Source organism: Citrobacter sp. Cpo012 (genome assembly GCF_030333015.1).
Classification (GTDB): domain Bacteria; phylum Pseudomonadota; class Gammaproteobacteria; order Enterobacterales; family Enterobacteriaceae; genus Citrobacter; species Citrobacter portucalensis.
In genome coordinates, this window is the sequence record NZ_JAOWGR010000036.1 from 115,344 (window position 1) to 172,271 (window position 56,928).

At 54.6% G+C, this 56,928-nt stretch carries 56 protein-coding genes (1 of these 56 cut by a window edge); 44 read left to right on the forward strand and 12 right to left on the reverse strand.

The window, feature by feature from the left end:
• The 3 genes from upp to OGX90_RS07325 all read left to right on the forward strand — a co-directional run.
• Positions 1–582, forward strand: the 3' portion of a protein-coding gene (upp, locus tag OGX90_RS07315) for a uracil phosphoribosyltransferase (RefSeq protein ID WP_003835110.1). The gene continues 45 nt to the left of window position 1, outside the view; only the last 582 of its 627 coding nucleotides appear in the window; the start codon falls outside the window, past its left edge; it ends in the stop codon at positions 580–582.
• Positions 583–678: 96 nt separating this feature from the next.
• Positions 679–1,968, forward strand: coding sequence for a uracil permease (uraA, locus tag OGX90_RS07320; protein ID WP_003835107.1), 1,290 nt, complete (start codon positions 679–681; stop codon positions 1,966–1,968).
• Between the two features lie 95 nt (positions 1,969–2,063).
• Entirely contained in the window at positions 2,064–2,765 is a 702-nt protein-coding gene (locus OGX90_RS07325; RefSeq protein ID WP_211924219.1) for a DnaA inactivator Hda, read from the forward strand.
• Positions 2,766–2,800: 35 nt separating this feature from the next.
• Here the strand turns inward: OGX90_RS07325 and arsC are convergent, their stop codons facing one another.
• Positions 2,801–3,160 carry an arsenate reductase (glutaredoxin) gene (arsC, locus tag OGX90_RS07330; RefSeq protein ID WP_003037937.1) on the reverse strand — a complete coding sequence of 120 codons (360 nt, stop codon included), beginning with the start codon at positions 3,158–3,160 and terminating at the stop codon, positions 2,801–2,803.
• A 122-nt stretch (positions 3,161–3,282) separates the two neighbouring features.
• A complete protein-coding gene (gene bepA / locus OGX90_RS07335; protein WP_008785438.1) occupies positions 3,283–4,746 on the reverse strand; it encodes a beta-barrel assembly-enhancing protease in 1,464 nt (487 codons plus the stop codon).
• A gap of 226 nt (positions 4,747–4,972) precedes the next feature.
• Between bepA and OGX90_RS07340 the strand changes: the two genes are divergently transcribed.
• From OGX90_RS07340 to iadA, 4 genes are all read left to right on the forward strand, one after another.
• On the forward strand, positions 4,973–6,037 hold the full coding sequence (locus OGX90_RS07340; protein WP_003037941.1) for an AI-2E family transporter: 1,065 nt from the start codon (positions 4,973–4,975) through the stop codon (positions 6,035–6,037).
• Positions 6,038–6,263: 226 nt separating this feature from the next.
• Positions 6,264–6,863: a hypothetical protein gene (locus tag OGX90_RS07345; protein ID WP_286623646.1), complete on the forward strand. Its 600-nt coding sequence runs from the start codon at positions 6,264–6,266 to the stop codon at positions 6,861–6,863.
• A 1-nt stretch (position 6,864) separates the two neighbouring features.
• Positions 6,865–7,326 (forward strand): YjiG family protein, encoded by a 462-nt coding sequence (locus OGX90_RS07350; RefSeq protein ID WP_003835099.1) that lies wholly within the window; start codon positions 6,865–6,867, stop codon positions 7,324–7,326.
• A gap of 11 nt (positions 7,327–7,337) precedes the next feature.
• Positions 7,338–8,501: a beta-aspartyl-peptidase gene (iadA, locus tag OGX90_RS07355; RefSeq protein WP_079935146.1), complete on the forward strand. Its 1,164-nt coding sequence runs from the start codon at positions 7,338–7,340 to the stop codon at positions 8,499–8,501.
• A gap of 107 nt (positions 8,502–8,608) precedes the next feature.
• Here the strand turns inward: iadA and bcp are convergent, their stop codons facing one another.
• Together bcp and OGX90_RS07365 are read right to left on the reverse strand one after the other, a co-directional pair.
• A complete protein-coding gene (gene bcp / locus OGX90_RS07360) occupies positions 8,609–9,079 on the reverse strand; it encodes a thioredoxin-dependent thiol peroxidase (RefSeq protein WP_003835095.1) in 471 nt (156 codons plus the stop codon).
• Positions 9,079–9,651, reverse strand: a complete 573-nt coding sequence (locus tag OGX90_RS07365; protein ID WP_003037954.1) for a glycine cleavage system transcriptional repressor — start codon at positions 9,649–9,651, stop codon at positions 9,079–9,081. Before OGX90_RS07365 ends, bcp begins: the two co-directional genes overlap by 1 nt.
• 145 nt (positions 9,652–9,796) lie before the next feature.
• Between OGX90_RS07365 and dapA the strand changes: the two genes are divergently transcribed.
• The 6 genes from dapA to ypfH all read left to right on the forward strand — a co-directional run bounded on the left by dapA (position 9,797) and on the right by ypfH (position 16,346).
• Positions 9,797–10,675, forward strand: coding sequence for a 4-hydroxy-tetrahydrodipicolinate synthase (gene dapA / locus OGX90_RS07370; protein WP_003037957.1), 879 nt, complete (start codon positions 9,797–9,799; stop codon positions 10,673–10,675).
• Between the two features lie 16 nt (positions 10,676–10,691).
• The gene (gene bamC, locus OGX90_RS07375; RefSeq protein WP_234692696.1) at positions 10,692–11,726 is read left to right on the forward strand and encodes an outer membrane protein assembly factor BamC; all 1,035 of its coding nucleotides are present in this window, start codon (positions 10,692–10,694) and stop codon (positions 11,724–11,726) included.
• A 111-nt stretch (positions 11,727–11,837) separates the two neighbouring features.
• Positions 11,838–12,551: a phosphoribosylaminoimidazolesuccinocarboxamide synthase gene (gene purC / locus OGX90_RS07380; RefSeq protein ID WP_003835086.1), complete on the forward strand. Its 714-nt coding sequence runs from the start codon at positions 11,838–11,840 to the stop codon at positions 12,549–12,551.
• Between the two features lie 128 nt (positions 12,552–12,679).
• Positions 12,680–13,543, forward strand: a complete 864-nt coding sequence (gene ypfJ, locus OGX90_RS07385) for a KPN_02809 family neutral zinc metallopeptidase (protein ID WP_032944186.1) — start codon at positions 12,680–12,682, stop codon at positions 13,541–13,543.
• A gap of 15 nt (positions 13,544–13,558) precedes the next feature.
• Positions 13,559–15,574 (forward strand): tRNA(Met) cytidine acetyltransferase TmcA, encoded by a 2,016-nt coding sequence (locus OGX90_RS07390; RefSeq protein ID WP_234692697.1) that lies wholly within the window; start codon positions 13,559–13,561, stop codon positions 15,572–15,574.
• 73 nt (positions 15,575–15,647) lie between these two features.
• Positions 15,648–16,346, forward strand: coding sequence for an esterase (gene ypfH / locus OGX90_RS07395; RefSeq protein ID WP_057066931.1), 699 nt, complete (start codon positions 15,648–15,650; stop codon positions 16,344–16,346).
• 103 nt (positions 16,347–16,449) lie between these two features.
• On the opposite strand, the gene OGX90_RS07400 is transcribed toward ypfH, so the two are convergent.
• The 3 genes from OGX90_RS07400 to OGX90_RS07410 are packed head-to-tail and all read right to left on the reverse strand — an operon-like array spanning position 16,450 to position 18,165.
• Positions 16,450–16,650: a YpfN family protein gene (locus OGX90_RS07400; RefSeq protein WP_003835080.1), complete on the reverse strand. Its 201-nt coding sequence runs from the start codon at positions 16,648–16,650 to the stop codon at positions 16,450–16,452.
• Positions 16,651–16,677: 27 nt separating this feature from the next.
• On the reverse strand, positions 16,678–17,805 hold the full coding sequence (dapE, locus tag OGX90_RS07405) for a succinyl-diaminopimelate desuccinylase (protein ID WP_003037976.1): 1,128 nt from the start codon (positions 17,803–17,805) through the stop codon (positions 16,678–16,680).
• 3 nt (positions 17,806–17,808) lie between these two features.
• Positions 17,809–18,165 (reverse strand): ArsC family reductase, encoded by a 357-nt coding sequence (locus tag OGX90_RS07410; RefSeq protein WP_003835078.1) that lies wholly within the window; start codon positions 18,163–18,165, stop codon positions 17,809–17,811.
• A 389-nt stretch (positions 18,166–18,554) separates the two neighbouring features.
• Here OGX90_RS07410 and ypfM point away from each other — a divergent pair, with 389 nt between their 5' ends.
• The gene (gene ypfM / locus OGX90_RS07415) at positions 18,555–18,614 is read left to right on the forward strand and encodes a protein YpfM (RefSeq protein ID WP_001386977.1); all 60 of its coding nucleotides are present in this window, start codon (positions 18,555–18,557) and stop codon (positions 18,612–18,614) included.
• Positions 18,615–18,689: 75 nt separating this feature from the next.
• Here ypfM and acrD read toward each other — a convergent pair whose 3' ends face one another.
• Together acrD and narQ are read right to left on the reverse strand one after the other, a co-directional pair.
• A complete protein-coding gene (gene acrD, locus OGX90_RS07420; RefSeq protein WP_286623445.1) occupies positions 18,690–21,803 on the reverse strand; it encodes a multidrug efflux RND transporter permease AcrD in 3,114 nt (1,037 codons plus the stop codon).
• 184 nt (positions 21,804–21,987) lie between these two features.
• Complete coding sequence (gene narQ, locus OGX90_RS07425; protein ID WP_032944178.1) at positions 21,988–23,685, reverse strand: nitrate/nitrite two-component system sensor histidine kinase NarQ; 1,698 nt, start codon at positions 23,683–23,685, stop codon at positions 21,988–21,990.
• A 260-nt stretch (positions 23,686–23,945) separates the two neighbouring features.
• Between narQ and aegA the strand changes: the two genes are divergently transcribed.
• From aegA to OGX90_RS07440, 3 genes are all read left to right on the forward strand, one after another.
• A complete protein-coding gene (gene aegA, locus OGX90_RS07430; RefSeq protein WP_008785428.1) occupies positions 23,946–25,925 on the forward strand; it encodes a formate-dependent uric acid utilization protein AegA in 1,980 nt (659 codons plus the stop codon).
• A 156-nt stretch (positions 25,926–26,081) separates the two neighbouring features.
• Positions 26,082–26,657: a GDP-mannose pyrophosphatase NudK gene (nudK, locus tag OGX90_RS07435; protein WP_008785426.1), complete on the forward strand. Its 576-nt coding sequence runs from the start codon at positions 26,082–26,084 to the stop codon at positions 26,655–26,657.
• 123 nt (positions 26,658–26,780) lie between these two features.
• A complete protein-coding gene (locus OGX90_RS07440; protein ID WP_079935173.1) occupies positions 26,781–27,824 on the forward strand; it encodes a DUF1176 domain-containing protein in 1,044 nt (347 codons plus the stop codon).
• Here OGX90_RS07440 and tkt read toward each other — a convergent pair.
• The gene (gene tkt / locus OGX90_RS07445; RefSeq protein ID WP_003835065.1) at positions 27,814–29,808 is read right to left on the reverse strand and encodes a transketolase; all 1,995 of its coding nucleotides are present in this window, start codon (positions 29,806–29,808) and stop codon (positions 27,814–27,816) included. The genes OGX90_RS07440 and tkt overlap by 11 nt on opposite strands.
• 280 nt (positions 29,809–30,088) lie before the next feature.
• Between tkt and maeB the strand changes: the two genes are divergently transcribed.
• From maeB to eutR, 18 genes are all read left to right on the forward strand, one after another.
• Positions 30,089–32,368 (forward strand): NADP-dependent oxaloacetate-decarboxylating malate dehydrogenase, encoded by a 2,280-nt coding sequence (gene maeB / locus OGX90_RS07450; protein ID WP_003835063.1) that lies wholly within the window; start codon positions 30,089–30,091, stop codon positions 32,366–32,368.
• Positions 32,369–32,528: 160 nt separating this feature from the next.
• Entirely contained in the window at positions 32,529–32,864 is a 336-nt protein-coding gene (eutS, locus tag OGX90_RS07455) for an ethanolamine utilization microcompartment protein EutS (protein WP_003037995.1), read from the forward strand.
• Between the two features lie 12 nt (positions 32,865–32,876).
• Entirely contained in the window at positions 32,877–33,356 is a 480-nt protein-coding gene (eutP, locus tag OGX90_RS07460; protein ID WP_003037998.1) for an ethanolamine utilization acetate kinase EutP, read from the forward strand.
• On the forward strand, positions 33,334–34,032 hold the full coding sequence (eutQ, locus tag OGX90_RS07465) for an ethanolamine utilization acetate kinase EutQ (RefSeq protein WP_032944171.1): 699 nt from the start codon (positions 33,334–33,336) through the stop codon (positions 34,030–34,032). Before eutP ends, eutQ begins: the two co-directional genes overlap by 23 nt.
• Before the next feature lie 9 nt (positions 34,033–34,041).
• Positions 34,042–34,845 carry an ethanolamine utilization cob(I)yrinic acid a,c-diamide adenosyltransferase EutT gene (gene eutT, locus OGX90_RS07470; protein WP_003835057.1) on the forward strand — a complete coding sequence of 268 codons (804 nt, stop codon included), beginning with the start codon at positions 34,042–34,044 and terminating at the stop codon, positions 34,843–34,845.
• The gene (gene pta, locus OGX90_RS07475; protein WP_208743879.1) at positions 34,842–35,858 is read left to right on the forward strand and encodes a phosphate acetyltransferase; all 1,017 of its coding nucleotides are present in this window, start codon (positions 34,842–34,844) and stop codon (positions 35,856–35,858) included. The genes eutT and pta overlap by 4 nt, the downstream gene beginning before the upstream one ends.
• A 36-nt stretch (positions 35,859–35,894) precedes the next feature.
• Positions 35,895–36,188, forward strand: coding sequence for an ethanolamine utilization microcompartment protein EutM (gene eutM / locus OGX90_RS07480; protein WP_003835054.1), 294 nt, complete (start codon positions 35,895–35,897; stop codon positions 36,186–36,188).
• A 114-nt stretch (positions 36,189–36,302) separates the two neighbouring features.
• Positions 36,303–36,590: an ethanolamine utilization microcompartment protein EutN gene (eutN, locus tag OGX90_RS07485; RefSeq protein WP_003038011.1), complete on the forward strand. Its 288-nt coding sequence runs from the start codon at positions 36,303–36,305 to the stop codon at positions 36,588–36,590.
• An 11-nt stretch (positions 36,591–36,601) separates the two neighbouring features.
• A complete protein-coding gene (locus tag OGX90_RS07490) occupies positions 36,602–38,005 on the forward strand; it encodes an aldehyde dehydrogenase family protein (RefSeq protein WP_286623448.1) in 1,404 nt (467 codons plus the stop codon).
• Positions 38,006–38,017: 12 nt separating this feature from the next.
• Positions 38,018–38,857 (forward strand): ethanolamine utilization protein EutJ, encoded by an 840-nt coding sequence (gene eutJ / locus OGX90_RS07495; protein ID WP_048234757.1) that lies wholly within the window; start codon positions 38,018–38,020, stop codon positions 38,855–38,857.
• Positions 38,847–40,034 carry an ethanolamine utilization ethanol dehydrogenase EutG gene (gene eutG, locus OGX90_RS07500; RefSeq protein ID WP_286623450.1) on the forward strand — a complete coding sequence of 396 codons (1,188 nt, stop codon included), beginning with the start codon at positions 38,847–38,849 and terminating at the stop codon, positions 40,032–40,034. Before eutJ ends, eutG begins: the two co-directional genes overlap by 11 nt.
• A gap of 119 nt (positions 40,035–40,153) precedes the next feature.
• Complete coding sequence (gene eutH, locus OGX90_RS07505) at positions 40,154–41,386, forward strand: ethanolamine utilization protein EutH (RefSeq protein WP_003835043.1); 1,233 nt, start codon at positions 40,154–40,156, stop codon at positions 41,384–41,386.
• Entirely contained in the window at positions 41,383–42,786 is a 1,404-nt protein-coding gene (gene eutA / locus OGX90_RS07510) for an ethanolamine ammonia-lyase reactivating factor EutA (protein WP_286623452.1), read from the forward strand. Before eutH ends, eutA begins: the two co-directional genes overlap by 4 nt.
• Before the next feature lie 11 nt (positions 42,787–42,797).
• A complete protein-coding gene (gene eutB / locus OGX90_RS07515) occupies positions 42,798–44,159 on the forward strand; it encodes an ethanolamine ammonia-lyase subunit alpha (RefSeq protein WP_003038029.1) in 1,362 nt (453 codons plus the stop codon).
• A gap of 20 nt (positions 44,160–44,179) precedes the next feature.
• The gene (gene eutC, locus OGX90_RS07520) at positions 44,180–45,076 is read left to right on the forward strand and encodes an ethanolamine ammonia-lyase subunit EutC (protein ID WP_286623454.1); all 897 of its coding nucleotides are present in this window, start codon (positions 44,180–44,182) and stop codon (positions 45,074–45,076) included.
• A gap of 9 nt (positions 45,077–45,085) precedes the next feature.
• Entirely contained in the window at positions 45,086–45,745 is a 660-nt protein-coding gene (gene eutL, locus OGX90_RS07525) for an ethanolamine utilization microcompartment protein EutL (protein WP_003838537.1), read from the forward strand.
• A gap of 11 nt (positions 45,746–45,756) precedes the next feature.
• Complete coding sequence (eutK, locus tag OGX90_RS07530) at positions 45,757–46,287, forward strand: ethanolamine utilization microcompartment protein EutK (RefSeq protein WP_286623455.1); 531 nt, start codon at positions 45,757–45,759, stop codon at positions 46,285–46,287.
• Positions 46,288–46,335: 48 nt separating this feature from the next.
• Positions 46,336–47,388 carry an HTH-type transcriptional regulator EutR gene (gene eutR / locus OGX90_RS07535; protein ID WP_003835032.1) on the forward strand — a complete coding sequence of 351 codons (1,053 nt, stop codon included), beginning with the start codon at positions 46,336–46,338 and terminating at the stop codon, positions 47,386–47,388.
• 95 nt (positions 47,389–47,483) lie between these two features.
• On the opposite strand, the gene hemF is transcribed toward eutR, so the two are convergent.
• Entirely contained in the window at positions 47,484–48,383 is a 900-nt protein-coding gene (gene hemF / locus OGX90_RS07540; RefSeq protein ID WP_048224960.1) for an oxygen-dependent coproporphyrinogen oxidase, read from the reverse strand.
• A 2-nt stretch (positions 48,384–48,385) separates the two neighbouring features.
• A complete protein-coding gene (gene amiA / locus OGX90_RS07545; protein ID WP_003038046.1) occupies positions 48,386–49,255 on the reverse strand; it encodes an N-acetylmuramoyl-L-alanine amidase AmiA in 870 nt (289 codons plus the stop codon).
• 212 nt (positions 49,256–49,467) lie between these two features.
• Here amiA and OGX90_RS07550 point away from each other — a divergent pair, with 212 nt between their 5' ends.
• From OGX90_RS07550 to cysA, 9 genes are all read left to right on the forward strand, one after another.
• Positions 49,468–49,893, forward strand: a complete 426-nt coding sequence (locus OGX90_RS07550) for a GNAT family acetyltransferase (RefSeq protein ID WP_003038048.1) — start codon at positions 49,468–49,470, stop codon at positions 49,891–49,893.
• Entirely contained in the window at positions 49,880–50,329 is a 450-nt protein-coding gene (locus OGX90_RS07555) for a DUF2919 domain-containing protein (protein WP_008785415.1), read from the forward strand. The genes OGX90_RS07550 and OGX90_RS07555 overlap by 14 nt, the downstream gene beginning before the upstream one ends.
• A 59-nt stretch (positions 50,330–50,388) precedes the next feature.
• Complete coding sequence (locus tag OGX90_RS07560; protein WP_048215807.1) at positions 50,389–50,964, forward strand: RpoE-regulated lipoprotein; 576 nt, start codon at positions 50,389–50,391, stop codon at positions 50,962–50,964.
• 93 nt (positions 50,965–51,057) lie between these two features.
• Positions 51,058–51,957 carry a porphyrinogen peroxidase gene (yfeX, locus tag OGX90_RS07565; protein WP_048234761.1) on the forward strand — a complete coding sequence of 300 codons (900 nt, stop codon included), beginning with the start codon at positions 51,058–51,060 and terminating at the stop codon, positions 51,955–51,957.
• 172 nt (positions 51,958–52,129) lie between these two features.
• Positions 52,130–52,921 carry an SDR family oxidoreductase UcpA gene (gene ucpA, locus OGX90_RS07570; RefSeq protein WP_003835020.1) on the forward strand — a complete coding sequence of 264 codons (792 nt, stop codon included), beginning with the start codon at positions 52,130–52,132 and terminating at the stop codon, positions 52,919–52,921.
• Positions 52,922–53,078: 157 nt separating this feature from the next.
• Positions 53,079–54,095, forward strand: coding sequence for a thiosulfate/sulfate ABC transporter substrate-binding protein CysP (cysP, locus tag OGX90_RS07575; RefSeq protein WP_003835019.1), 1,017 nt, complete (start codon positions 53,079–53,081; stop codon positions 54,093–54,095).
• Positions 54,096–54,929, forward strand: coding sequence for a sulfate/thiosulfate ABC transporter permease CysT (gene cysT / locus OGX90_RS07580; RefSeq protein WP_003038061.1), 834 nt, complete (start codon positions 54,096–54,098; stop codon positions 54,927–54,929).
• Entirely contained in the window at positions 54,929–55,804 is an 876-nt protein-coding gene (cysW, locus tag OGX90_RS07585) for a sulfate/thiosulfate ABC transporter permease CysW (protein ID WP_286623458.1), read from the forward strand. The genes cysT and cysW overlap by 1 nt, the downstream gene beginning before the upstream one ends.
• The gene (gene cysA / locus OGX90_RS07590; protein ID WP_060683459.1) at positions 55,794–56,891 is read left to right on the forward strand and encodes a sulfate/thiosulfate ABC transporter ATP-binding protein CysA; all 1,098 of its coding nucleotides are present in this window, start codon (positions 55,794–55,796) and stop codon (positions 56,889–56,891) included. Before cysW ends, cysA begins: the two co-directional genes overlap by 11 nt.
• The last annotated feature ends 37 nt before the right edge of the window (positions 56,892–56,928 follow it).

Genomic DNA, 56,928 nt, shown 5'->3' on the forward strand with positions numbered 1-56,928 from the left:
GGACTGATGCGTGAAAACGACATCAGCACTAAACGCTTTCGTGAACTCGCCTCGGAAGTTGGCAGTCTGCTGACTTATGAAGCAACCGCTGGTCTGGAAACCGAAAAGGTGACCATTGAAGGCTGGAACGGTCCAGTTGAAGTTGACCAAATCAAAGGCAAAAAAATCACCGTTGTGCCTATCCTGCGTGCGGGTCTGGGCATGATGGAAGGCGTTCTGGAAAACGTTCCGAGCGCGCGTATCAGCGTTGTTGGTATGTACCGTAACGAAGAGACGCTGGAGCCGGTTCCGTATTTCCAGAAGCTGGTTTCTAACATCGATGAGCGTATGGCGCTGATCGTTGACCCAATGCTGGCAACCGGCGGCTCTGTTATCGCCACTATCGATCTGCTGAAAAATGCAGGCTGCACCAGCATTAAAGTGCTGGTCCTGGTTGCGGCACCGGAAGGTATCGCGGCACTGGAAAAAGCGCACCCGGATGTGGAGCTGTACACCGCCTCCATCGATCAGGGACTGAACGAGCACGGATACATTATTCCGGGGCTCGGCGATGCCGGCGATAAGATTTTTGGTACTAAGTAAACGAATAAGTGAAAAGAAGCCGACTTTAAGAGTCGGCTTTTTTTTGAATAAAACAACCCAATGGCTAATAACAAACAACACTCAGAGGAAAACACTATGACGCGCCGTGCTATCGGGGTGAGTGAAAGACCGCCGCTTTTACAGACAATCCCGCTTAGTTTGCAGCACCTGTTCGCCATGTTTGGCGCAACGGTACTGGTGCCAGTCCTGTTCCACATCAACCCGGCTACCGTTCTGCTGTTTAACGGCATTGGTACGTTGCTGTATCTCTTTATTTGTAAGGGTAAAATTCCCGCATATCTGGGTTCCAGCTTTGCCTTTATTTCCCCGGTACTGCTGCTGCTGCCGTTAGGGTATGAAGTGGCGCTGGGCGGTTTCATTATGTGCGGCGTCTTGTTCTGCCTGGTTTCTTTCATTGTTAAGAAGGCAGGAACCGGCTGGCTGGATGTCATGTTCCCGCCTGCGGCGATGGGCGCAATCGTTGCCGTCATCGGTCTGGAGCTGGCTGGCGTTGCTGCAGGCATGGCGGGGTTACTGCCTGCTGAAGGGCAATTACCGGATTCAAAAACCATCATCATTTCTATGGTAACGCTGGCGGTAACGGTCTTTGGTTCCGTATTGTTCCGCGGTTTTATGGCGATTATCCCGATTCTGATCGGGGTGCTGGCCGGTTATGCGCTCTCCTTCGTGATGGGCGTTGTGGACACTACGCCGATTGCGCAGGCCCACTGGTTCGCGCTGCCGACGTTCTACACGCCGCGTTTTGAGTGGGTTGCCATTCTGACCATCCTGCCAGCGGCGCTGGTGGTCATCGCTGAACACGTCGGGCATCTGGTGGTGACGGCGAATATCGTGAAAAAAGATTTGATTCGCGATCCTGGCTTGCATCGTTCTATGTTTGCCAACGGTCTGTCTACGGTAATCTCTGGTTTCTTCGGCTCTACGCCGAACACCACGTACGGCGAAAACATCGGCGTAATGGCGATTACCCGCGTTTACAGTACCTGGGTTATCGGCGGTGCGGCAATTTTCGCCATTCTGCTCTCCTGCGTGGGTAAACTGGCGGCGGCGATCCAAATCATTCCACTGCCGGTTATGGGCGGCGTATCACTGCTGCTGTACGGTGTGATTGGTGCTTCTGGTATTCGCGTACTGATCGAGTCGAAGGTTGACTATAACAAGGCGCAGAACCTGATCCTGACCTCGGTTATTTTGATCATCGGCGTAAGTGGCGCGAAAGTTCACATCGGTGCCGCAGAGCTGAAAGGCATGGCGCTGGCGACCATCGTTGGTGTCTGTCTGAGCCTGATTTTCAAAGTTATCAGCCTGCTGCGTCCGGAAGAAGTCGTGCTTGACGCGAAAGATGCAGACAGTCCGCAACAGTAAATCTCTGACCGGGCGGCAGCGCTGCCCGGTTCTATCGCGACGTATTTCTGTGTTAAACTCAACGCGATTTTATGAAATCCTGGGTTGAGGTATCTCTGAACACACCGGCACAGCTCTCTTTGCCACTTTATCTTCCTGACGACGAAACTTTCGCAAGTTTCTGGCCGGGGGATAACTCCTCTTTACTGGCTGCACTGCAAAACGTGCTGCGTCAGGAACATAGCGGGTATATTTATCTCTGGTCGCGTGAAGGCGCTGGCCGTAGTCATTTGCTGCATGCAGCCTGTGCGGAACTGTCCGCGCGCGGCGATGCGGTAGGCTACGTGCCGCTCGACAAACGCACCTGGTTCGTCCCCGAGGTGCTCGACGGGATGGAGCATTTATCGCTGGTTTGCATTGATAACATCGAATGTGTGGCCGGTGATTCGCTGTGGGAAATGGCGATCTTTGATCTCTACAACCGTATCCTGGAGTCGGGGAAAACGCGTTTGCTGATCACCGGCGATCGTCCGCCAAGACAGCTGAATCTGGGGTTGCCGGATCTCGCCTCACGCCTGGACTGGGGGCAAATCTACAAGCTACAACCGCTTTCCGATGAAGATAAGCTGCAGGCGTTGCAATTACGCGCCAGACTTCGTGGATTTGAACTGCCGGAAGATGTGGGACGTTTTCTGCTAAAGCGTCTGGATCGTGAAATGCGAACGCTGTTTATGACGTTGGATCAGTTAGATCATGCGTCGATCACCGCCCAGCGTAAGCTGACCATTCCGTTCGTAAAAGAAATTCTGAAGCTGTAAGCGCCGCAGCCGAGAAGACTGCGGCAGGTTGCAGGTTAACCGACGATTTCCAGTACCTGCTCAGGCGGGCGTCCAATTCGAGCCTGACCTTTGGCAACCACAATCGGGCGCTCCATCAGTTTCGGGTTTTCCACCATTGCCTGAATCAGCGCATCTTCACTCAGATTTTTGTCCGCCAGGTTAAGCGATTTATAGAGATCCTCTTTCTGGCGCATCAGTTCACGCGCGCTGGACATACCGAGCATTTGCAGCAGTTCGCGCAGGGTTGCTGCGTCAGCCGGCGTTTCCAGATACAACACCACTTCCGGGTCCACGCCGTTGGACTTCAGTAATTCCAGCGTTTCACGGCTCTTGGAGCAGCGTGGGTTATGGTAGATTTTAATCGCGTCTGACATGACTTCTCCTTGCATAACAATACTGCCGGATGGCGGCCAAAAGACCTTATCCGGCCTACATTTTGCGTCTGACGTAGGCCGATAAGACGCTACAGCGTCGCCATCCGGCAAGGGTTCGATAATTACATTTTCGTGTACGGTTTAAAGCGTTCTTGCAGCTGGCGTAGCTGGTCAATACGGGCATCGTATCTGGCCTGCTGCTGGCTACCCAGTTTCACCTGAGAGCTTGCGCTGCTGAGCATCGAAATAGCCTGATCCAGACGTCCCGCGAGGGCATACCCCTCCGCGCGCGCCGCCAGCTCCTGATCGCGGTTGCTCAGGTTGGCTTCTGTTTGCGCTAACAGATCCCAGCCGTTAGGGTCATCTTTATGGTTAAACGTATAGCGATTCAGGATGGTCGCCGCCTCTTTGGCTTGTCCACCCTGTAAATAGGCATTCGCCAGGTTGAGCTGCAGAACCGGGTTAGTGCGCAGGTCGCGGGCGTTTTTCAGGCGGTTAATGGCATCACTGGTTTTCTTCTGGCCGAGATCGATATCTGTTGCCAGGTCGAGATACCAGGCATTGTTAGGATCCGCCGCCAGCAGCGGTTGCAGCGCTTTACGCGCCTCGTCGTATTTACTGGCTTCCATCGCCTGCAATGCCCGGCCATACTGCGCCGCACGTTGCTCACGTACGTTGCCTTTCGACCAGCTACTCAGCAGGTCATCGGTCAACTGGTTACGACCAGAGTTGTACATGCCTAAGGTTCGTGCCTTAGCCAGATAAAAATCTTCTGACGACTGGACGACCACCGGGCGCATCTGGTTGGCGCGGTTACGGGCATCAGACAGACGGCTTTCCGGCAGGGGGTGAGTCAGCAAAATTTCCGGCGGACGCGAAGAGTAACGAGCCTGGTCGAGCAGTTTTTCCAGGAACGTTGGCATGGCCTGGGGATCGAATCCCGAGCGTTGCAGTACCTGAATACCAATGCGATCTGCTTCCTGTTCGTTTTGCTGCGTAAAGCTAATCATCCCCTGACGTGTACCCGCCAGTGTACCGGTCAGCGCCGCCATACCCGCCTGCGGGCTGGCCATTGCTAATAAAATTGAACCTAATGCGCCAACCCACGTTAGCGGTGCGCTACGTTTCTGGTCTTCCATGGCACGCGCCAGGTGGCGTTGCGTGACGTGGGAAATTTCGTGCGCCATAACCGATGCCAGCTGGCTTTCGTTGTCGGAATAGCGGAATAGTGCGGAGTGCAGGACAACGTTGCCGCCAAAGAAAGCAAAGGCGTTGATTTCATCGTTGTTAATCAAAAAGAAGGTGAAGGGCGTTTTTACCGAGTCGGCGTGCGAGACCAGACGCATCCCCAGCGCATTAATGTATTGGGTGAGCAATGGATCGTTAATTAATGGCGCACTGCCGCGCAGTTGGCGTACGTAATAATCGCCCATCTGCATTTCCTGTCCTATGGAAAGCGTACTGCCTGCCGACGTTCCCATATCAGGCAGGGTGTCCGCAGTATCAGCAAATGCGGGCGCAACCTGACCGATAGTCAGTGCGGCAATGAGGGTAGCAACCAGGTTTTTTTTCAACTGCCTGAACATAACCTCTGTCCTGTATTCTTTTTTGAGATAGCCATTTGACCGATGCTGTGAAGTATCGTTCACACTCCGCAAGCTTACGGAGTGTAACTGCGAAACCTGACGATGAACACCCAGGAAAAATGTCTTTTCACTTTGCGTAATCAGCTATAAAAAGCGAAGTCTTTTTTGTGACATTTCGATACAATTCGGGATCGCAATCCCGCTATTGGGTTCATGGAAGGGTTTTATGCTCGAAATGTTGATGCAATGGTATCGTCGCCGCTTTAGCGACCCCGAAGCCATCGCCCTGCTGATTATTCTTGTTGCCGGTTTTGGCATCCTGTTTTTCTTTAGCGGTCTTTTGGCGCCGCTGCTGGTCGCCATTGTGCTGGCGTACCTGCTTGAATGGCCGACAGTGCGGCTGGAACATATTGGGTGTTCACGGCGTTGGGCGACATCGATTGTGCTGGTGGTGTTTGTCGGTATTTTACTGCTGATGGCTTTTGTGGTGATGCCCGTTGCGTGGCAGCAGGGAATTTACCTGATCCGCGACATGCCCGGCATGCTCAATAAATTGTCTGATTTTGCCGCCACCTTGCCACGACGTTACCCGGCGCTGATGGATGCGGGCATCATTGATGCGATGGCGGAAAATATGCGCTCGCGAATGCTCACCATGGGCGATTCGGTGGTGAAATATTCGCTGGCCTCACTGGTCGGTTTGCTGACGCTGGCGGTTTACCTGGTTCTCGTCCCATTGATGGTGTTCTTTCTGATCAAAGATAAAGGACAGATGCTGAACGCCGTGCGCCGGGTGCTGCCGCGTAACCGCGGGCTGGCAGGGCAGGTATGGAAAGAGATGAATCAGCAAATCACCAACTATATCCGCGGGAAGGTGCTGGAAATGGTAGTGGTCGGCGTAGCGACCTGGCTCGGCTTCCTGCTGTTTGGTCTCAACTATTCGCTGCTGCTGGCTGTGCTGGTCGGGTTCTCGGTGCTGATCCCGTATATCGGCGCTTTTGTGGTGACGATTCCGGTGGTTGGCGTGGCGCTGTTCCAGTTCGGGCTTGGCACCGAGTTCTGGAGTTGTTTTGCTGTGTACCTGATAATCCAGGCACTGGACGGCAATTTGCTGGTTCCCGTGCTGTTCTCCGAGGCGGTCAATCTGCATCCACTGGTGATTATTCTCTCCGTGGTGATTTTCGGCGGTTTGTGGGGATTCTGGGGCGTATTCTTTGCGATTCCTCTGGCGACGTTAATCAAAGCGGTAATGCATGCCTGGCCGGATGGTCAGGTCGTTGACGAACCCTAATCTGCAAGATCCGGCGATATCATGTCGCCGGATCTGAACTTGTCTGACCTCTATCCACACTTTCTGAATAATCTCTTCTGCTGTCGTTTTTCTCCGCGTTTGTCTTTAACTTGACCATCGTGATGTCTTTTAGTCACACAAGGATTAAGGCCAACAGGAGAACAAAATGGGTCACAGCACACACACGCAGCAAAAGGTGGGATAGGGTGGTTATCTCGCTTTTTTTATTACGATTATTCTTTTTTCCGGCATGTTTGCGAAAAGTACCGAATGGTGGCGGGTCTTTGACTTCACCGTCCTCAACGGTGCGTTTGGGCAGATTAATGCTGCGGGCGACACGGCGGTCTCTTTTCGTGGCACAGGGGGGATGGGGGCAAAAGACGGCTTCTTATTCGCGCTTGAGCTGGCGCCTTCCGTCATTCTTTCGCTCGGGATTATTTCTGTCACCGAAGGGCTGGGTGGGTTGCGCGCGGCACAACAGCTGATGACGCCGGTCCTGCGTCCGTTACTGGGCATTCTGGGTATTTGTTCGCTGGCGTTGATTGCGAATTTGCAAAATACCGATGCCGCGGCCGGGATGACCAAAGAAATGGCGGAAGAGGGCATTATCACAGAGCAGGAACGCGCTATTTTTGCCTGCTGGCAAACCAGCGGCAGCGCATGCATTACCAACTATTTTTCTTCTGGCGCAGCGCTGTTTACGATGGTGACCGTTCCGGTGATTACGCCGCTGGCGGTGATCCTTGTCTTCAAATTTGTGGGCGCAAACCTGTTGCGTGTGTGGATCGCGCAGCTGGAAAATCGCCGTATGCCGCAGGAGGCGTGAGATGACAACGCAGGTACGTAAAAACGTCATGGATATGTTTATCGATGGCGCACGGCGCGGGTTTACCATTGCAACAACCAGTCTGTTGCCTAACGTGGTGATGGCGTTTGTGATTATTCAGGCGCTGAAGGTGACAGGGCTGCTCGAGGTTGTCGGGCGGGTATGCGAGCCGGTAATGGCTCTGTGGGGGCTGCCGGGGGAATCTGCCACTGTGCTGCTGGCAGCGGTGATGAGTATGGGAGGCGGCGTCGGCGTGTGCGCCAGCCTGGTTGTCGCCGGTACGCTTTCGGGACATGATGCCACGGTGTTGTTACCGGCTATCTACCTGATGGGAAATCCGGTGCAAAATGTGGGCCGTTGTCTGGGGACCGCGGGGGTTCATCCTCGTTATTACCCGCTAATTATTGCGGTATGCGTCATTAATGCGCTGCTCTCTATTTGGGTTATGCAGGTTATTGCCTGACAAGGAAGGTTATGAACTGTTCAATTCTTGATTTGACGTTGTTCCAGCAGGGACACGTGTATGCGCCGGAAGATTTAGGGCGACAGGATATACTGGTCTCCGGCAGCAAAATTGTTGCCATCGCCCCGTCAATTTCTCCTGAAGACTTTCCCGGTTGCGAGTGTATCAATCTTGACGGCGCGATTGTATGCCCAGGATTTATCGATCAACACGTCCATCTTATTGGCGGCGGTGGGGAAGCGGGGCCGCATACCCGCACGCCGGAAGTGCGCTTGTCACGGCTGGTTGAAGCTGGTGTCACGTCGGTGGTGGGTTTGCTGGGTACCGATGGCATTACCCGTCACCCTGAATCGCTGCTGGCAAAAACCCGCGCGCTGGAGTTTGAAGGTATCAGCGCCTGGATGCTGACCGGGGCGTACTCTCTGCCTTCCCCGACTATCACCGGCAGCATCGATCGCGATGTGGCGCTGATTGATAAAGTTATTGGTGTGAAATGTGCGGTTTCGGACCATCGTTCTTCAGCCCCGGATACCTCGGCGCTGGCAAATATGGCGGCGCAGTCGCGCGTCGGCGGGTTGTTGGGGCGCAAACCAGGGATCAGCGTTTTCCATATGGGCGACAGCCCGCGCATGCTGGAACCGTTGTACCAGATCCTTGACTGTTGCGATGTGCCGATTACTAAACTGTTGCCGACACACGTTAACCGTGCGGAACCGTTGTTCCAGGCGGCGCTGGAGTATGCCCGTAAAGGCGGTTATATCGACATTACCAGCAGCATAGATGAGCCCGTCGACCCGGCCACGGCTATCGCCACGGCGCTGCGCCAGAACGTGCCGCTGTCGCGCATTACCCTGAGCTCGGATGGCAACGGCAGCCAGCCGGAATTTGATGAGCTTGGCAATCTCACCGGCATCGGTGTCGCGGGGTTTGAATCACTGGCTGAGACGGTGCGCCAGTTGGTGAAGATTCATGCCATACCGCTGGAACAGGCGCTGTGTCCGCTGACGCGTACGGTCGCAGAATTTTTGGCACTGGAGCATAAAGGGCGTCTGGCGGTGGGATGCGATGCGGACATTCTGGTGCTCAACGACGCGCTGGAAGTTCATCACCTGTGGGCGAAGGGAAAAGCCGTAGTCAGGGAGCAGAAAGCGTGTGTGAAAGGGACGTTTGAGTAACCGGGCGGTCATCTGCCGGATGTCGACGCTAACGCGTCTTATCCGGCCTACGTGCGTGCATTTGTAGGCCGGATAAGGCGTTCATGCCGCCATCCGGCATTTCACGGTCAGGCGTTCTCTTTCAGCCAATTCATTACCACGTCGTGGTGGTTGCTGGTTTTGAAGTCATCAAACACATGCTCAATTTTCCCTTCGGCATCAATCAGGAAGCTGATGCGGTGGATGCCATCGTAGGTTTTGCCCATAAATGACTTCTCACCCCAGACGCCGAACTGCTCGCAAACCTGATGATCTTCATCGGACAGGAGCGTGAAATTCAGGACTTCTTTCTCCGCGAATCGGGAAAGCTTCTCTGGTTTGTCAGTGCTGATCCCCAGCACTTCAACACCCGCTTTTTTTAACTCATCCATGTTATCGCGCAGGCCGCAGGCCTGTACGGTACAGCCGGGTGTCATGGCTTTCGGGTAAAAATAAACCAGAACACGCTGTCCCTGGAAGTCGGTTAAATTTACTTGTTCTCCGTCTTGATCCGGCAAGCTAAATTTCGGTGCGATATCACCGGCTTTCAGTGGGTTCATTACTTAACTCCATCCTGTTCATCATGCTGTGAGTAATTGACGACGTTAATACTGCCTTGCGCATTGAGTTCTGTACAGAGTGCTTTAAACGCATCCTCAATATTTGCCGAATCATGTGACGCAGGACTATGTGCGGTAATTTGAATAAACAACTGCGCCGCCTTTCCATTCTCAGCCGGTTGCGTGCGTGAAACCAGTTCCGCAATATTCATTTGGTGGCTGTCAAACAGAGCGGTGAAGCGTTCAATCAAATGGGGAGAATCAGGGACATCGACCTGCACCCATACCGTAGCAGGCATTGCCGGACGGGGGCGCGCGGTCGTGCGCTTCATCACAATGAGTAAATCCAGCTCTGCGCCTTTTAATGGCAGGGTTGATTCAATCAGGGTGATGGCATTCCAGGTGCCCGACAGCAACATGATAAACGTGAACTCATCACCCAGCATGGCCAGTCGGCTGTCTTCGATATTACAGCCGCAACTGCTGACATGACGCGTGATGGTGTTCACAATTCCTGGGCGATCGGCACCCAGCGCAGTAATGACCAGATAGTGTTGCGATGACGATGTCAAACCTGTTCTTCCTTTGAGCGGTGAGGTAATCATAAGGAAAGCATAAAAAAAACATGCATACAACAATCAGAACGGCTCTGGTCGCTTGCTTTTATTGTCGTACCAAACGTACCATTGAGACACTTGTTTGCACAGAGGATGGCCCATGTTCACGGGAAGTATTGTCGCGCTTGTTACGCCGATGGATGAGAAAGGTAAAGTCTGCCGGTCGAGCCTGAAAAAACTGATTGATTATCATGTCGCCAGCGGCACCTCGGCGATCGTTTCTGTTGGCACCACCGGTGAGTCCGCCACCCTGAGTCATGATGAACATGGCGATGTGGTGATGATGACGCTGGAACTGGCTGACGGGCGTATTCCGGTGATTGCCGGAACCGGCGCCAATGCGACCGCGGAAGCCATTAGTCTGACGCAGCGTTTCAACGACAGCGGTGTTGTCGGCTGCCTGACGGTGACGCCTTACTACAACCGCCCAACCCAGGAAGGTTTGTTCCAGCATTTCAAAGCCATCGCTGAGCATACTGACCTGCCGCAAATTCTGTATAATGTGCCGTCCCGTACTGGCTGCGATATGCTGCCGGAAACCGTGGGTCGTCTGGCGAAAGTTAAAAATATTATCGCTATTAAAGAGGCCACGGGGAACTTAAGTCGCGTTCACCAGATCAAAGAGCTGGTTTCGGACGACTTTATTCTGCTCAGCGGTGATGACGCGACCGGACTGGATTTTATGCAGCTCGGTGGTCATGGCGTGATTTCCGTAACGTCTAACGTTGCGGCACGTGATATGGCTGAAATGTGCAAACTGGCGGCAGCCGGGCAATTTGCCGAGGCGCGGGTGATTAACCAGCGTCTGATGCCGTTACACAACAAACTATTTGTCGAACCCAATCCTATCCCCGTGAAATGGGCGTGTAAGGAGTTGGGACTTGTGGCGACCGATACGCTACGTCTGCCGATGACGCCAATCACGGACAATGCTCGTGAAATCGTCAAAGCGGCGCTTAAGCATGCCGGTTTGCTGTAAAGTTTAGGGAGATTTGATGGCTTACTCAGTACAAAAGTCGCGCCTGGCCAAGGTTGCGGGTGTTTCGCTTGTTATGTTGCTCGCGGCCTGTAGCTCTGACTCGCGCTATAAGCGCCAGGTGAGCGGTGATGAATCCTATCTGGAGGCCGCACCGCTTGCTGAGCTTCATGCTCCAGCTGGGATGATTTTGCCGGTTATGTCGGGCGACTATAATATCCCGGTAACCAACGGCAGTGGTGCCGTGGGTAAAGCGCTGGATATTCGTCCACCGGCTCAGCCGTTAGCATTAGTCACCGGTGCTCGCACACAGATCGCGGGTGATACGTCGACATTACTGGTGGAAAACGGTCGTGGCAACACACTGTGGCCGCAGGTCGTTAGCGTCATTCAGTCTAAAAACTACACGATCACCAAACGTGATGATGCCAGCCAGACGTTGACCACCGACTGGGTTGACTGGAACCGTCTGGATGAAGACGAGCAGTACCGTGGACGTTATCAAATCTCGGTTAAACCGCAGGGCTATCAGCAAGCGGTAACGGTGAAACTGGTTAACCTCGAGCAGACGGGTAAACCCGTAGCCGATGCGGCATCAATGCAGCGCTACAGCGCTGAGATGATGAACGTTATCTCTGCTGGTCTGGATAAAAACGCCACCGACGCCGCGAATGCCGCGCAGAACCGCTCTGCAGCCACCATGGATGTTCAGAGCGCCGCCGATGACACCGGTTTACCAATGCTGGTGGTACGTGGGCCGTTCAACGTGGTGTGGCAGCGTCTGCCGGCAGCGCTTGAGAAAGTGGGGATGAAGGTAACCGACAGCACCCGTTCTCAGGGCAGCATCGCGGTGACCTACAAACCACTGTCCGATAGCAACTGGCAGGAGTTGGGCGCAAGCGATCCGGGTCTGGTATCCGGCGACTATAAACTGCAGGTCGGTGATTTAGACAACCGCAGCAGCTTGCAGTTTATCGATCCGAAGGGGCATACCCTGACGCAAAGCCAGAACGACGCGCTGGTCGCCGTCTTCCAGGCAGCGTTCAGTAAGTAAAAATAAAGGGCTGGATAACTCCAGCCCTTTTTTTCTGATATGATACGCAAACGTGTGCGTCGGCAGAAAAACGCAATATTTATCGTTAATTCACACCCAGGAGTAATAAAGATGCAAAAGCAAGCTGAGTTGTATCGTGGTAAAGCGAAGACCGTATACAGCACGGAAAACCCGGACCTGTTGGTGCTCGAATTCCGCAATGATACGTCAGCAGGGGATGGCGCGCGCATTGAACAGTTTGACCGTAAAGGCATGGTGAACAACAAATTCAACCATTTCATTATGACTAAACTGCAAGAAGCGGGTATTCCTACCCAGATGGAGCGACTGCTTTCTGATACCGAATGTCTGGTGAAAAAACTGGAGATGGTACCGGTTGAATGTGTGGTACGTAACCGCGCGGCAGGCTCTCTGGTTAAGCGTTTAGGCGTTGAGGAAGGTATTGAACTGAATCCGCCGCTGTTTGATCTGTTCCTGAAAAACGATGCTATGCACGATCCAATGATTAACGATTCCTATTGCGAAACTTTTGGTTGGGTGAGCAAAGAGAATCTGGCACGTATGAAAGAGCTGACCTACAAAGCTAACGACGTGCTGAAAAAGATGTTTGATGATGCTGGTCTGATTCTGGTCGACTTCAAACTTGAGTTTGGTTTGTATAAAGGTGAAGTGGTCCTGGGTGATGAATTCTCACCGGACGGTAGCCGCCTGTGGGACAAAGAAACGCTGGATAAAATGGACAAAGATCGCTTCCGCCAGAGTCTGGGCGGCCTGATCGAAGCCTATGAAGCCGTCGCGCATCGCCTGGGTGTGAAGTTAGACTAATCTTCCCCTGAGCCGGCGATCGCTCTCCGGCTCATTAACCCCACCTGATTTGATTACTATTTCTTATGGTAATCCTGTTCCGAACCGCCTACGATCATCATCATAATGAATAAAAAGTTGAGGTGATTATGCGCTGGCAAGGGCGTCGTGAAAGTGACAACGTGGAAGACAGACGAAACAGCTCTGGCGGCCCCTCTATGGGTGGGCCTGGTTTTCGTCTGCCCAGTGGTAAAGGCGGCATCATCCTGCTGATTGTGGTGCTGGTGGCGGGTTACTATGGCGTGGATCTCACCGGGCTAATGACTGGCCAGCCGGTCTCCCAACAGCAATCATCACGCTCCATCAGCCCAAACGATGATGAAGCGGCAAAATTTACCTCGGTGATTCTGGCTACAACAGAAGACACCTGGGGACAGCAGTTTGAAAAAATGGGTCGCACCTACCAACAGCCGAAGCTGGTGATGTACCGGGGCGCGACGCGTACCGGCTGCGGTGCGGGTCAGTCCGTGATGGGACCGTTTTATTGCCCGGCAGATGGTACGGTTTACATCGACCTTTCATTCTATGACGATATGAAAAACAAGCTGGGCGCTGATGGTGATTTTGCTCAGGGCTATGTTATCGCCCATGAAGTGGGTCACCACGTGCAGAAACTGCTGGGCATTGAACCGAAAGTTCGTCAGATGCAGCAGAATGCCTCACAGGCAGAAGTGAACCGTCTTTCCGTTCGAATGGAACTGCAGGCAGACTGCTTTGCCGGTGTCTGGGGTCACAGCATGCAGCAGCAGGGCGTACTGGAGTCTGGTGACCTGGAAGAGGCACTGAACGCCGCACAGGCCATTGGTGACGATCGTCTGCAACAGCAGGGACAAGGACGTGTCGTGCCGGACAGCTTTACTCACGGAACCTCTGAACAGCGTTTTACCTGGTTCAAACGCGGTTTTGATAGCGGCGATCCGGGGCAATGTAATACCTTTGGTAAAGGTATTTAAGATACTGAGGCAGGGATGTCCGATAACACGGCGCTGAGCGCGTTAACCGAACAAATGACCCACGAAGGGATCCGTCGTCTGCTGATTATCAGCGGCGAGGATAACTGGTGTCAGGAACAGGCATTAGCGCTACGTAGCACGTTACCCGGCGACTGGCTGTGGGTAGGGGAGCAAGCCCCTACCGAGCCGTGCTGTACGCCGCAGGCGCTAAAAACATTATTAGGGCGCGAGTTTCGTCATGCGGTTTTTGACGCAGGGCAGGTTTTTGACGCTGCGGCGTTTGCCGCCTTAAGCGGCACACTGCTTGCTGGCAGTTGGCTGGTTTTGCTGACCCCACCCTGGCATTCCTGGCACACGCATCCGGACGCGGATTCACTACGCTGGAGCGATTGTGCTGAACCTATCCCTACACCGCACTTTATTGAACACGTCAAACGGGTGATTTCCCGCGATAGACAGGCTCTGCACTGGCAGCAGCATCAGCCGGTTTCCTGTCCGCACTTTCCTGCTCGCGCAGCCTGGCACGCGGCAACCGGCGAACCCCAGCCAGAACAGGCGATGGTATTAAATCAATTACTGGCTATGCCTCCCGGTGTGGTTGCGGTGACGGCCGCACGGGGTCGGGGCAAGTCCGCTCTGGCAGGGCAACTCATAGCGCGGATTAACGGCACTGCGATTGTGACAGCGCCTGCCAAAGCGGCAACGGATGTGCTGGCGCAATTTGCCGGAGAGCGTTACCGTTTTATGGCCCCGGATGCGCTGTTAAGCAGTTCTGCAATCGCAGACTGGCTGATTGTGGATGAAGCCGCCGCGATCCCCGCGCCGCTGCTGCACCAACTGGTGGCGCGTTTTCCTCGTACGCTGTTAACCACTACAGTACAAGGCTACGAGGGAACGGGGAGAGGCTTCTTGCTGAAATTCTGTGCCCGCTTCCCCAATCTTCAACGCTATGAGTTGCAGCAACCGGTACGCTGGGCGCAGGGATGTCCTCTGGAGCAAATCGTCAGCGATGCGCTGGTGTTTGATGATGAAACGTTCACGCATGCCCCATTGGGGGAGCTTCACTTCTCGGCATTTGAGCAACAGTCCTGGCATGCTAATCCGGCGCTGCCGTTAGCGGTATACCAGCTGCTTTCTGGAGCGCATTATCGCACCTCGCCATTGGACCTGCGGCGAATGATGGACGCGCCTGGACAGCATTTTCTTCAGGCATCAACCGCTGACTCCGTAGCGGGAGCCGTCTGGTTGGTCGATGAAGGGGGACTATCCGCGGAATTAAGCCAGGCCGTCTGGGCCGGATATCGTCGACCGAGAGGGAATCTGGTTGCGCAGTCGCTGGCGGCGCACGGTGGTGACCCGTTGGCGGCGACGCTCGTCGGGAGACGGGTCAGTCGAATTGCGGTTCATCCTGCGCGCCAAAGAGAAGGTATTGGGCAACAGCTGATTATGCTGGCCTACCGCTATTCCACATCGTGTGACTATCTGTCGGTCAGTTTTGGGTATACGGCTGAACTATGGCGTTTCTGGCAACGTTGCGGTTTTGTGCTGGTGCGAATGGGAAATCATCGGGAAGCCAGCAGCGGCTGTTATACCGCCATGGCGTTACTTCCCATTAGCGAAGCGGGGAAACGCCTTGCCGAGCGGGAGCTCCTGCATTTGCGCCGTGATGCGGAAATCCTTGCGCGATGGAACGGTGAGAGCATTCCGCTGGTCCCGCTGAAAGAGACTACGCTTAATGAGGATGACTGGGCTGAGCTGGCTGGGTTTGCCTTCGCGCATCGGCCATTATTGACGTCGCTAGGCTGTCTGAGTCGTCTGCTTGAGCACAGTGAGTTACCTCTTCCGGCCTTGCGCGGACGCATCCAGGCTAAACGTAGCGACGCCGAATTGTGCCAACAGCTCAAGATTTCTGGTCGTAAAGCGTTGCTGGTCATTCAGCGCGCCGAAGCGGCACAGGCATTAAATCAGCTGGATGCAGAGCGTGAACAGCGGCTACATAATCGCATTATGCAATGGCAATTTTTTCACTAACTTCTTCAATTTCCTGGCATGGTCATTGCGGTTAAGCGGCGTAGAATGATTCTCATCAGTTAAGGAGATCGCCATGAAACATGACCATTTTGTTGTTCAAAGTCCCGATAAACCCGCTCAACAGCTACTGCTGCTGTTTCATGGCGTCGGCGATAACCCGGTTGCCATGGGCGAAATCGGCTCCTGGTTTGCGCCGCTGTTTCCGGATGCGCTAATCGTTAGCATTGGTGGAGCAGAGCCTTACGGAACGACGTCCGGACGTCAGTGGTTTTCGGTGCAGGGCGTAACAGAAGAGAATCGTCAGGAACGTGTTGACGCCATTATGCCGGTGTTTATCGAAACCGTGCGCTACTGGCAGAAGCAAAGCGGCGTTTCGCCGCAGGCAACCGCGCTGATTGGTTTTTCTCAAGGGTCGATTATGTCACTTGAGAGCATCAAAGCTGAGCCGGGGCTGGCGTCGCGGGTTATCGCCTTCAATGGCCGCTATGCCACCTTGCCAGAGGCTGCAACCACCGCGACGACGGTGCATTTGATTCACGGTGGCGAAGACCGGGTAATTGAGTTATCTCATGCCGTTGCCGCGCAGGAAGCGTTAATTCGTGCCGGTGGGGATGTGACGCTGGATATCGTCGAAAATCTGGGGCACGCCATTGATGAACGCAGCATGCAGTTTGCGCTCGATCATCTGCGTTTTACCGTACCGAAGCACTACTTTGATGAAGCGCTGAGCGGCGGTAAGCCTCACGATGATGATGTGATTGCCATGATCTGATTGATCACCGTAGGCCGGATAAAACGCGAAGCGTTGCCATCCGGCACGTAATGCCCGGTGGCGCTAACGCTTACCGGGCCTACGGGAATTATCTGCCTACTAATTATTTCTTCGGTTGGTCCTTATTCGGCCAATCGTCGTCGTCATCCCATTTATCGTTAAAGTCACGATGCGGGGGAAGCTCCGGCTTGTTGGCAAGAAATTTCTTGTGATCGACGCGCTTGAGATCTTTAATCACGTTCAGCAGCACGCCTACCAGAAACACCAACACCAGAATCCACCAATATTTTGCCAGCCAGTCCATGCTCATTTCCTCTTACAGGAACACTCATCAGGCGACGAGTTGCTCCATGATACGTTGATACATACGGGCAAGCAGCTGCAGGTCGGCGGCATTAACACATTCATTAATTTTATGAATAGTGGCGTTGACCGGCCCAAGTTCTACTACCTGCGCCCCCATGCGGGCAATAAAACGCCCGTCGGACGTCCCGCCTGTAGTCAGTAACTGCGGTTTAATCTCATTATAGTGCTCAATGGCGTTCACCACTGCATCCACCAGTTTACCGCGTTCGGTCAGGAACGGCTGACCGGAAAGCCACCAGTCGACGGTATAACGCAGCTGATGTTTCTCCAGCAGCGCGTGAACCCGTGCTTTAATCATCTCATCGGTCAGCTCAGTGCTGAAACGGAAGTTGAACTGGATAAACAGTTCTCCAGGGATAACGTTGTTGCTTCCGGTTCCAGCCTGAATATTGGCAATCTGCATGCTGGTCGCCGGGAAGAATTCGTTACCCTGATCCCACTCGATCGCCACCAGTTCGTTGAGCATGGGGGCCGCGCGGTGTACCGGGTTATCGGCCAGATGCGGATAGGCTACGTGGCCCTGCACGCCGTGAATGGTCAGGTTGCAGGTCAGTGAACCACGACGTCCATTTTTCACCACGTCGCCAACGATTTCCGTGCTGGATGGCTCACCCACCAGGCAATAATCCAGTCGTTCATTACGCGCCATCAGCGCTTCAACCACCTTCACGGTGCCGTTTTTGGCGCTGGCTTCTTCGTCAGACGTTATCAAAAAGGCCAGACGACCCTGATGGTTTGGATGCTGGGCGACAAAACGTTCTGCGGCCACGACCATCGCCGCCAGTGAACCCTTCATATCGGCAGCGCCACGCCCGAACAACATGCCATCGCGAATGGTCGGTTCGAACGGTGGATTGATCCAGCGATCGACATCGCCGGCAGGCACTACGTCGGTGTGACCGGCAAATGCCAGGGTCTCACCTTTACCGCGCCATGCCCAAAAATTCTGTGTGTCACCAAAGTCCATTCGCTCAACGGTAAAACCTACCGCACGCAGGCGTTCAATCATTAACGCCTGGCACCCGGCATCATCCGGGCTCAGGGAAGGACGGCGAATAAGCTGCTGTGTCAGCTCAATGACCGGGCACGACATAGACTACACCTCATTAAAAAACAGAGTATAACTGGATTCACTGAAACCAAGCAGCATAGGCTTACCCGGCGCGCAGAGCAATGGGCGTTTGATAATTGCTGGCATTTCAATCATCAACGCGGCGGCGGAAGCCGCATCGGTGATTTGACTGCGCGTGGATTCATCGAGTTTACGCCAGGTGGTTCCACGCGTATTGAGCAGCGCCTCCCAACCTAATTCGCTGATAAAGGACTGTAATAGCGTGTTGTCCAGACCGTCGACGCGATAATCATGAAAGCGGTAGTCAATACCTTGAGCCTCCAACCAGCGTCTGGCTTTTTTAATCGTGTCGCAATTCTTAATGCCGTAAAGGGTGATCATTTGAATCCTTATTGACGTAACTTGAATATTTATTCTTTTATTCTGTGGCAATGAATAATACATATTGTCATTCAATCGTTATAGAAAAATATAACATTGTTGAACAACAGTGAATAATGATTCCTGAAAGCTCCAAAAAATACCGTATAACTAAAAATCAGAATCTGCCTGTTTGCATCAGACTGTTTTTCCATCAGAATTGCAAAAGTAGTAGATGATGTATGAATATTTCAAAATATTGCAGTAAGTCACATAAAATTTATGGGTATAGCGCATAGTGATCACATAAACCCCAAACACTGGAGGAATCAATCGCAACCATCGGTTAAATTGCCTTCTTTTAATGATGATGATTTCGTAGAATGCCCATAATAATAAGAGAGGTTGTTATGATTGAACGTGAACTGGGGAACTGGAAAGACTTTATCGAAGTGATGCTTCGTAAATAATTTTCTGGAAGAAATTCATATCCTGTAAAGGATAAAAAAAGGCGACTCAACGTAAGTCGCCTTTTTTGTGTCCGATTATTCTGGGCGTGGCTTCAATGGGAAGCGTCTGCGCACCAGCACAAAGAACAGGGGAACGAAGTAAATCGCCAGGATAGTGGCTGAAATCATCCCGCCCATTACGCCTGTCCCCACCGCATGTTGACCGCCAGAACCAGCGCCACTGCTGATGGTCATCGGCAGCACCCCGAAGATAAACGCCAGTGACGTCATCAGAATTGGGCGTAAACGTTGGTGACAAGCATGGAGCGTGGCGTCGAGCAGATCGTGTCCTTTCTCGTTCATCTCATTGGCGAATTCAACAATCAATATTGCGTTCTTCGCCGATAGCCCGATCACGGTAAGTAACCCGACCTGGAAATAAACATCGTTTTCCAGGCCGCGCATCCAGGTCGCCAGTAGCGCGCCAATAACCCCCAATGGCACGACCAGCATGACGGAGAAGGGTACCGACCAGCTTTCGTACAGTGCCGCCAGACACAGGAACACGACCAGCAAAGAAATGGCGTACAGGGCAGGGGCCTGAGAGCCCGATAGCCGTTCCTGATAAGACATCGCAGTCCATTCGAGGCCAAACCCTGTCGGTAACTGGCGCACCAGCGATTCCATCACGTCCATTGCCGTACCGGTACTGACGCCAGGCGCAGCTTCGCCGACAATCTCGACCGCGGAGTAGCCGTTATAGCGTTCCAGACGTGGAGAACCCGTTTCCCAGCGTGAAGTCGCAAAGGCCGAAAAAGGCACCATGCCACCGCTGTTGTTGCGGACGTACCACAAGTTAATGTCGTCCGGGAGCATGCGATATTTTGCTGCCGCCTGCACGTAAACCTTCTTCACGCGGCCCCGGTCCATAAAGTCATTGACGTAGCTGGAACCCCAGGCCGTTTGCAATGTGTCGTTGATGTCGTCGATGGAAACGCCCAGCGCCTGGGCTTTGCGCTGATCGATATCAATTTGCAACTGCGGGCTGTCGTCCAGACCGTTATGACGAACGCGGGTCAGGGACGTGTCTTTCCCGGCCAGCTCAATGAGTTTGTCGCGCGCGGCCATTAACGCATCATGGCCCGCACCGGCGTGATCCTGCAGCTCCATATCGAAACCGGCAGAGCTTCCGAGGCCGCTGATAGCCGGAGGGCTGCTGGCGAAGACGCGGGCTTCTTTAATCTTATTAAAGGCTTTGGTCGCACGTTCGATGATGGCGAAAGAGGTTCCGGTAGTGGTGTCGCGCTCATCCCAGTCTTTTAAGCGGACAAACATACGCGCCACGTTTTGACCGTTCCCGCCAGGGCCAGAACCGACCGTGGAAAAGACTGACATAATGTTGTCTTTCTCATGGGTGAAGTAATACTTCTCCACTTCCTCAACCACTTTCAATGTTTGCTGCTGTGTGGAGCCGCTGGGCAGCTGTACCGAGGTGGTAAACATGCCGCGGTCTTCCAGCGGCAGGAAGGAGGTTGGCAGGCGCAGGAACAGGAAAACCATTCCACCGAGCAGCAGGCCGTAGATCAGTATCCAGCGCAGGCTGCGGTGCAGAATTCTGGCAACGCCTTTTTCGTAGCGCTCGGCGTTGCGATTAAACATCCGGTTAAACCAGCCGAAGAAACCGGTTTGTCCGTGATGCTCGCCCTTATGCAGTGGTTTGAGCAGGGTGGCGCACAGAGCGGGGGTCAGGATCATCGCCACCAGAACAGACAGCACCATGGCGGAGACGATAGTAATCGAGAACTGGCGGTAAATGGCCCCGGTAGTGCCGCCGAAGAAGGCCATCGGGATAAACACCGCTGACAGCACCATGGCGATACCGACCAGCGCACCCTGGATTTGTCCCATCGATTTCCGTGTCGCTTCCCGCGGTGAGAGTCCTTCCTCACTCATAATACGCTCGACGTTTTCCACCACCACAATGGCGTCATCGACCAGCAGACCGATCGCCAGCACCATCGCAAACATCGTCAAGGTGTTTACGCTATAGCCAAAGGCGTAAAGCACGGAGAAGGTACCCATCAGGACGACGGGAACGGCGATGGTGGGAATCAGCGTGGCGCGGAAGTTTTGCAGGAACAGGTACATCACGAGGAATACCAGTGCAATAGCTTCCAGCAGGGTTTTTACCACGTCGATGATTGAGGCTTTGACAAAGGAGGTGGTTTCATAAGCCACCTTATATTCCAGCCCATGCGGAAAATATTGTGACAGCTCGTTCAGACGGTTAATGACCAGCGTTGCTGTCGCCATTTCATTGGCGCCTGAAGCCAGCTTCACGCCCAGGCCGGAGGCAGGATTTCCATTAAAGCGGCTGAGGTAATCATACTTTTCAGCACCCATTTCGACCGTCGCCACATCGCCCAGTTTAACTTCTGAACCATCCTGGTTGACGCGTAGCGTAATGGCGCGGAATTCATCCGGAGTCTGCAGTAGCGACTGGGCGTTGATCGTCGCGTTCAGCGCCTGCTTGTCCACCGAAGGCGTACCGCCAAGTTGCCCGACGGCAATCTGCGCATTCTGTGACTCGATAGCGTCGGTCACATCTTTAGCGGTCATCTGGAAACTGTTCAGTTTGGCCGGGTCAAGCCAGATACGCATGGAGTACTGTGAGCCGTAAGCGTCAATATCTCCTACGCCGTTAATACGGCTGAGTGGATCCTGAATGTTACTGGCGACGTAGTCGGCGATGTCCTGCTTATCCATTGAGCCATCGGTGGAGACAAAGGCGATAGTCAGAATATTGGTGTCCCCGGTCTTACGCACCGTGACCCCCTGATCCTGTACCGCCTGCGGCAGTTTACGCATTGCCGATTGCAGCTGGTTTTGCACCTGCTGGACGGCCTCGTCAGGATCGGTTCCGGCAACGAAGCTCAACGTAACCGTAGCCTGACCTGTCCCGCTGCTCTGCGATGACATGTACATCAGGTTATCGAGACCGGTCATGTTCTGCTCGATAACCTGGGTGACGGTGTTTTCCAGAGTCTGAGCCGAAGCGCCAGGATAGTTGGCGGTGACACGCACGTTTGGCGGTGCCAGATCGGGATATTGCTCAACGGGCAGTGAAAAAATAGCCAGGGCTCCTGTCAGGCACAACAGGATAGCTAACACCCAGGCAAAAATGGGGCGATCGATGAAAAAATTCGCCATTAAAAGAGGACCTCGTGTTTCTGCGTATCGTTATGGGTATGGCTTGCTTCACTTTAGCGGCAAGGTACGGGTCAAACGTGGAGAAAAAAAGAAGATAATGTAAATTATCATGCCCGTTTACAGCATACCTTTCGTGCCAACGCCGTCAGGCCTGGATCCAGACCCGACGGCGCTTTGCGGTTCTTTACGTTAGCTCACTGTCTGATTCAGCCGAACGGAAACTGATGCTCACCAACGTACCCCCTCCGGAAGGTTGAGAGAAGGTCAACGTGCCGCTTAGTCTTTCCGCCCGCTCACGCATAATATTGAGTCCATAGTGCCCTGCAGGCTCATGCGGCTCGCCAATGCCGATGCCGTTATCGCGGATATAAACCGTGTGGTTGCCGTCCGGAGCCGTTACGCAGCTGACGGCAATTTCGCTCGCACTGGCATGCTTAATGGCGTTCAGCACCGCTTCGCGGATGATCTGCAACAGGTGCACCTGCATTTGCGCATCCAACGCCAGCGTGGGTAACCGACAGTCGAGTGTGAGTTTAGCTGAGGTTTGATTTTGCAGCGTTTCCAGCATTTCATGCAGGGCGGAGGGTAAGTCTGCCTGCTGTAAGGTCAGACGGAAGGTGGTGAGCAGTTCGCGTAGCTGACGGTAGGCATCGTTCAGCGCCTGGGAGAAATCCGCCATAATGCTTTGCGCCGGGGCGTTATCCTCCGGGATTGAACGTTTAAGCAACGTGAGCTGAATGCGTAAATAAGAGAGCACCTGCGCCAGCGAGTCGTGCAGCTCGCGTGCAATCGTCGCTCGCTCCTCCATTAACAACAGCTGCTGAAAATGTTTTTGCGCCTGGTTGAAGTACAACCCGCGTCCCAGCATCGAGGAGACGCTGTTGAGCAGCGGAGTAGAAGCATTGACGTTTGGACTTTGCCAGTGCAGTTCGCCGTAGACGGTTTCCTGCATGGTGACAGGCAGGATCTGCATCGGTAGCTCGAGGCTTTTAGTCCCTTCGCTAATCCGCCAGTTATCACCGACAGTGAGTTCAAGGAAATACGCGGCGTCATGTTCGCGGACGATCTGTAAAATATGGCGGAAGCAGTGCACATCAATCTGGCTGGTATTTAACGCCTGCGAGCACTGATACAACACCTCCAGACGGCGATTGGCTTCGTGCAGATCGTGAGTTTTCTCGGCCACAGACGCTTCCAGCGAGCGATACAGTTTGTGTAATTCACTCGACATCTGGCTAAATGTTTTGCCCAGCAACCCCAGTTCATTAGGCAAACCGGTATCCAGCGGTGGGATATCAAATTGACCGTGTTCAATTTGCTGACTGGCCATCACCAGTTTATTCAGCGGACGCACCACCTGCTGGCGAATGCGCCGCAGGGTAAAGAAGACGAGGGTGAATATGCCGATCCCGCCCGCCAGCGAGATGCCAAATACCAGCATTACTTTACGTTCGGCATAATGCTGCAACGCCAGCACGAAGAGATCGATCTGATCGACGTAGTTGTTGATGTTGGCCTGGTACCATTTTAAATCGCCGTCGATCAGGCGGGCGTTCATTTCCAGCCAGTTAGCATGCAGACGTCCATAGCGGCTTTTTACCGCTTGTGGCACATACCACGCGTTCAGATTCTGTAATGCTGGCGAGTTTAGCGCCTGCTGGAAAAGCTGGCGGTGGGCATTAAGCTGCGGGCTCTGGCTTTGTAGATCGTAACCCAGACGGTAGCTTTGCATGCGCAATGAGCCAGCAACGTTGATGGCTTCGGCATCTCGCAAGCTGCTGGTCAGCGTGAGCAGCGCAATACCCGTTGAGAGAATCGACAGCATCACTATGTAGAAAAAAGCTTTAGCCAGACTGGCCGAGACCGGACGCTTTACCGTCACTTGTGCATCCTCACACAATACACGTCGCGCCTGAAAACAGCGTGAACGATGCGGTGTATTTGATAAATGTTAATAAAACGCCATGAAACTGGATGGTAACTGAAACACAATTTCATATGCGATGAAATAAATTGATCTGCCACAGGTTCTGGATAAATAGTTGTGCTTCCTGGGCAAATGAACATTGCCGCTTCCTTCCGTGTCGGTTAATAACACTCTTATAAAGAATAAGGTTTTTGCAACCAAAAAAGAAGGAAGCCATGAATCGTTTTATTATGGTCAATAGCCAGCAGTGCCTGGGATGCCATGCCTGTGAGGTCGCCTGCGTCATGGCTCACAATGGCGAACAGCATGTCCTGAGCCAACGGCATTTTCAGCCCCGAATTACCGTCATTAAGCATCAGCAGCAGCGCAGCGCGGTGACCTGCCACCACTGCGAAGATGCACCCTGCGCCAGAAGTTGCCCAAACGGGGCAATTAGCCATGATAACGACAGCGTTCAGGTGAACCCGCAAAAGTGTATTGGCTGTAAATCGTGCGTTGTAGCCTGCCCTTTCGGCACGATGCAGATCGTACTCACTCCCGTCGCCAAAGGGAAGGTGAAAGCTACCGCGCACAAATGCGATCTGTGCCAGGGGCGTGAACAGGGACCCGCCTGCGTAGAGAACTGTCCGGCGCAGGCGTTACAGCTGGTGACGGAAAATTCGCTTACCGGTCTGTCAAAAGCGCGCAGGCTGCGTACCGCAAGTCTGGAAAGCCAGCCATGGCATGCCAGCACTACCGATTTTGTTCCACATGTCATCACTAAACGTGAGCAAATGCAGGCGACGCCTGCGCGCGGGGAGCCGGATAAACTGGCGATTGAGGCCCGGAAAACCAGCTTTGAAGAGATCTATCTGCCGTTTCGTACGGCGCAGGCGGAGCGCGAAGCCTCTCGCTGCCTGAAATGCGGCGACCACAGTATTTGCGAATGGACCTGTCCACTGCATAACCACATTCCGCAGTGGATTGAACTGGTCAAAGCCGGGAATATCGACGCGGCGGTTGAGCTTTCTCACCAGACCAACTGCCTGCCGGAGGTGACCGGACGCGTATGCCCGCAGGATCGACTCTGCGAAGGGGCATGTACGGTGCGTAGCGAGCATGGCGCAGTTACCATCGGTAATATTGAGCGTTACATCTCCGATCGGGCGCTGAGTAAAGGATGGCGACCGGACTTAAGCCATGTGCAGAAAGTGGACAAGCGTGTTGCCATCATCGGTGCGGGTCCGGCGGGTCTGGCCTGTGCGGATGTGCTTGCGCGCAGCGGCGTCAGCGCTACCGTTTACGATCGCCATCCTGAAATTGGCGGTTTGCTGACGTTCGGTATTCCGGCCTTCAAGCTGGACAAATCGCTGCTGGCGCGTCGCCGTGAAATCTTCAGCGCCATGGGCATTCATTTTGAACTTAACTGTGAAGTGGGTAAGGATGTCGCGCTTGAAAAGCTGCTGGAGGATTACGATGCCGTGTTCGTGGGCGTAGGAACCTATCGTTCCATGAAGGCGGACCTGCCAAATGAAGACGCGCCAGGCGTATATGATGCGCTGCCGTTCCTGATTGCCAACACCAAGCAGGTGATGGGGCTGGAGGAACTGCCTGAAGAACCGTTTATCGACACCGCCGGACTAAACGTGGTTGTGCTGGGCGGAGGCGATACGGCAATGGACTGTGTGCGAACCGCCCTGCGTCATGGCGCAAGCCAGGTGACCTGCGCCTATCGTCGTGATGAAGCCAACATGCCCGGCTCGAAAAAAGAGGTGAAGAACGCCCGGGAAGAGGGGGCAAATTTCGAGTTTAATGTTCAGCCGGTTGAGCTGGTGTTGCATGCCGATGGGCGAGTCAGCGGTGTGCGTTTCTTACGTACCCAACTTGGTGAACCTGATGCACAGGGCCGTCGTCGCCCGGTTCCCATTGCCGGGAGTGAGTTTGTGATGCCCGCAGATGCGGTGATTATGGCGTTTGGTTTTCACCCACATGGCATGCCGTGGCTGGAGTCGCATGGCGTTAAGGTCGATAACTGGGGGCGCATTGCCGCCGATGTTGAAAGTGCATACCGTTATCAAACCAGTAACCCGAAAATCTTTGCCGGTGGTGACGCGGTACGCGGTGCAGACCTGGTGGTGACGGCTATGGCGGAAGGGCGGCACGCCGCCCAGGGGATCGTCGACTGGCTGGGCGTAAAATCAGTCAAATCTCATTAATCGGCGAGTAGGCCGGATAAAACGCGTTAGCGTTGCCATCCGGCAATGTGCCGCATGAATGCCTGATGGCGCTTTGCTTATCAGGCCTACATTGTTCCAAGACAAACCCGGTTTCACGGCGTAGTATTATTTCTCACTTCTTGCTGTGGAGCCGGTATGTCGCAAAAAATTACCCTCATCAAAGATAAAGTCCTTTCCGATAACTACTTCGTCCTGCGCAATATCACTTATGACCTGACCCGTAAGAATGGAGAGGTGATCCGTCACAAACGTGAGGTTTACGATCGTGGCAACGGCGCCACAATTCTGCTGTATAACCCGGAGAAGAAAACGGTGGTGCTCATCCGCCAGTTTCGCGTTGCGACATGGGTCAACGGTAACGAAGACGGTCAACTGATTGAAACCTGCGCCGGGCTGCTGGATAACGACGAACCGGAAGCATGTATTCGAAAAGAGGCGATTGAAGAGACCGGCTTTGAAGTGGGTGAAGTACGTAAACTGTTTGAGCTATACATGTCGCCGGGCGGTGTGACGGAAATAATCCACTTCTTCATCGCGCAATACCGTGACAGTCAGCGGACAAACGCGGGTGGCGGCGTGGAAGATGAAGATATTGAAGTTCTGGAACTGCCGTTCACACAGGCGCTGGAAATGATCAAAACGGGTGAGATCCGTGACGGTAAAACGGTGCTATTGCTGAACTATTTGCAGTCATCGCATCTCATGGACTAATGCGCGGGATTTATATTTCTTTACAAATTTACGGCCAATCCGACGATTCTTATTGAGCCACATCAGTCGCGCAAGGAAGATACCGCTTAGGCTGTGTGTTTTGACTTCGGGGTTGTACCGTCCATGCGCTATCGCGTTATTCTCCTTTTCCTGCTCGGGTTGCTACCCGCCCGATTGCTGTGGGCTGCGCCCGCGCAACAGGCGTTTTCTGACTGGCAGGTGACGTGTAATAACCAAAATTTTTGCGTGGCGCGCAATACCGGAGAGCACCACGGCCTGGTCATGACCTTGAGCCGCAGCGCCGGGGCACATACCGACGCCGTGTTGCGTATTGAGCTGGGCGGGCTGGAATCGTCCAGCGTCAAAGAGAGCGATATTGCGCCGCGCCTGCTGTTGGATGGTGCGCCACTCTCGCTGAGCGGCGAGCACTGGCGCATAACTCCCTGGCAGCTGACGACCGATGATCCCGCCACCATCAGCGCATTTTTACAAACCGTACAGGACGCGAAGGCGATTACCCTGCAAAAAGGTGCGCAAAACCTTTCGCTGGTCGGGCTAAAAGCCGCATTGTTGTTTATCGACGCCCAGCAAAAACGGGTGGGGAGCGAAACCGCATGGATTGAAAAAGGTGACGAGCCTCCGCTCAGCGTACCTCCGGCCCCCGCGCTGAAAGGTGTAGCGGTCATTAATCCAACGCCAACGCCTCTCTCACAGCAGGAGCGCGGTGAACTGCTGGACTATGGTAACTGGCGGATCAACGGTATTCGTTGCTCTATCGATCCGCTGCGTCGCGAGATGCGCGTCACGGCCCTAACAGATGATAAAGCGCTGCTGATGATTGGCTGTGAGGCCGGGGCGTATAACACCATCGATCTGGCGTGGGTGGTTTCACGTACGACTCCGTTGACTTCACGCGCGGTACGGTTAAGCCTGCCGTTTAAAACGGATGCAGAAAGTCGCGATATGGAGCTGACCAACGCTACGTTTGACGAGAAGTCGCGGGAGCTGGTCACCCTCGCTAAAGGACGAGGGTTGGCAGATTGCGGTATCCAGACCCGCTGGCGCTACGACGGTCAACGTTTTCGCCTGGTGCGCTATGCCCAGGAGCCAAGCTGCGATAACTGGCATGGGCCAGATGCCTGGCCCACACTGTGGATCACGCGTTAAGCACCTTGTGCGCTTTGTCGACGATGTTATCTACCGTAAAGCCGAAGAACGGGAACAGTTTGTCCGCTGGAGCCGACTCTCCATAACCCGTCATCCCAACAATTGCCCCTTTCAGCCCGACATATTTGTACCAGTAGTCAGCAATTCCTGCTTCTACCGCCACGCGAGCGCTGACGTTTGCTGGCAGGACCGATTCCCGGTACGCCTCATCCTGGGCGTCAAAGATATCGGTTGAGGGCAGAGAAACCACTCGCACGTTACGACCTTCGCCGGTCAGTTTTTCCGCTGCCAGCAGCGTGATTTCCATTTCTGAACCGGTAGCAATCAAAATAACATCCGGCTTACCGCCGCCATCCTTCAGCACATAGCCGCCGCGGGCAATTTGCTGCACCTGCTCTGGCGTGCGCTCAACCTGTGCCAGATTCTGCCGCGAGAGGATCAGCGCAGTTGGCCCGTCATGACGTTCGACTGCCAGCTTCCAGCCTACTGCCGCTTCAACCTGATCGCACGGTCGCCAGGTACTGAAATTAGGCGTCAGGCGCAGGCTGGCGAGCTGTTCAACGGCCTGGTGCGTAGGACCATCTTCCCCCAGACCAATTGAGTCGTGGGTATAAACCATGATTTGTCGGGCCTTCATCAGCGCCGCCATACGCGCGGCATTTCGGGCATATTCGACAAACATCAGGAACGTGGCGGTGTACGGTACGAAGCCCCCGTGATGGGCGATACCGTTGGCAATCGCCGTCATACCAAATTCACGCACGCCGTAGTGGATGTAGTTTCCTGCATGATCCTCTTTAAGAGAGGAGGAGCCTTTCCAGATGGTCAGGTTGCTGGGGGCCAAATCCGCCGATCCGCCAAGCAGCTCTGGCAGTATAGGCCCGTAGGCGTTAAGGGTATTTTGCGAGGCCTTACGGGTGGCGATTTTGGCCGGATTGGCCTGCAGCTCGGTAATATATTTCTGGGTTGTTGCCTCCCACTCTTTCGGCAGCCCACCGCTCATCCGGCGAGAAAACTCTGCCGCCAGTTCCGGGTAGGCTTGTTGGTAAGCTGCGAATTTCTCCTTCCAGCCCTGTTGCGCTTTTTCGCCTTTCTCGCGTGCGTCCCACGCCCGGTAAATCTCTTTGGGGATCTCAAAAGCAGGATGATGCCACCCCAGCTTCTGCCGGGTCAGTGCCACCTCTTCTTCGCCCAGCGCAGCGCCGTGCGCTTCCTCTTTCCCTGCTTTATTTGGTGAGCCAAAACCAATCACCGTGCGGCAGATAATCAGCGATGGTTTATCGGTAACAGCCTGCGCTTCCTGAATGGCTTTTTTCACCGCCTCTGGGTCATGACCGTCAATGTCGTGTACCACATGCCAGTGATAAGCCTCAAAGCGTTTTGCAGTATCGTCGGTAAACCAGCCGTCGGTTTCACCATCAATCGAGATGCCGTTGTGATCGTAGAAGCCAATGAGTTTGCCAAGCCCCAGCGTGCCCGCCAGCGAACAAGCCTCGTGTGAAATACCCTCCATCAGACAGCCGTCGCCCATAAAGACCCAGGTAAAGTGGTTAACAATCTCATGGTCCGGCTGGTTAAACTGCGCTGCCAGCGTACGCTCGGCAATGGCCATGCCGACGGCGTTGGCTAAACCCTGACCCAGCGGTCCTGTCGTGGTTTCCACGCCCGGCGTGTAGCCAATTTCCGGGTGCCCTGGCGTCTTCGAATGGAGCTGACGGAAGTTCTTTAATTCTTCGATTGGCAGGTCGTAACCGGAAAGATGCAACAGGCTGTAAAGCAGCATTGAAGCGTGGCCGTTGGACAGAATAAACCGGTCACGATCGTACCAGGTGGGATCGGTCGGGTTATGGCGTAGAAAATCGTTCCACAGAACTTCGGCGATATCGGCCATCCCCATTGGTGCTCCAGGGTGGCCGGAGTTAGCTTTTTGGACGGCATCCATACTTAGCGCACGAATGGCATTGGCAAGCTCTTTACGGGTCATAGGAAATACTCCTTGAAAAGTAAAGTGTTAGATGCGTGTTGTGATTCACACTTTTGGGAAAATTGCGGGCGTTGTCAGCAAAAAGCATAGCAGACAGGCATGGTATTGCTGGATTAAGCAGGTAACATGGTTGTTATAAATTGATAACAAATTCTTTCTTTGAATGGTGAGAGTTTGGGGACCTTCAAAGTTTGTACCGTTGACTGAGGTGATAATGTGCGGCTCAGTAGAATGGTTACCCGCGCCACTTTTTTGATAGATACGTGAAAGGAACAACAAGATGGATGACCAGTTAAAACAAAGCGCCCTCGATTTCCACGAATTTCCGGTACCCGGTAAAATCCAGGTTTCTCCGACCAAGCCTCTGGCAACGCAGCGCGACCTGGCGCTGGCCTACTCGCCGGGCGTGGCTGCACCGTGTCTTGAAATTGAAAAGGATCCGCTGGCAGCCTACAAATACACCGCGCGCGGCAACCTGGTTGCGGTTATTTCCAACGGCACAGCGGTGCTGGGCCTTGGCAACATTGGCGCGTTGGCCGGCAAACCGGTGATGGAAGGTAAAGGCGTTCTGTTTAAGAAATTCGCCGGGATCGACGTGTTCGACATTGAAGTCGATGAACTCGATCCGGATAAGTTTATCAATGTGGTTGCGGCCCTGGAGCCCACGTTTGGCGGTATCAACCTCGAAGATATTAAAGCGCCAGAGTGCTTCTACATTGAGCAAAAACTGCGCGAGCGCATGAATATTCCGGTCTTCCACGATGATCAGCACGGTACGGCAATCATCAGTACTGCCGCTATTCTGAACGGTCTGCGGGTGGTTGAGAAAAATATCTCTGACGTGCGCATGGTGGTGTCTGGTGCAGGTGCGGCGGCGATTGCCTGTATGAACCTGCTGGTAGCGCTGGGTATGCAGAAACACAATATTGTGGTCTGTGACTCCAAAGGTGTGATTTACAAAGACCGCGAACCGAACATGGCGGAAACCAAAGCGGCTTACGCGGTGGTGGATGACGGTAAGCGTACGCTGGATGATGTTATTGACGGCGCAGATATTTTCCTCGGTTGCTCGGGTCCGAAAGTGCTGACGCAGGAAATGGTTAAGAAGATGGCGCGTGCGCCAATGATTCTGGCACTCGCCAACCCGGAGCCGGAAATCCTGCCGCCGCTGGCAAAAGAGGTGCGTTCCGACGCCATCATCTGCACCGGTCGCTCAGACTACCCGAACCAGGTTAACAACGTCCTGTGCTTCCCGTTCATCTTCCGCGGTGCGCTGGATGTTGGTGCTACCGCCATCAACGAAGAGATGAAACTGGCGGCGGTGCACGCCATTGCTGAGCTGGCGCATGCCGAGCAGAGTGAAGTGGTGGCCTCTGCTTATGGCGATCAGGACCTGAGCTTCGGCCCGGAATACATCATTCCGAAACCGTTCGACCCGCGTCTGATCGTCAAAATCGCCCCTGCTGTGGCGAAAGCGGCGATGGACTCCGGCGTGGCAACGCGTCCGATTGCCGACTTTGACGCTTACATCGATAAGCTGACTGAATTCGTCTACAAAACCAACCTGTTCATGAAGCCGATTTTCTCCCTGGCACGCAAAGCGCCGAAGCGCGTGGTGCTGACCGAAGGGGAAGAAGCGCGCGTACTGCACGCTACCCAGGAGCTGATCACGTTAGGGCTGGCAAAACCGATCCTGATCGGTCGTCCGAGCGTGATCGAGATGCGCATCCAGAAACTGGGTCTGCAGATCAAAGCGGGCGTCGATTTTGAAATCGTCAACAATGAGTCCGATCCGCGCTTTAAAGAGTACTGGAGCGAGTACTACCAGATTATGAAGCGTCGTGGGATTACCCAGGAGCAGGCGCAGCGTGCGGTGATCGCCAACACTACGGTGATCGGCGCAATCATGGTACAGCGCGGCGAAGCGGATGCGATGATCTGCGGTACGATTGGCGACTACCATGAGCACTTCAGCGTGGTGAAAGAGGTATTTGGTCATCGCGACGGCGTGCATACTGCCGGGGCGATGAACGCCTTGCTGCTGCCAAGCGGTAACACCTTTATCGCCGATACCTACGTCAACGACGATCCTACGCCTGAGCAACTGGCGGAAATCGCCGTGATGGCGGCAGAGACCGTGCGTCGCTTTGGTATCGAACCGAAGGTGGCGTTGCTGTCGCACTCCAACTTTGGTTCCTCTAACTGTCCGTCGGCCAGCAAAATGCGCGACGCGCTGGAGCTGATTAAGGCGCGCGCGCCAGAGTTGATGATTGACGGCGAAATGCACGGCGACGCCGCGCTGGTGGAAAGCATCCGTAATGACCGCATGCCGGACAGTCCGTTGAAAGGCTCAGCGAATATTCTGGTGATGCCAAATATGGAAGCTGCCCGTATTAGTTACAACTTACTACGCGTTTCCAGTTCTGAAGGCGTAACGGTTGGCCCGGTGCTGATGGGGGTTGCGAAACCGGTTCACGTATTAACGCCGATCGCCTCTGTTCGTCGTATCGTTAATATGGTGGCGCTGGCGGTTGTAGAAGCCCAAACGCAGCCGCTGTAATTTCACTTTAATTTATTTCCGGCGCGGGTTTCTCCCGCGTCTTTTTATTTTCCCTTTCTTAGTGATCTACTTCACCTTTTAAACCTGGTTGCCGAATTTTGTTATTTACTCTGACAAAAAATTGCCACGATGAGGGCAGTTTTAGCGGAGGCGGTGAGCAATGGAAAAAGAACGCATTATTCAGGAATTTGTGCCGGGGAAACAGGTCACGCTGGCGCATCTCATTGCGCACCCCGGCGAGGAATTAGCGAAAAAGATCGGCGTACCCGAAGCGGGCGCTATCGGCATCATGACGCTGACGCCAGGCGAAACCGCGATGATTGCCGGTGACTTAGCCATGAAGGCGGCGGATGTACATATCGGTTTTCTCGATAGATTCAGCGGCGCACTGGTGATCTACGGTTCGGTAGGCGCAGTAGAAGAAGCGTTATTACAGACGGTAAGCGGTCTGGGTCGATTATTAAATTTCACTTTGTGCAACCTGACAAAAAGTTAATCAGAGGCGGCGATGAAACGTATTGCATTTGTCGGTACGGTGGGGGCGGGGAAAACAACGCTCTTTAATGCGCTACAGGGGAATTATTCCCTCGCCAGAAAAACACAGGCCGTGGAGTTTAATGAAAATGGCGATATCGATACGCCAGGGGAATATTTTAGCCATCCGCGTTGGTATCACGCCTTAATTACCACGCTGCAGGATGTCGATACGTTGATTTATATACACGCGGCAAATGATAAAGAAAGTCGCTTACCTGCCGGGCTGTTGGATATCGGCGCCAGTAAACGACAAATCGCCGTTATCAGTAAAACGGACATGCCGGATGCCGACGTCGCCGCAACGCGACAACTACTTCGCGGGATGGGGTTTCAGGAGCCGATTTTTGAGCTCAATAGCCATGACCCGCGCAGCGTGCAGCACCTGGTGGATTATCTGACTGAGCTCAGCCAAAAGGAGGAAAGGGCAGGTGAAAAAACTCATCACAGCTAACGATATTCGTGCGGCCCACGCACGCGGCGAACAGGAAATGTCGGTTGTTCTGCGCGCCAGCATCATTACCCCGGAGGCGCGCGAAGTTGCGGAGCTGCTGGGCGTTACCATCAGTGAATGCGATGAATCCGCGCCAACTGCTGCTGTACCGGCGGCGGTTGATGATGGCAAAACGGAAAGCCAGCGCATTCGCGAAACCATCATTGCGCAGTTACCGGAAGGGCAGTTTACCGAAAGCCTGGTCGCCCAGCTGATGGACAAAGTTATGAAGGAGAAGCAGTCGCTGGAGCAGGGCGGAATGCAGCCGAGTTTTAACTCGGTAACCGGCAAAGGCGGCGTCAAAGTCATTGACGGCAGCAGCGTGAAGTTTGGTCGTTTTGACGGCGCGCAGCCGCACTGCGTGGGCTTAACCGATCTGGTGACCGACCAGGACGGTAGCAGCATGGCCGCCGGGTTCATGCAGTGGGATAACGCTTTTTTCCCATGGACGCTGAACTACGACGAAATCGACATGATTCTGGAAGGCGAGCTGCACGTTCGCCACGAAGGCGAAACCATGATTGCAAAAGCCGGGGACGTCATGTTTATCCCGAAAGGTTCCAGCATCGAATTTGGTACGCCATCGACGGTGAAGTTTCTGTATGTGGCCTGGCCTGCGAACTGGCAGTCCTGCTAAGGCGGATGTATGAAGGATTTCATTACCGAAGCATGGCTCAGAGCGAATCATACGCTCAGCGAAGGGGCTGAAATTCATCTCCCCGCTGACGCTCGCCTGACGCCGTCTGCCCGGGAATTACTGGAAAGCCGACATCTGCGTATTAAGTTTATCGACGAGCAGGGCAGCCTGTTTATTGATGACGAAGAACAGCAGCCGCAGCCGGTGCATGGGTTAACCAGCAGCGATACGCATCCACAGGCCAGCTGCGAACTGTGCCATCAACCGGTGGCGAAGAAACCGGACACCCTGACGCATCTGACGGCGGACAAGATGGTCGCCAAAAGCGATCCGCGCCTGGGATTTCGCGCCGCGCTCGACAGCACCATCGCCCTGGCTGTGTGGTTGCAGATTGAGATGGCAGAACCGTGGCAGCCGTGGCTGGCGGATATCCGCTCGCGCCTGGGCAATATTATGCGCGCTGACGCCATGGATGAGCCGCTGGCAGCACAAGCTGTCGTGGGTTTAAGTGACGAAGATTTACACCGTCTTTCGCATCAACCGCTGCGCTATCTGGACCACGACCATCTGGTGCCTGAAGCCAGCCACGGACGTGATTGCGCGCTGCTTAATCTGCTGCGTACCAAAGTCCGTGAAACGGAGACGGTGGCGGCCCAGGTGTTCATCACTCGCAGTTTTGAGGTTATGCGACCGGACATTATGCAGGCGCTCAACCGCCTTTCCAGTACGGTCTACGTGATGATGATTCTGAGCGTTGCGAAGCATCCGCTGACGGTTAACCAAATTCAACAGCGACTGGGGGAGAAGCAATGATCATTGAACGTGCTCGTCAACTCGCCCAACGCTCACCGGCACGGGTGGTGTTCCCGGATGCGCTGGATGTCCGGGTGCTGAAGGCGGCGAATTACCTGCATCAGCACGGTCTGGCACATCCCATTCTCGTCGCCAGTCCGTTTGCGCTGCGCCAGTTTGCCCTCAGCCACCGGGTGGCAATGGATGGCATTCAGGTTATCGATCCGCAAAGCAATCAGCCAATGCGCGAAGAGTTTGCGATGCGCTGGCTGGCCCGCGCGGGAGATAAAACGCCTGCGGATGCGCTGGAAAAACTCAACGATCCGCTGATGTTCGCCGCTGCAATGGTTAGCGCGGGTAAAGCTGACGTCTGTATTGCGGGCAATCTCTCATCAACAGCGAACGTGCTGCGTGCCGGATTACGCATTATCGGGCTACAGCCTGGCTGTAAAACGCTGTCGTCAATTTTCCTGATGCTGCCGCAGTACCTTGGTCCGTCATTAGGTTTTGCCGATTGCAGCGTCGTGCCGCAGCCCACCGCTGCACAGTTGGCGGATATTGCAATTGCCAGCGCGCAGACATGGCAGGCGATCACAGGTGAAGAGCCGCGCGTCGCTATGCTGTCGTTTTCAAGTAATGGCAGTGCTCGCCATCCTAACGTCGCTAACGTGCAGCAGGCGACCGAGATCGTTCGTGAGCGTGCCCCGCAGCTTACCGTGGACGGAGAACTGCAATTTGATGCCGCCTTTGTTCCGGATGTCGCAGCGCAAAAAGCGCCCGCCAGTCCGTTAAAGGGCAATGCCAATGTGATGGTCTTCCCATCGCTGGAGGCAGGCAATATTGGCTACAAAATCGCTCAGCGTTTGGGAGGGTATCGCGCAGTAGGTCCGTTGATTCAAGGGCTTGCCGCACCGCTTCATGATCTCTCTCGTGGCTGTAGCGTACAGGAAATTATCGAACTGGCGTTGGTGGCAGCAGTGCCGCGCCAGACTGACGTGAGTCGTGAAAACGCCTCACAAACACTGGTTGTTTAGGTCCCGTTCTGGACCCCTTAATGAGAGGAAAACACAATGGAAGCATTAGGAATGATTGAAACCCGGGGCCTGGTTGCACTGATTGAGGCTTCTGACGCAATGGTTAAAGCGGCACGCGTGAAACTGGTTGGCGTGAAGCAGATCGGTGGCGGTCTGGTCACTGCCATGGTCCGTGGCGACGTAGCGGCATGTAAAGCCGCAACGGACGCAGGTGCTGCGGCTGCACAGCGTATTGGCGAGCTGGTTTCAGTACACGTGATCCCACGTCCGCACGGCGATCTGGAAGAAGTGTTCCCGATCAGCTTTAAAGGCGACAGCAACGACATGTAAGTCGTCCATGTGACGCCACAGACTTCATTGCTGGCGTCACCCTCTCTCCTTTTCACATTACCTTCTGCGGAGGGTAGGGGGAGGTTTTACCTGAAATATGCCACGGAGGCGCGTATGAAACTGGCAATCGTTACAGGACAAATTGTTTGTACCGTACGCCATCAGGGGCTCGCGCACGACAAGTTGCTGATGGTGGAAATGATTGACGCCCAGGGAAATCCCGACGGGCAATGTGCTGTTGCTATCGACAGCATCGGGGCGGGAACCGGAGAGTGGGTGCTGCTGGTCAGCGGAAGCTCCGCCCGTCAGGCGCACCGGAATGAATCATCGCCTGTCGATCTGTGCGTGATTGGCATTGTCGATGAAGTGGTGGCAGGTGGTCAGGTGATCTTCCATAAATAAGGCAGAAAATCATGAATCAACAGGATATTGAACAGGTCGTGAAAGCGGTACTGCTGAAAATGAAAGACAGCAGCCAACCCGTCAGTGCCGTTCAAGAAATGGGCGTTTTTGCCTCCCTGGATGACGCAGTGGCGGCAGCAAAACTGGCCCAGCAGGGGTTGAAAAGCGTCGCCATGCGCCAACTGGCTATCACGGCTCTACGTGAGGCGGGCGAAAAGCACGCCAGAGAATTAGCGGAACTTGCCGTCACTGAAACCGGCATGGGACGCGTCGAAGATAAATTTGCCAAAAACGTGGCGCAGGCGCGCGGCACGCCGGGTGTGGAATGCCTGTCTCCACAGGTTCTGACCGGCGATAACGGTCTGACGCTGATTGAAAACGCACCGTGGGGCGTGGTGGCCTCGGTAACCCCATCCACCAACCCGGCCGCGACCGTCATTAACAACGCCATCAGCCTGATTGCCGCTGGTAACAGCGTGGTCTTCGCACCGCATCCGGCGGCGAAAAAAGTCTCTCAGCGCGCTATCACTCTGCTTAACCAGGCGGTGGTTGCCGCAGGCGGTCCGGCAAACCTGTTGGTCACCGTTGCCAACCCGGATATCGAGACTGCCCAGCGTCTGTTCAAGTACCCAGGTATCGGCCTGCTGGTAGTGACCGGTGGTGAAGCCGTAGTAGACGCCGCGCGTAAGCACACCAACAAACGTCTGATTGCCGCTGGTGCGGGTAATCCGCCAGTGGTGGTTGATGAAACGGCTGACCTGGTACGTGCGGCGCAGTCGATAGTCAAAGGTGCATCGTTTGATAACAACATCATCTGCGCCGACGAAAAAGTGCTGATCGTGGTCGATAGCGTCGCTGATGAACTGATGCGTCTGATGGAAAGCCAGCATGCGGTGAAACTGACCGCGGCTCAGGCCGAACAGCTGCAGCCGGTGCTGCTGAAAAATATCGATGAGCGCGGTAAAGGCACAGTCAGTCGTGACTGGGTCGGGCGCGATGCCGGAAAAATCGCTGCGGCGATTGGTCTGAACGTACCGGAGCAAACCCGTCTGTTATTCGTCGAAACCTCCGCGACGCATCCGTTTGCCGTTACCGAACTGATGATGCCGGTGCTGCCGGTCGTGCGGGTTGCCAACGTCGATGAAGCCATTGAACTGGCGGTCAAGCTGGAAGGCGGCTGCCACCATACGGCGGCGATGCACTCACGCAATATCGAAAATATGAACCGTATGGCAAACGCCATTGATACCAGCATCTTCGTTAAGAACGGACCGTGCATTGCCGGTCTTGGACTGGGCGGTGAAGGCTGGACCACGATGACTATTACCACACCAACCGGGGAAGGGGTGACCAGTGCGCGTACGTTTGTGCGTCTGCGTCGCTGTGTGTTGGTAGACGCCTTCAGAATTGTATAAGGAGTAAATGAGATGGCGCACGACGAACAACGTTGGTTGACACCCAGACTGCTAAAAGCGGCAACGCTATGTAACCAGACGCCCGCAAAGAGCGATTCACCGCTGTGGTTGGGCATTGATTTGGGAACGTGTGATGTGGTGTCGATGGTTGTGGACAGTGACGGACAGCCGGTCGCGGTTTGCCTGGACTGGGCCGATGTCGTGCGCGATGGCATCGTTTGGGATTTCTTTGGTGCGGTGACCATCGTTCGTCGCCATCTCGATACGCTCGAACAACAACTGGGTTGCCGTTTTACCCATGCGGCAACCTCGTTTCCACCGGGAACTGACCCACGCATCTCTATTAACGTGCTGGAGTCTGCCGGGCTTGAAGTGAGCCATGTCCTCGACGAACCAACCGCGGTGGCGGATCTGTTGCAGCTTGATAACGCCGGCGTGGTGGATATTGGTGGTGGCACTACCGGGATTGCGATTGTTAAACAGGGCAAAGTGACTTACTCCGCTGATGAAGCGACCGGCGGGCACCATATCTCTCTGACGCTGGCCGGGAACCGTCGTATCCAGTTGGAAGAAGCCGAGCAGTACAAGCGCAGCAATGGCAAAGAAATCTGGCCGGTGGTGAAGCCTGTCTACGAAAAGATGGCGGAAATCGTGGCGCACCATATTGCCGGACAGGATGTCGCTGATTTGTGGCTGGCGGGTGGCTCCTGTATGCAGCCAGGTGTTGATGAACTGTTCCGTAAGCGTTTCCCGGAACTGCAGGTGCATTTACCCCAGCACAGCCTGTTTATGACTCCGCTGGCGATTGCAAACAGCGGAAAAGAAAAAGCGGAAGGAATCTATGCAAGCTGAATTGCAGACCGCGCTCTTTCAGGCATTCGATACCCTGAATCTGCAACGCGTAAAAACGTTTAGCGTTCCCCCGGTTACGTTATGTGGACTGGGAGCGCTTAGTACCTGCGGACAGGAAGCACAAACGCGCGGACTGACGCATATGTTCGTCATGGTTGACAGCTTTCTGCATCAGGCGGGGATGACCGCGGCACTGGAGCGCAGCCTGGCGATGAAAGGTGTGGCAATGACGCTGTGGCCATGTCCGGTAGGTGAACCGTGCATTACGGACGTCTGCGCGGCAGTCGCGCAACTGCGTGAATCAAAGTGCGACGGCGTCGTGGCTTTCGGTGGCGGTTCCGTGCTGGATGCCGCCAAGGCAGTGGCGTTGCTGGTGACCAATCCTACTCAGACGCTGGCTGACATGGACGAGCGCAGCGTGTTACGCCCGCGTCTGCCGCTGATTGCCGTACCGACTACCGCCGGAACGGGCTCAGAAACCACGAACGTCACGGTGATTATCGACGCCGCGACCGGACTCAAAAAAGTGCTGGCCCACGCAACCCTGATGCCGGATGTGGCGATCCTTGACGCCGCATTGACGGAAGGCGTGCCTGCACACGTAACGGCGATGACCGGGATTGATGCACTGACGCACGCCGTTGAAGCGTATAGCGCACTGAACGCGACGCCGTTTACCGACAGCCTGGCGATTGGTGCGATAGCGATGATCGGTAAATCGCTGCCGAAGGCCGTCGGCTACGGTCAGGATCTGGCTGCGCGCGAAAGCATGCTGCTGGCTTCCTGTATGGCCGGGATGGCGTTTTCCAGCGCTGGGCTTGGCCTGTGCCATGCGATGGCGCACCAGCCGGGGGCGACGTTGCACATTCCACACGGACAGGCTAACGCCATGCTGCTTCCCACGGTAATGGGGTTCAACCGCATGGTGTGTCGTGAGCGCTTTAGCCATATCGGACGCGCGTTAACCAACAAGAAATCGGACGATCGTGATGCTATCAACGCGGTCAGCGAGTTGATTAGCGAAGTGGGCCAGACCAAACGACTCTCTGACGTTGGGGCAAAGCCCGAGCAGTACAGCGCATGGGCTCACGCCGCGCTGGAGGATATTTGTATTCGCAGTAACCCACGCATCGCCACGCAGGCACAGATCATCGACCTGTACGCGGCTGCCGGGTAATGCCTGTAGGCCGGATAAGGTGCTCGCACCACCATCCGGCAATAACACGGCGTTAATGCCGGAGGCGACGTAAACGTCTTATCCGGCCTACAAATCACAAATGACAGGGAGTAGGGGCTATGGGAATTAACGAAATCATCATGTACATCATGATGTTCTTTATGCTGATTGCCGCCGTGGACAGGATCCTGTCGCAGTTCGGCGGTTCGGCACGCTTCCTCGGTAAGTTCGGTAAGAGTATTGAGGGATCGGGCGGCCAGTTTGAAGAAGGTTTTATGGCGATGGGCGCGTTGGGTCTGGCGATGGTTGGTATGACCGCGCTGGCACCGGTTCTGGCGCATGTGCTCGGGCCGGTGATTATTCCGCTGTATGAAATGCTGGGCGCGAATCCGTCGATGTTCGCCGGAACGCTGCTGGCGTGCGATATGGGCGGCTTCTTCCTGGCGAAAGAACTGGCGGGCGGCGACGTTGCGGCGTGGCTGTACTCTGGCCTGATCCTCGGGGCGATGATGGGGCCGACGCTGGTCTTCTCCATTCCGGTTGCGCTGGGGATTATTGAACCGTCTGACCGTCGTTATCTGGCGCTGGGCGTGCTGGCGGGTATTGTCACCATTCCGATTGGTTGTATTGCGGGCGGTTTGATTGCGATGTACTCCGGCGTCGAAATCAACGGACAGCCGGTGGAGTTCACCTTCGCGCTGATCCTGATGAATATGATCCCCGTGCTGATCGTGGCTGTGCTGGTGGCGCTGGGACTGAAATTCATCCCGGAAAAAATGATCAACGGCTTCCAGATCTTCGCGAAATTCCTGGTGGCGCTGATCACCATCGGCCTGGCAGCAGCAGTGGTCAAATTCCTGCTCGGCTGGGAGCTAATCCCAGGTCTTGATCCTATCTTCATGGCTCCGGGCGACAAGCCAGGTGAAGTGATGCGTGCCATCGAAGTTATCGGTTCTATTTCCTGCGTACTGCTCGGTGCGTACCCAATGGTACTGCTGCTGACCCGCTGGTTTGAAAAACCGCTGATGAGCGTCGGTAACCTGTTAAAAATCAATAATATTGCGGCTGCCGGTATGGTTGCGACGCTGGCGAACAACATCCCAATGTTCGGCATGATGAAGAATATGGATACCCGCGGCAAAGTGATCAACTGCGCCTTCGCGGTCTCCGCGGCCTTTGCACTGGGTGACCACTTAGGCTTCGCCGCTGCCAACATGAACGCGATGATCTTCCCGATGATTGTCGGCAAGTTGATTGGCGGCGTGACGGCGATTGGTGTGGCTATGCTGTTGGTACCGAAAGATGAAGATGTGCCAGCAGAAGTAGAAACCAACCCGGAGGCGCAATCGTGAATACTCGCCAGCTACTGAGCGTCGGTATCGATATCGGCACCACTACCACTCAGGTGATTTTCTCGCGCCTTGAGTTAGTCAACCGTGCGGCAGTGTCGCAGGTGCCGCGCTACGAATTCATCAAACGCGAAATTAGCTGGCAAAGCCCGGTGTTCTTTACCCCCGTTGATAAGCAGGGCGGGTTGAAAGAGGCCGAACTTAAGGCGCTGATCCTCGCCCAGTATCAGGCGGCGGGTATTGCACCTGAGACTGTCGATTCCGGCGCGATCATCATCACCGGAGAAAGTGCCAAAACCCGTAATGCGCGCCCGGCGGTGATGGCGCTCTCTCAGTCGCTGGGGGATTTTGTGGTGGCCAGCGCCGGACCGCATCTGGAATCGGTGATTGCCGGTCACGGTGCGGGGGCACAAACCCTGTCCGAGCAGAAGTTGTGCCGCGTACTGAATATCGACATTGGTGGCGGTACGTCGAACTACGTTCTGTTTGATGCTGGAAAGGTCAGCGGTTCGGCTTGCCTCAACGTCGGCGGACGACTGCTGGAAACGGACGGCCAGGGGCGAGTAGTACATGCGCATCAGCCGGGGCAGATGATTGTTGATGACGTATTTGGTCCGGGCACCGACGCCCGAACCCTCAATGCGGCGCAGCTTGTTCAGGTAGCCCGACGGATGGCGGCGCTGATTGTGGAGGTGATTGACGGCACGTTATCACCGCTGGCGCAGGCGCTGATGCAAACCGGCCTGTTACCGGCGGGTGTGAAACCGGAAGTGATTACGTTGTCCGGCGGGGTGGGCGAGTGCTACCGCAACCAACCAGCCGATCCGTTCTGTTTTTCCGACATTGGCCCTCTGTTAGCAACGGCACTGCATGAACATCCGCGCCTGCGTGAGATGAACGTGCAGTTCCCGGCGCAAACCGTGCGCGCCACGGTGATTGGCGCCGGTGCGCATACGCTGTCGCTTTCGGGCAGCACCATCTGGCTGGAAGGTGTGGCGCTTCCGCTGCGCAATCTGCCGGTGGCGATTCCGGTTAATGAGGCTGATTTGGTGGCCGCCTGGCAACAGGCGCTAATGCAGCTCGATCTGGACCCGCAAACGGACGCCTACGTGCTGGCGCTGCCCGGTTCGCTGCCGGTGCGCTATGCCGCGCTGTTAAAGGTGATTGATGCGCTGCTGGCCTTTGTCGCGCGCTATCCGAATCCGCATCCCCTGCTGGTGGTAGCCGAGCAGGATTTTGGTAAGGCCCTGGGCATGCTGTTACGCCCACAGTTACAGCAACACCCGCTGGCAGTCATCGATGAGGTGGTTGTCCGGGCGGGGGACTATATCGACATTGGTACGCCTCTTTTTGGCGGATCGGTTGTGCCGGTGACGGTGAAATCACTCGCATTTCCTTCCTGAGGGAACGACTTATGAAACTAAAGACCACATTGTTCGGCAATGTTTATCAGTTTAAGGATGTTAAAGAGGTGCTGGCAAAAGCCAACGAACTGCGTTCGGGGGATGTGCTGGCAGGAGTGGCCGCAACCAGTTCGCAGGAGCGCGTGGCGGCCAAGCAGGTACTGTCGGAAATGACGGTGGCGGATATCCGCAATAACCCGGTGATTTCCTATGAAGAGGACTGTGTTACTCGTCTGATTCAGGATGACGTCAACGAGACGGCCTATAACCGTATCAAAAACTGGAGTATCAGCGAGCTGCGCGAGTACGTGCTGAGCGATGAAACCTCCGTTGATGACATTGCGTTTACGCGCAAAGGGTTAACGTCGGAAGTGGTCGCTGCGGTAGCAAAAATCTGCTCTAACGCGGACCTGATCTACGGCGGTAAGAAAATGCCGGTGATCAAAAAGGCCAATACCACCATCGGTCTGCCGGGCACCTTCAGCTGCCGTTTGCAGCCGAACGACACCCGTGATGACGTGCAGAGTATTGCCGCACAAATCTACGAAGGGCTGTCCTTCGGGGCGGGCGATGCGGTGATCGGCGTAAACCCGGTAACGGATGACGTGGAAAACTTAAGCCGCGTACTGGATACCGTGTACGGCGTTATCGACAAATTCAACATCCCGACCCAGGGCTGCGTACTGGCACACGTGACTACCCAGATCGAAGCGATTCGTCGCGGCGCGCCGGGCGGGCTGATTTTCCAGAGTATCTGCGGTAGCGAAAAAGGCTTAAAAGAGTTTGGCGTTGAGCTGGCCATGCTGGATGAAGCGCGCGCAGTGGGCGCTGAGTTCAACCGTATCGCCGGGGAAAACTGCCTGTACTTCGAAACCGGGCAAGGGTCTGCGCTCTCTGCGGGGGCCAACTTTGGCGCCGATCAGGTGACGATGGAAGCGCGTAACTACGGGCTGGCACGCCACTATGATCCGTTCCTGGTGAACACCGTGGTGGGCTTTATCGGGCCGGAGTATCTCTACAACGACCGTCAGATTATTCGCGCGGGTCTGGAAGATCACTTTATGGGCAAGCTGAGCGGCATCTCAATGGGCTGCGACTGCTGCTACACCAACCATGCTGATGCTGACCAGAACCTTAACGAAAACCTGATGATTCTGCTCGCCACCGCTGGCTGCAACTACATCATGGGCATGCCGCTCGGTGACGACATCATGCTCAACTATCAGACCACCGCCTTCCATGACACCGCGACCGTGCGTCAGCTGCTGAACCTGCGTCCGTCGCCGGAGTTTGAACGCTGGCTGGAAACCATGGGCATTATGGCAAACGGTCGCCTGACCAAACGGGCGGGCGATCCGTCACTGTTCTTCTGATGACGCGGGGATGACACACGATGGATCAAAAACAGATTGAAGAAATTGTACGCAGCGTAATGGCGTCAATGGGTGAGTCTCAACCGCAGGCTCAAGAACCGTCAGCACCAGCAAAATGCAGCACCACGCAGTGCGCCGCGCCGACCGGTGAAAGCTGCGCGATGGACTTAGGCTCAGCCGAAGCCAAAGCGTGGATTGGCGTTGAGAATCCGCACCGTGCAGAGGTGTTGACTGAACTTCGCCGTAGCACCGCTGCGCGTGTATGTACCGGTCGTGCCGGTCCTCGTCCGCGTACCCAGGCGCTGCTGCGTTTCCTGGCTGACCACTCGCGTTCGAAAGATACGGTATTGAAAGAAGTGCCGGAAGAGTGGGTAAAAGCCCAGGGGCTGCTGGAAGTGCGCTCGGAAATCAGCGACAAAAACCTGTATCTGACGCGTCCGGATATGGGGCGTCGTCTGAGTGCGGAAGCCATTGAAGCACTGAAATCACAGTGTGTAATGAATCCGGATGTGCAGGTGATTATTTCTGATGGCCTGTCTACCGACGCGATTACCGCTAACTATGAAGAGATCCTGCCGCCGCTGTTGTCGGGCTTAAAACAGGCCGGATTGAAGGTCGGGACGCCGTTCTTTGTTCGCTATGGGCGCGTGAAAATCGAAGATCAGATCGGCGAACTGCTGGGTGCAAAAGCGATGATCCTGCTGGTTGGTGAACGTCCGGGCCTCGGCCAGTCGGAAAGTCTTTCTTGCTATGCCGTCTATTCGCCGCGTGTGGCGACCACCGTTGAGGCTGATCGTACCTGTATCTCGAACATTCACCAGGGCGGTACGCCACCGGTTGAAGCGGCGGCGGTGATTGTGGATTTGGCCAAGCGCATGCTGGAGCAAAAAGCATCCGGCATCAATATGACCCGTTAAGGAGGCATCATGCCAGCATTAGATTTAATTAGACCTTCAGTCACCGCAATGCGTGTGATTGCCTCGGTAAATGACGGTTTTGCCCGCGAACTTAAATTACCGCCACATATACGTAGCCTCGGACTCATCACAGCAGATTCTGATGACGTGGCGTATATTGCCGCAGACGAAGCGACAAAACAGGCAATGGTCGAAGTGGTTTATGGCCGCTCGCTGTATGCCGGTGCGGCGCACAGTCCCTCTCCAACATCGGGCGAAGTGCTGATTATGCTCGGTGGACCAAACCCGGCCGAAGTTCGCGCGGGTCTGGACGCGATGGTGGCCAATATTGAAAGCGGGGCGGCATTCCAGTGGGCGAATGACGCAGAAGATACCGCCTTCCTGGCGCATGTGGTTTCGCGTACCGGTTCGTATCTCTCCGCAACCGCGGGATGCCGACTGGGCGATCCGATGGCGTATCTGGTAGCACCGCCGCTGGAAGCGACATTTGGTATTGATGCCGCGCTGAAATCTGCCGATGTACAACTGGTGACCTATGTACCACCGCCGTCAGAAACTAACTATTCAGCCGCGTTTTTGACCGGTAGCCAGGCCGCTTGTAAAGCCGCATGTAACGCCTTTGCCGATGCCGTTCTGGATATTGCCCGTAATCCAATCCAGCGCGCGTAAGAGAGGTAGTGATGATCAATGCACTGGGATTACTGGAAGTGGATGGCATGGTGGCTGCCGTGGACGCGGCCGATGCCATGCTGAAAGCCGCGAACGTGCGTCTGCTTAGCCACGAAGTGCTCGATCCTGGTCGGCTGACGCTGGTGGTGGAAGGCGATCTGGCGGCATGCCGCGCAGCGCTGGATGCTGGCAGTGCAGCCGCAGCGCGTACGGGCCGTGTTATCAGCCGTAAGGAAATAGGCCGGCCGGACGATGACACCCAGTGGCTGATCGGCGGTTTTAAACGCCAGCCGAAGAAACCTGAACAGAAGCCAGAAGCGAAAACAGAAGCGAAACCAGAGAAGACACAGGACGCCCCAGTGACGTCTGAATCCTCTGCACAACTTCTGACGCTGTTAGCATCGATCCGTCAAGGAATGACGGCAGGGGAAGTGGCGGCCCACTTTGGCTGGTCACTTGATGAAGCCAGAAATGCGCTGGAACAGCTCTTTTCTGATGGAGCGTTGCGTAAACGCAGTAGTCGCTACCGCTTAAAAAATTAACCTGTCGGAGGGCCGGGGGCTTCGTTGAAGCTTCCGGCTTAAAAGATCATGAAAAAGAACCGTACTGCAAACTTGCACCATCTTTATCATGAAGTATTACCCGAAGACGTTAAACTGACGCCGAAAGTGGAAGTGGACAACGTTCACCAACGGCGAACAACGGATGTGTATGAGCACGCGCTGACGATTACCGCCTGGCAGCAGATCTACGACCAGCTGCATCCGGGAAAATTTCATGGCGAGTTCACGGAAATCCTGCTCGATGATATTCAGGTGTTCCGTGAATACACCGGACTGGCGCTGCGTCAGTCGTGCCTTGTCTGGCCAAACTCATTTTGGTTTGGCATTCCGGCCACGCGCGGCGAGCAGGGATTTATTGGTACCCAGTGTTTGGGTAGCGCTGAAATTGCCACCCGCCCAGGCGGGACGGAGTTTGAACTGAGTACGCCGGATGATTACACCATTTTGGGTGTCGTCATTTCGGAAGAGGCCATTGCTCGTCAGGCTAACTTCCTGCATAACCCGGAAAGGGTGCTACATATGCTGCGCAATCAGTCGGCGCTGGAAGTTAAAGAACAACACAAAGCCGCGCTATGGGGCTTTGTGCAGCAGGCGCTGGCGACGTTTAGTGAGAATCCTGAAAACCTTCACCAACCCGCGGTGCGTAAAGTGTTAGGGGATAACCTGCTGCTGGCGATGGGCACCATGCTGGAAGAAGCGCAGCCGATTATGACTGCGGAGAGCATCAGCCATCAGAGCTATCGTCGCTTGCTGTCACGTGCGCGCGAATATGTGCTGGAAAATATGTCAGAGCCGCTGACCGTGCTCGACTTATGCAATCAGCTGCACGTTAGCCGCCGGACGTTGCAAAACGCCTTTCACGCGATCCTCGGTATTGGACCGAATGCCTGGCTGAAACGTATTCGCCTGAACGCCGTGCGCCGTGAGTTGATAAGCCCATGGTCGCAGAGTGCGACTGTGAAAGACGCCGCCATGCAGTGGGGATTCTGGCATTTAGGGCAGTTTGCCACCGACTACCAGCAGCTGTTTGCGGAGAAACCGTCGTTGACGCTGCATCAGCGTATGCGCCAGTGGGCATGATGAGATTATTGTGCCGGATGCGACGCTAACGCGTCTTATCCGGCCTACGGGTTTGCCGTTGTTGTAGGCCTGATAAGCGTAGCGCCATCAGGCAATTACACCCAGTCGCGGACCTGAATAAACTCGCTAAGGGCAGCTTCCGGGCTGTTCGCTTCCGGCTGCCAGTCATACTCCCAGCGTACCAGCGGTGGCATCGACATCAGAATCGACTCCGTGCGCCCGCCGGTTTGCAAACCGAACAACGTGCCGCGATCCCACACCAGATTAAATTCCACATAGCGCCCACGACGATAAAGCTGGAAATTACGCTCGCGCTCGCCCCAGCTCATCATTTTGCGGCGTTCGACGATGGGCAGATACGCCTCGGTGTATCCTTGACCTACCGCCTGCATAAAAGCGAAGCAGTGGTCGAAATCAGGGGTATTCAAATCATCGAAAAACAGCCCGCCAATGCCGCGCTGCTCGTTGCGGTGCTTGAGGAAGAAGTAGTCATCGCACCACTTTTTGTAACGTGGATAAACGTCATCGCCAAACGGCTGGCACAGATCCCGCGCCGTGCGATGCCAGTGAACCGCATCCTCATCAAATCCGTAGTAGGGCGTTAAGTCAAAGCCGCCGCCAAACCACCACACGGGATCGGCCCCCGGTTTTTCCGCGATAAAAAACCGTACGTTGGCATGACTGGTTGGAATGTAGGGATTCTGCGGGTGCACCACCAACGAGACGCCCATCGCTTCAAAGCTGCGCCCGGCAAGCTCCGGGCGATGCGCGGTAGCCGAGGCCGGCATTGCATCGCCGTGGACGTGGGAGAAGTTGACGCCTGCTTGCTCGAAAATACCGCCGTTACGCAACACCCTACTGCGCCCGCCGCCGCCCGCTTCGCGTTGCCAGTTATCCTCAACAAATTCGCTGCCGTCTACGGTGGATAACTGCTGACAAATTTCATCCTGCAGGCTGAGCAGGAACTGTTTTACGCGCTGTGCATCGGGCTTCATGGTTAACGTTTCTTCGAGTGTGCTTTCTGGTTATCAAACCAGTGGAAATAGCTGATGATGCCATTGGCGATAGCGGTGGCGATTTTCTGACGAAACGCCGCCGTACCCAGCAATCGTTCTTCTTCCGGGTTGGTGATGAACGAGGTTTCGACCAGGACCGACGGAATCGAAGGTGATTTTAGCACCACGAAGGCGGCCTGTTCCGTGCTGCGACTGTGCAGACGGTGTACCGGCTTGATCTTCTTAAGAATATGCGAGCCTAACGTCAGGCTGTTTTTTATGGTGTCAGTTTGCACCAGATCGAACAGCACCTGCTGCAACAAATGATCTTTGTCAGTGGCCTTCTTTCCGGCGACTTCATCGGCCCGGTTTTCACGATCGGACAGATATTTCGCCATGGCGCTACTGGCACCGCGATTGGATAAGGCAAAGACCGAAGCACCCGCAGCGCTCGGATTGGTAAAACCGTCGGCGTGGATCGACATGAACAGATCGGCACCATGTTTGTGGGCGATCTCGACGCGATCGTAGAGCGGAATAAACGTATCGCCGGAGCGGGTCAGGCGTGCATCAATCCCTTGGTTACGTAGGATCGAGCGCACGTTTTTGGCAATAGCCAACACAACGTGCTTTTCTTTCGAGCCGTTGCGACCAATTGCGCCGGTATCAATCCCTCCGTGCCCCGGATCAAGGACAACAACACGCTTAGCACCGGATTTTTTCGCTTTCGGTTTGCTGTGTCCATTGCTGGTCTTTAGCGCTTCTTCTTTAGCGATGGCTTGTGACATGCCTGACAGCGTCAGGGCGGCCAGCCCGGCTTTCAGCACCTGGCGGCGCGATGTGAGTGTTTTTAGTGGTTTAAAAGTGCTCATACGGCCTGAGTTGTAAAAAAAAGGTTCTAAACGTTATATCGTATCGCGTAGTCCGTTGCGACGGATCGAGATAAGAATTGTTTTACTTTTCATTTCAATACGTGACAATTCCGTATTATGCCATTTTTTCCGCCGCTTCGCGTCAGATATTGGCTAAATCAGCCGTTCGCGCCATAATCGCTTTTTAACGTCCTGAAAAGGTACCCAATACCATGGAAATACGCGTTTTTCGCCAGGAAGATTTCGAAGAGGTGATCACCCTCTGGGAGCGTTGTGATTTGCTGCGTCCATGGAACGACCCTGAAATGGACATCGAACGTAAAGTCAATCATGACGTCAGCTTGTTCCTCGTTGCTGAAGTGAACGGCGAGGTGGTCGGCACGGTGATGGGCGGATACGACGGGCATCGCGGTTCCGCCTATTACCTGGGCGTGCATCCTGAGTTTCGCGGTCGCGGCATCGCCAATGCGCTGCTCAACCGGCTGGAGAAAAAGCTCATTGCCCGCGGTTGTCCGAAGATTCAAATCATGGTGCGTGACGATAACGACGTCGTACAGGGCATGTATGAACGTTTGGGCTATGAACATGCGGATGTACTCAATCTGGGCAAGCGTTTGATCGAAGATGAAGAGTACTGAGTTTCATCCGGCCGACTATGACGGTCATGGGCGTCTGCGCCTGCCTTTTCTCTTCTGGTGCGTACTGCTGTTGCAGGCACGCACCTGGGTTTTGTTTGTGATTGCCGGTTCTTCCCGTGAGCAGGGCAACACCTTACTGAATCTGTTTTATCCCGATCATGACGCATTCTGGCTGGGGTTGCTTCCCGGCGTTCCCGCCGTGTTGGCGTTTTTACTCAGCGGGCGACGCTTTGCGTTTCCGGTGCTCTGGCGCTGGCTGCGCGGATTATTGATTCTCGCTCAACTGGTGCTGCTGTGCTGGCAGCCGGTGATGTGGCTGGCAGGCGATCCGCTCAATGGCGTCGGGCTGGCGCTGCTGGTGGCGGATATCGTCGCGCTGATCTGGCTGTTAACCAATCAACGTCTGCGTGCCTGTTTTTCCCTTGAGAAAGAATAACGGCACTTTTTGGGGAAACCGGACTCCAAGCACCGTTGATAAATAAGGAAGGAAGTGAAATGAAATCACTGCGTTTGACTTTATGCGCGATGCCGCTGCTACTGGCCGGGTGTTCAACGTTGTCCTCGGTGAACTGGTCTGCCGCCAATCCGTGGAACTGGTTTGGTTCTTCAACGCAGGTCACAGAGCAGGGCGTCGGAGCGTTAACGGGCGCTACGCCGCTGGATGAAAAAGCCATTGCTGATGCGCTGGACGGTGATTACCGCCTGCGTAGCGGAATGAAGACCGATAACGGTAATGTGGTGCGCTTCTATGAAGCGATGAAAGACGACAAGCTGGCGATAGTCATCAACGGCAGCCAGGGAACCATCAGTCGTATTGATGTATTAGATCACGATATTTCGTCAGCCGCGGGTGTCGAAATCGGTACACCGTTTAGCGACCTTTACACTAAAGCTTTCGGTAATTGCCAAAAAGCAACCGGCGATGACAGCGCGGGCGTTGAGTGTAAAGCTGAGGGAAGTCAACATATTAGCTATATTTTTTCCGGCGAATGGAGTGGGCCTGAGGATATAATGCCGTCTGACGACACGCTGAAAGCGTGGAAAGTAAGCAAAATTATCTGGCGGCGTTAATTTGCGTCTGAACAAATCGGCTTGTTAAAAAAACAGGTAGAATAGCGCCCATCAATGCCACGATGTCGTGGCATCTTTTTTTCAGGAGGAACAATGTCTCAGGTTCAGAGTGGCATTTTGCCAGAACATTGCCGTGCGGCGATTTGGATTGAAGCCAATGTTAAAGGCGACGTTGATGCCCTGCGTGCGGCCAGCAAAAACTTCGCCGATAAGCTGGCGACCTTTGAAGCTAAGTTCCCGGATGCGCATCTGGGCGCGGTTGTCGCTTTTGGCAACAACACCTGGCGTGCATTGAGCGGCGGCGTCGGTGCTGAAGAGTTAAAAGACTTTATCCCTTACGGTAAAGGTCTGGCACCAGCAACCCAATATGACGTGTTGATCCACATTCTCTCTTTGCGTCATGACGTGAATTTCTCTGTTGCGCAGGCGGCAATGGAAGCATTTGGCGACTGTATTGAAGTTAAAGAAGAAATCCATGGTTTCCGTTGGGTCGAAGAGCGCGATCTCAGCGGCTTTGTTGACGGTACGGAAAACCCGGCAGGCGAAGAAACGCGCCGTGAAGTTGCCGTTATTAAAGATGGTGTGGATGCCGGTGGCAGCTATGTGTTTGTGCAGCGTTGGGAACATAACCTGAAGCAGCTTAATCGCATGAGCATCCATGACCAGGAAATGATGATTGGTCGTACCAAGGAAGCCAACGAAGAGATCGACGGTGATGACCGTCCGGTCACCTCTCACCTGAGCCGTGTTGACCTAAAAGAAGACGGTAAAGGGCTGAAAATTGTGCGCCAGAGCCTGCCATACGGTACTGCCAGCGGCACGCATGGTCTCTATTTCTGCGCCTACTGCGCTCGTCTGCACAACATTGAACAACAATTGCTGAGCATGTTTGGTGACACCGACGGTAAGCGTGATGCGATGCTGCGCTTCACCAAACCGGTAACTGGCGGTTATTACTTTGCTCCGTCGCTGGACCGTTTAATGGCGCTGTAATGGTGAGCTGAGCCTGTTATCGGCCACGAAATAGACATCCCCGCATCGTCGGGGATTTTTTTTACCTGAGATTAACCTGATTTAGTGAGCTATTCCTCAGCACTAATTTGTTATTGCTGTATCTTCTGCGTGAATGAAGTGAAGGCTTCATATTCAAAAGGAGAATATTGAAATGGGAAAACTCACGGGCAAAACAGCATTGATTACGGGCGCATCTCAGGGTATTGGCGAGGGTATCGCCAGAACGTTTGCCCGCCATGGTGCGAACTTAATCCTGCTGGATATCTCCGATGAGATTGAAAAACTGGCGGATGAGTTGGCTGGGCGAGGGCACCGTTGCACAGCTGTTCACGCTGACGTCAGAGATTTTGCGTCGGTCAAGGAAGCGGTGACGCGCGCGAAGCAGATTGAAGGCAAAATCGATATTCTGGTGAACAATGCCGGCGTATGCCGCCTCGGCAACTTCCTTGATATGAGCGATGAAGATCGCGATTTCCACATTGATATCAACATTAAAGGCGTCTGGAACGTGACGAAAGCCGTTCTGCCGGAGATGATTGCGCGCAAAGATGGGCGCATCGTGATGATGTCATCGGTGACCGGCGATATGGTTGCTGACCCGGGCGAAACGGCCTACGCGCTGTCGAAAGCCGCGATCATCGGTTTGACCAAATCCCTGGCGGTAGAATATGCGCAGTCCGGCATTCGCGTGAATGCCATTTGCCCTGGCTACGTTCGTACGCCGATGGCGGAAAGCATTGCGCGTCAGTCTAACCCGGAAGATCCTGAATCCGTTTTAGTCGAAATGGCGAAAGCGATCCCGATGCGTCGTCTGGCCTGCCCGCTTGAGGTCGGTGAACTGGCGGCGTTCCTGGCATCGGATGAGTCCAGTTATTTAACTGGCACGCAAAACGTGATTGATGGCGGCAGCACTTTGCCTGAAAGCGTAAGCGTCGGCGTCTGATTGATGCCGGTCTCCTCCCCATGTGCTGGGGAGGAGGTACCCCTTATTCTCTTTTCAACTTTCAAATCATCAAACGGTATATAAAACCGTTACTCCTTTAGCACTGGTTATAAATATGATGACCATAAGAAAGTCATTTAATTTATAAGGGTGCGCAATGGCCGTTAACTTACTGAAAAAAAGAACACTGACGCTGGCAGCCATGCTGTTGCTGGTGGGGCAGGCGCAGGCAACGGAACTGCTGAACAGTTCATACGATGTTTCCCGCGAGCTGTTTGCCGCCCTTAATCCGCCGTTTGAACAGCAATGGGCGAAGGATAACGGCGGCGACAAACTGACGATTAAACAATCTCATGCCGGGTCATCAAAACAGGCGTTGGCGATTTTGCAGGGGCTGAAAGCTGACGTCGTGACCTATAACCAGGTGACCGACGTGCAGATCCTGCATGACAAAGGCAAGCTGATCCCTGCCGACTGGCAAAGCCGCCTGCCGAATAACAGTTCGCCATTCTATTCCACCATGGCGTTTTTGGTGCGTAAGGGCAACCCGAAGAATATCCACGAATGGAACGATCTGGTTCGCCCGGACGTGAAGCTGATTTTCCCGAACCCGAAAACCTCCGGTAACGCACGCTATACCTATCTGGCAGCGTGGGGCGCGGCAGATAAAGCGGACGGTGGGGATAAAGCCAAAACCGAACAGTTCATGACCCAGTTTCTGAAAAACGTGGAAGTATTTGATACCGGCGGTCGTGGTGCAACTACCACCTTCGTGGAGCGCGGTCTGGGCGACGTACTGATTACCTTTGAATCGGAAGTGAACAATATCCGTAAACAGTACGAAGACCAGGGCTTCGAAGTGGTGGTGCCGAAGGTCAACATTCTGGCGGAGTTCCCGGTGGCCTGGGTAGATAAAAATGTGCAGGCCAACGGTACTGAAAAAGCGGCGAAAGCTTACCTGAACTGGCTGTACAGCCCGCAGGCGCAAACCATCATTACCGATTTCTACTACCGCGTGAATAACCCGCAGGTAATGGACAAGCTGAAAGATAAATTCCCGCAGACCGAATTGTTTCGTGTGGAAGATAAGTTTGGCTCGTGGCCTGAAGTGATGAAAACGCACTTTGTCAGCGGCGGTGAGCTGGACAAACTGCTGGCGGCGGGGCGTAAGTAAATGTTTGCTGTTTCTTCCCGACGTGTGCTGCCCGGCTTCACTTTGAGCCTGGGCACCAGCTTACTGTTTGTCTGCCTGATATTGCTGCTGCCGCTGAGCGCGCTGGTGATGCAACTGGCGCAAATGAGCTGGGCGCAATACTGGGATGTGATTACCAATCCGCAGGTGGTGGCGGCTTATAAAGTGACGCTGCTGTCGGCGTTTGTGGCGTCGATTTTTAACGGCGTGTTCGGTTTGCTGATGGCGTGGATCTTAACACGCTATCGCTTTCCGGGCCGTACGCTGCTGGATGCGCTGATGGACCTGCCGTTCGCACTGCCTACGGCGGTGGCAGGTCTGACGCTGGCGTCACTGTTTTCGGTTAATGGCTTCTACGGCGAGTGGCTGGCGAAGCTGGATATCAAGGTGACCTACACCTGGCTCGGTATCGCGGTAGCGATGGCCTTTACCAGCATTCCGTTTGTGGTGCGTACCGTGCAACCGGTACTGGAAGAGTTAGGCCCGGAATATGAAGAAGCAGCTGAAACGCTCGGTGCTACGCGCTGGCAAAGTTTCCGTAAAGTAGTGCTGCCGGAGCTGTCTCCTGCGCTGGTGGCGGGCGTTGCGCTGTCGTTTACCCGCAGCCTCGGTGAGTTTGGCGCGGTTATTTTTATCGCCGGAAACATCGCATGGAAAACGGAAGTGACCTCGCTGATGATTTTTGTTCGCTTGCAGGAGTTTGACTACCCGGCCGCCAGCGCGATTGCTTCTGTGATCCTCGGGGCTTCGTTGTTGCTGCTGTTTTCAATTAACACTCTGCAAAGTCGCTTTGGTCGACGTGTGGTAGGTCACTGATGCCAGACATTACCCAATTGAAACGCTATGGCGTACCCCGCATCAACTGGGGGAAATGGTTTCTGATCGGCACGGGCATGCTGGTATCCGCGTTTATTTTGCTGGTGCCGATGATTTACATCTTCGTGCAGGCGTTCAGCAAGGGATTAATGCCGGTATTACAGAACCTGGCGGATCCGGACATGCTGCATGCCATCTGGCTGACGGTGCTGATTGCGCTGATTGCGGTCCCGGTGAACCTGGTGTTTGGTGTGTTGCTGGCCTGGCTGGTGACCCGTTTTAACTTCCCCGGACGCCAACTACTACTAACGTTACTGGATATTCCATTTGCTGTCTCGCCGGTGGTCGCCGGTCTGGTCTATCTGCTGTTTTACGGCTCTAACGGCCCGCTTGGTGGGTGGCTGGATGAGCATAACCTGCAAATTATGTTTGCCTGGCCGGGGATGGTGCTGGTGACAGTATTCGTGACCTGTCCGTTTGTGGTGCGTGAGCTGGTGCCGGTGATGTTAAGCCAGGGCAGCAATGAAGATGAAGCCGCGGTTCTGTTGGGCGCGTCCGGCTGGCAGATGTTCCGCCGCGTTACGCTGCCGAATATCCGTTGGGCATTGCTGTACGGTGTGGTGTTGACCAACGCCCGTGCGATTGGTGAGTTTGGCGCGGTGTCAGTGGTTTCCGGCTCGATTCGCGGCGAAACCTTATCGCTGCCGCTACAGATTGAATTACTGGAGCAGGACTACAACACGGTCGGCTCCTTTACCGCCGCGGCGCTATTAACGCTGATGGCGATTATTACCCTGTTTTTGAAGAGCATGTTGCAATGGCGTCTGGAGAACCAGGAAAAACGCGCGCAGCAGGAGGAAAATCATGAGCATTGAGATTGCCAATATTAAGAAGTCTTTTGGTCGCACCCAGGTGCTGAACGATATCTCGCTGGATATTCCTTCAGGTCAGATGGTCGCGCTGCTGGGGCCATCCGGCTCGGGCAAAACCACGCTGCTGCGCATTATTGCCGGGCTGGAGCATCAGTCCAGCGGGCATATCCGTTTTCACGGTACCGACGTCAGCCGATTGCACGCCCGCGACCGTAAGGTGGGGTTCGTGTTCCAGCACTATGCGCTGTTTCGTCATATGACCGTTTTCGACAATATCGCGTTTGGTCTGACGGTCCTGCCACGGCGTGAGCGCCCGAATGCGGCGGCCATCAAAGCAAAAGTGACCAAACTGCTGGAAATGGTTCAACTGGCTCATCTGGCGGACCGTTTTCCGGCACAGCTCTCCGGCGGCCAAAAACAGCGCGTGGCGTTGGCGCGTGCGCTGGCGGTAGAGCCACAGATCCTGCTGCTCGACGAACCGTTTGGCGCGCTTGATGCGCAGGTGCGCAAAGAGCTGCGTCGCTGGCTGCGCCAGCTGCATGAAGAGCTGAAATTTACCAGCGTGTTTGTTACCCACGATCAGGAAGAAGCAACGGAAGTCGCAGACCGCGTGGTGGTGATGAGTCAGGGTCATATCGAACAGGCTGATGCGCCGGATCAGGTATGGCGCGAACCGGCTACTCGTTTCGTCCTGGAATTTATGGGTGAGGTTAACCGCCTGCAGGGGACGATTCGTGGCGGCCAATTCCATGTGGGCGCACACCGCTGGCCGCTGGGTTATACGCCTGGCTATCAGGGACCGGTGGATCTGTTCCTGCGCCCGTGGGAAGTGGACGTGAGCCGTCGTACCAGCCTGGATTCGCCGTTGCCGGTACAAGTGCTGGAAGCCAGCCCGAAAGGACACTACACCCAATTAGTTGTGCAACCCCTGGGGTGGTATAACGAACCGTTGACGGTAGTCATGCAGGGCGATGATTCCCCTAGCCGCGGCGAACGTCTGTTTGTCGGGTTGCAAAATGCGCGCCTGTATAACGGCGACCAGCGTATTGAAACTCGGGAAGAGGAACTTGCCCTGGCGCAAAGCGCCTGATAGGTTAATTCGTATAGTTATCATCCGGTGGCGCTGC

Excerpts from the sequence above, each read along its gene's own strand:
- ypfH (WP_057066931.1), top strand. The coding sequence starts at position 15,648 with ATGAAACATGACCATTTTGTTGTTCAAAGTCCCGATAAACCCGCTCAA.
- maeB (WP_003835063.1), top strand. The coding sequence starts at position 30,089 with ATGGATGACCAGTTAAAACAAAGCGCCCTCGATTTCCACGAATTTCCG.
- OGX90_RS07390 (WP_234692697.1), top strand. The coding sequence starts at position 13,559 with ATGTCCGATAACACGGCGCTGAGCGCGTTAACCGAACAAATGACCCAC.
- aegA (WP_008785428.1), top strand. The coding sequence starts at position 23,946 with ATGAATCGTTTTATTATGGTCAATAGCCAGCAGTGCCTGGGATGCCAT.
- OGX90_RS07400 (WP_003835080.1), bottom strand. The coding sequence starts at position 16,650 with ATGGACTGGCTGGCAAAATATTGGTGGATTCTGGTGTTGGTGTTTCTG.
- eutN (WP_003038011.1), top strand. The coding sequence starts at position 36,303 with ATGAAACTGGCAATCGTTACAGGACAAATTGTTTGTACCGTACGCCAT.
- eutB (WP_003038029.1), top strand. The coding sequence starts at position 42,798 with ATGAAACTAAAGACCACATTGTTCGGCAATGTTTATCAGTTTAAGGAT.
- cysW (WP_286623458.1), top strand. The coding sequence starts at position 54,929 with ATGCCAGACATTACCCAATTGAAACGCTATGGCGTACCCCGCATCAAC.
- amiA (WP_003038046.1), bottom strand. The coding sequence starts at position 49,255 with ATGAGCACTTTTAAACCACTAAAAACACTCACATCGCGCCGCCAGGTG.
- cysP (WP_003835019.1), top strand. The coding sequence starts at position 53,079 with ATGGCCGTTAACTTACTGAAAAAAAGAACACTGACGCTGGCAGCCATG.
- OGX90_RS07560 (WP_048215807.1), top strand. The coding sequence starts at position 50,389 with ATGAAATCACTGCGTTTGACTTTATGCGCGATGCCGCTGCTACTGGCC.
- bepA (WP_008785438.1), bottom strand. The coding sequence starts at position 4,746 with ATGTTCAGGCAGTTGAAAAAAAACCTGGTTGCTACCCTCATTGCCGCA.
- OGX90_RS07410 (WP_003835078.1), bottom strand. The coding sequence starts at position 18,165 with ATGATCACCCTTTACGGCATTAAGAATTGCGACACGATTAAAAAAGCC.
- purC (WP_003835086.1), top strand. The coding sequence starts at position 11,838 with ATGCAAAAGCAAGCTGAGTTGTATCGTGGTAAAGCGAAGACCGTATAC.
- tkt (WP_003835065.1), bottom strand. The coding sequence starts at position 29,808 with ATGACCCGTAAAGAGCTTGCCAATGCCATTCGTGCGCTAAGTATGGAT.
- OGX90_RS07490 (WP_286623448.1), top strand. The coding sequence starts at position 36,602 with ATGAATCAACAGGATATTGAACAGGTCGTGAAAGCGGTACTGCTGAAA.
- eutR (WP_003835032.1), top strand. The coding sequence starts at position 46,336 with ATGAAAAAGAACCGTACTGCAAACTTGCACCATCTTTATCATGAAGTA.
- eutK (WP_286623455.1), top strand. The coding sequence starts at position 45,757 with ATGATCAATGCACTGGGATTACTGGAAGTGGATGGCATGGTGGCTGCC.
- OGX90_RS07350 (WP_003835099.1), top strand. The coding sequence starts at position 6,865 with ATGACAACGCAGGTACGTAAAAACGTCATGGATATGTTTATCGATGGC.
- bcp (WP_003835095.1), bottom strand. The coding sequence starts at position 9,079 with ATGAACCCACTGAAAGCCGGTGATATCGCACCGAAATTTAGCTTGCCG.
- eutS (WP_003037995.1), top strand. The coding sequence starts at position 32,529 with ATGGAAAAAGAACGCATTATTCAGGAATTTGTGCCGGGGAAACAGGTC.
- arsC (WP_003037937.1), bottom strand. The coding sequence starts at position 3,160 with ATGTCAGACGCGATTAAAATCTACCATAACCCACGCTGCTCCAAGAGC.
- ucpA (WP_003835020.1), top strand. The coding sequence starts at position 52,130 with ATGGGAAAACTCACGGGCAAAACAGCATTGATTACGGGCGCATCTCAG.
- eutP (WP_003037998.1), top strand. The coding sequence starts at position 32,877 with ATGAAACGTATTGCATTTGTCGGTACGGTGGGGGCGGGGAAAACAACG.
- acrD (WP_286623445.1), bottom strand. The coding sequence starts at position 21,803 with ATGGCGAATTTTTTCATCGATCGCCCCATTTTTGCCTGGGTGTTAGCT.
- hemF (WP_048224960.1), bottom strand. The coding sequence starts at position 48,383 with ATGAAGCCCGATGCACAGCGCGTAAAACAGTTCCTGCTCAGCCTGCAG.
- ypfJ (WP_032944186.1), top strand. The coding sequence starts at position 12,680 with ATGCGCTGGCAAGGGCGTCGTGAAAGTGACAACGTGGAAGACAGACGA.
- pta (WP_208743879.1), top strand. The coding sequence starts at position 34,842 with ATGATCATTGAACGTGCTCGTCAACTCGCCCAACGCTCACCGGCACGG.
- OGX90_RS07550 (WP_003038048.1), top strand. The coding sequence starts at position 49,468 with ATGGAAATACGCGTTTTTCGCCAGGAAGATTTCGAAGAGGTGATCACC.
- eutM (WP_003835054.1), top strand. The coding sequence starts at position 35,895 with ATGGAAGCATTAGGAATGATTGAAACCCGGGGCCTGGTTGCACTGATT.
- eutT (WP_003835057.1), top strand. The coding sequence starts at position 34,042 with ATGAAGGATTTCATTACCGAAGCATGGCTCAGAGCGAATCATACGCTC.
- yfeX (WP_048234761.1), top strand. The coding sequence starts at position 51,058 with ATGTCTCAGGTTCAGAGTGGCATTTTGCCAGAACATTGCCGTGCGGCG.
- cysT (WP_003038061.1), top strand. The coding sequence starts at position 54,096 with ATGTTTGCTGTTTCTTCCCGACGTGTGCTGCCCGGCTTCACTTTGAGC.
- cysA (WP_060683459.1), top strand. The coding sequence starts at position 55,794 with ATGAGCATTGAGATTGCCAATATTAAGAAGTCTTTTGGTCGCACCCAG.
- OGX90_RS07555 (WP_008785415.1), top strand. The coding sequence starts at position 49,880 with ATGAAGAGTACTGAGTTTCATCCGGCCGACTATGACGGTCATGGGCGT.
- nudK (WP_008785426.1), top strand. The coding sequence starts at position 26,082 with ATGTCGCAAAAAATTACCCTCATCAAAGATAAAGTCCTTTCCGATAAC.
- eutH (WP_003835043.1), top strand. The coding sequence starts at position 40,154 with ATGGGAATTAACGAAATCATCATGTACATCATGATGTTCTTTATGCTG.
- dapA (WP_003037957.1), top strand. The coding sequence starts at position 9,797 with ATGTTCACGGGAAGTATTGTCGCGCTTGTTACGCCGATGGATGAGAAA.
- eutL (WP_003838537.1), top strand. The coding sequence starts at position 45,086 with ATGCCAGCATTAGATTTAATTAGACCTTCAGTCACCGCAATGCGTGTG.
- OGX90_RS07340 (WP_003037941.1), top strand. The coding sequence starts at position 4,973 with ATGCTCGAAATGTTGATGCAATGGTATCGTCGCCGCTTTAGCGACCCC.
- dapE (WP_003037976.1), bottom strand. The coding sequence starts at position 17,805 with ATGTCGTGCCCGGTCATTGAGCTGACACAGCAGCTTATTCGCCGTCCT.
- uraA (WP_003835107.1), top strand. The coding sequence starts at position 679 with ATGACGCGCCGTGCTATCGGGGTGAGTGAAAGACCGCCGCTTTTACAG.
- OGX90_RS07440 (WP_079935173.1), top strand. The coding sequence starts at position 26,781 with ATGCGCTATCGCGTTATTCTCCTTTTCCTGCTCGGGTTGCTACCCGCC.
- iadA (WP_079935146.1), top strand. The coding sequence starts at position 7,338 with ATGAACTGTTCAATTCTTGATTTGACGTTGTTCCAGCAGGGACACGTG.
- eutJ (WP_048234757.1), top strand. The coding sequence starts at position 38,018 with ATGGCGCACGACGAACAACGTTGGTTGACACCCAGACTGCTAAAAGCG.
- eutG (WP_286623450.1), top strand. The coding sequence starts at position 38,847 with ATGCAAGCTGAATTGCAGACCGCGCTCTTTCAGGCATTCGATACCCTG.
- eutC (WP_286623454.1), top strand. The coding sequence starts at position 44,180 with ATGGATCAAAAACAGATTGAAGAAATTGTACGCAGCGTAATGGCGTCA.
- bamC (WP_234692696.1), top strand. The coding sequence starts at position 10,692 with ATGGCTTACTCAGTACAAAAGTCGCGCCTGGCCAAGGTTGCGGGTGTT.